This window comes from Flavobacterium sp. UW10123, from assembly GCF_040538975.1.
In the GTDB taxonomy this organism is placed as follows: Bacteria; Bacteroidota; Bacteroidia; order Flavobacteriales; family Flavobacteriaceae; genus Flavobacterium.
Map to the genome: position 1 here is coordinate 403,700 of NZ_JBEWQE010000001.1, position 57,671 is coordinate 461,370.

54 protein-coding genes (2 of these 54 running past the window's edge) are annotated in these 57,671 nt (G+C 33.9%); 47 read left to right on the top strand and 7 right to left on the bottom strand.

What is annotated here, in order from left to right; translation table 11 throughout:
- Window positions 1–501, bottom strand: partial view of a GntR family transcriptional regulator gene (locus ABXT06_RS01755; protein ID WP_354589195.1) — the 5' portion only. 498 nt of this gene lie to the left of the window's left edge; 501 of the gene's 999 nt are visible here — the first part of the coding sequence; its start codon is at window positions 499–501; its stop codon lies beyond the left edge, outside the window.
- A gap of 101 nt (window positions 502–602) precedes the next feature.
- Between ABXT06_RS01755 and ABXT06_RS01760 the strand changes: the two genes are divergently transcribed.
- The 5 genes from ABXT06_RS01760 to ABXT06_RS01780 all read left to right on the top strand — a co-directional run bounded on the left by ABXT06_RS01760 (window position 603) and on the right by ABXT06_RS01780 (window position 7,009).
- Window positions 603–1,652, top strand: a complete 1,050-nt coding sequence (locus ABXT06_RS01760) for an aldose epimerase family protein (RefSeq protein WP_354589196.1) — start codon at window positions 603–605, stop codon at window positions 1,650–1,652.
- 33 nt (window positions 1,653–1,685) lie between these two features.
- On the top strand, window positions 1,686–2,846 hold the full coding sequence (gene galK, locus ABXT06_RS01765) for a galactokinase (protein ID WP_354589197.1): 1,161 nt from the start codon (window positions 1,686–1,688) through the stop codon (window positions 2,844–2,846).
- A gap of 18 nt (window positions 2,847–2,864) precedes the next feature.
- Window positions 2,865–3,923, top strand: coding sequence for a UDP-glucose--hexose-1-phosphate uridylyltransferase (locus ABXT06_RS01770; RefSeq protein WP_354589198.1), 1,059 nt, complete (start codon window positions 2,865–2,867; stop codon window positions 3,921–3,923).
- Between the two features lie 251 nt (window positions 3,924–4,174).
- Complete coding sequence (locus ABXT06_RS01775; protein ID WP_354589199.1) at window positions 4,175–5,863, top strand: sodium/sugar symporter; 1,689 nt, start codon at window positions 4,175–4,177, stop codon at window positions 5,861–5,863.
- Window positions 5,864–6,229: 366 nt separating this feature from the next.
- Window positions 6,230–7,009: an L-fucose dehydrogenase gene (locus ABXT06_RS01780; protein ID WP_354589200.1), complete on the top strand. Its 780-nt coding sequence runs from the start codon at window positions 6,230–6,232 to the stop codon at window positions 7,007–7,009.
- Window positions 7,010–7,154: 145 nt separating this feature from the next.
- Here ABXT06_RS01780 and ABXT06_RS01785 read toward each other — a convergent pair whose 3' ends face one another.
- Window positions 7,155–8,036: an AraC family transcriptional regulator gene (locus ABXT06_RS01785; protein WP_354589201.1), complete on the bottom strand. Its 882-nt coding sequence runs from the start codon at window positions 8,034–8,036 to the stop codon at window positions 7,155–7,157.
- Between the two features lie 173 nt (window positions 8,037–8,209).
- Here ABXT06_RS01785 and ABXT06_RS01790 point away from each other — a divergent pair, with 173 nt between their 5' ends.
- The 5 genes from ABXT06_RS01790 (at window position 8,210) to ABXT06_RS01810 (ending at window position 12,827) form a co-directional block, all read left to right on the top strand.
- The gene (locus ABXT06_RS01790) at window positions 8,210–9,865 is read left to right on the top strand and encodes a UxaA family hydrolase (RefSeq protein ID WP_354589202.1); all 1,656 of its coding nucleotides are present in this window, start codon (window positions 8,210–8,212) and stop codon (window positions 9,863–9,865) included.
- A 38-nt stretch (window positions 9,866–9,903) separates the two neighbouring features.
- Entirely contained in the window at window positions 9,904–10,668 is a 765-nt protein-coding gene (locus ABXT06_RS01795) for an SDR family NAD(P)-dependent oxidoreductase (RefSeq protein ID WP_354589203.1), read from the top strand.
- A gap of 200 nt (window positions 10,669–10,868) precedes the next feature.
- Window positions 10,869–11,723, top strand: coding sequence for a fumarylacetoacetate hydrolase family protein (locus tag ABXT06_RS01800; RefSeq protein ID WP_354589204.1), 855 nt, complete (start codon window positions 10,869–10,871; stop codon window positions 11,721–11,723).
- Between the two features lie 10 nt (window positions 11,724–11,733).
- A complete protein-coding gene (locus ABXT06_RS01805) occupies window positions 11,734–12,069 on the top strand; it encodes an L-rhamnose mutarotase (RefSeq protein ID WP_354589205.1) in 336 nt (111 codons plus the stop codon).
- Between the two features lie 152 nt (window positions 12,070–12,221).
- The gene (locus ABXT06_RS01810) at window positions 12,222–12,827 is read left to right on the top strand and encodes a hypothetical protein (RefSeq protein WP_354589206.1); all 606 of its coding nucleotides are present in this window, start codon (window positions 12,222–12,224) and stop codon (window positions 12,825–12,827) included.
- Window positions 12,828–13,066: 239 nt separating this feature from the next.
- Here ABXT06_RS01810 and ABXT06_RS01815 read toward each other — a convergent pair whose 3' ends face one another.
- Window positions 13,067–14,317, bottom strand: a complete 1,251-nt coding sequence (locus tag ABXT06_RS01815; protein WP_354589207.1) for an NAD(P)/FAD-dependent oxidoreductase — start codon at window positions 14,315–14,317, stop codon at window positions 13,067–13,069.
- A 101-nt stretch (window positions 14,318–14,418) separates the two neighbouring features.
- On the opposite strand from ABXT06_RS01815, the gene flxA reads away from it, so the two are divergent.
- From flxA to dusB, 34 genes are all read left to right on the top strand, one after another.
- Complete coding sequence (flxA, locus tag ABXT06_RS01820) at window positions 14,419–15,939, top strand: flexirubin biosynthesis tyrosine ammonia-lyase FlxA (protein WP_354589208.1); 1,521 nt, start codon at window positions 14,419–14,421, stop codon at window positions 15,937–15,939.
- A gap of 72 nt (window positions 15,940–16,011) precedes the next feature.
- A complete protein-coding gene (locus ABXT06_RS01825) occupies window positions 16,012–17,235 on the top strand; it encodes a WG repeat-containing protein (RefSeq protein ID WP_354589209.1) in 1,224 nt (407 codons plus the stop codon).
- Between the two features lie 96 nt (window positions 17,236–17,331).
- Window positions 17,332–18,063 (top strand): flexirubin biosynthesis SDR family reductase FlxB, encoded by a 732-nt coding sequence (gene flxB, locus ABXT06_RS01830; RefSeq protein ID WP_354589210.1) that lies wholly within the window; start codon window positions 17,332–17,334, stop codon window positions 18,061–18,063.
- A 209-nt stretch (window positions 18,064–18,272) separates the two neighbouring features.
- The gene (locus tag ABXT06_RS01835) at window positions 18,273–19,508 is read left to right on the top strand and encodes a beta-ketoacyl-[acyl-carrier-protein] synthase family protein (protein ID WP_354589211.1); all 1,236 of its coding nucleotides are present in this window, start codon (window positions 18,273–18,275) and stop codon (window positions 19,506–19,508) included.
- Entirely contained in the window at window positions 19,501–19,755 is a 255-nt protein-coding gene (locus tag ABXT06_RS01840; protein ID WP_354589212.1) for an acyl carrier protein, read from the top strand. The genes ABXT06_RS01835 and ABXT06_RS01840 overlap by 8 nt, the downstream gene beginning before the upstream one ends.
- Window positions 19,756–20,655 carry a lysophospholipid acyltransferase family protein gene (locus tag ABXT06_RS01845; protein WP_354589213.1) on the top strand — a complete coding sequence of 300 codons (900 nt, stop codon included), beginning with the start codon at window positions 19,756–19,758 and terminating at the stop codon, window positions 20,653–20,655. It begins immediately after the preceding gene.
- Between the two features lie 138 nt (window positions 20,656–20,793).
- Complete coding sequence (locus ABXT06_RS01850; RefSeq protein WP_354589214.1) at window positions 20,794–21,696, top strand: NADPH-dependent FMN reductase family protein; 903 nt, start codon at window positions 20,794–20,796, stop codon at window positions 21,694–21,696.
- A gap of 17 nt (window positions 21,697–21,713) precedes the next feature.
- Window positions 21,714–22,847, top strand: coding sequence for a dialkylresorcinol biosynthesis protein DarB (gene darB, locus ABXT06_RS01855; RefSeq protein WP_354589215.1), 1,134 nt, complete (start codon window positions 21,714–21,716; stop codon window positions 22,845–22,847).
- Window positions 22,847–23,278: a hotdog family protein gene (locus ABXT06_RS01860; RefSeq protein WP_201999154.1), complete on the top strand. Its 432-nt coding sequence runs from the start codon at window positions 22,847–22,849 to the stop codon at window positions 23,276–23,278. Before darB ends, ABXT06_RS01860 begins: the two co-directional genes overlap by 1 nt.
- Window positions 23,279–23,285: 7 nt before the next feature.
- Window positions 23,286–23,750 carry a hotdog family protein gene (locus ABXT06_RS01865; protein WP_201999155.1) on the top strand — a complete coding sequence of 155 codons (465 nt, stop codon included), beginning with the start codon at window positions 23,286–23,288 and terminating at the stop codon, window positions 23,748–23,750.
- 322 nt (window positions 23,751–24,072) lie between these two features.
- On the top strand, window positions 24,073–24,477 hold the full coding sequence (gene DarG, locus ABXT06_RS01870; protein WP_201999156.1) for a flexirubin biosynthesis protein DarG: 405 nt from the start codon (window positions 24,073–24,075) through the stop codon (window positions 24,475–24,477).
- On the top strand, window positions 24,478–25,476 hold the full coding sequence (gene darH / locus ABXT06_RS01875) for a BtrH-related acyltransferase DarH (RefSeq protein ID WP_354589216.1): 999 nt from the start codon (window positions 24,478–24,480) through the stop codon (window positions 25,474–25,476).
- A 63-nt stretch (window positions 25,477–25,539) separates the two neighbouring features.
- The gene (locus ABXT06_RS01880; RefSeq protein WP_354589217.1) at window positions 25,540–26,238 is read left to right on the top strand and encodes an ABC transporter ATP-binding protein; all 699 of its coding nucleotides are present in this window, start codon (window positions 25,540–25,542) and stop codon (window positions 26,236–26,238) included.
- Window positions 26,228–27,511, top strand: coding sequence for an ABC transporter permease (locus ABXT06_RS01885; RefSeq protein ID WP_354589218.1), 1,284 nt, complete (start codon window positions 26,228–26,230; stop codon window positions 27,509–27,511). Before ABXT06_RS01880 ends, ABXT06_RS01885 begins: the two co-directional genes overlap by 11 nt.
- A complete protein-coding gene (locus ABXT06_RS01890) occupies window positions 27,486–27,935 on the top strand; it encodes an acyl-CoA thioesterase (RefSeq protein ID WP_111378800.1) in 450 nt (149 codons plus the stop codon). The genes ABXT06_RS01885 and ABXT06_RS01890 overlap by 26 nt, the downstream gene beginning before the upstream one ends.
- Before the next feature lie 163 nt (window positions 27,936–28,098).
- Window positions 28,099–29,238, top strand: coding sequence for a beta-ketoacyl synthase N-terminal-like domain-containing protein (locus ABXT06_RS01895; RefSeq protein ID WP_354589219.1), 1,140 nt, complete (start codon window positions 28,099–28,101; stop codon window positions 29,236–29,238).
- Window positions 29,235–29,771, top strand: a complete 537-nt coding sequence (locus ABXT06_RS01900; RefSeq protein ID WP_354589220.1) for a hypothetical protein — start codon at window positions 29,235–29,237, stop codon at window positions 29,769–29,771. Before ABXT06_RS01895 ends, ABXT06_RS01900 begins: the two co-directional genes overlap by 4 nt.
- Before the next feature lie 7 nt (window positions 29,772–29,778).
- Window positions 29,779–30,396 carry a 3-oxoacyl-ACP synthase gene (locus ABXT06_RS01905; RefSeq protein ID WP_354589221.1) on the top strand — a complete coding sequence of 206 codons (618 nt, stop codon included), beginning with the start codon at window positions 29,779–29,781 and terminating at the stop codon, window positions 30,394–30,396.
- A gap of 2 nt (window positions 30,397–30,398) precedes the next feature.
- On the top strand, window positions 30,399–30,656 hold the full coding sequence (locus tag ABXT06_RS01910) for a phosphopantetheine-binding protein (RefSeq protein ID WP_111378796.1): 258 nt from the start codon (window positions 30,399–30,401) through the stop codon (window positions 30,654–30,656).
- Window positions 30,657–30,810: 154 nt separating this feature from the next.
- Window positions 30,811–32,010, top strand: coding sequence for a beta-ketoacyl-[acyl-carrier-protein] synthase family protein (locus tag ABXT06_RS01915; protein ID WP_354589222.1), 1,200 nt, complete (start codon window positions 30,811–30,813; stop codon window positions 32,008–32,010).
- Complete coding sequence (locus ABXT06_RS01920; protein WP_354589223.1) at window positions 32,010–33,071, top strand: beta-ketoacyl synthase N-terminal-like domain-containing protein; 1,062 nt, start codon at window positions 32,010–32,012, stop codon at window positions 33,069–33,071. The genes ABXT06_RS01915 and ABXT06_RS01920 overlap by 1 nt, the downstream gene beginning before the upstream one ends.
- Window positions 33,068–33,853 carry a polysaccharide deacetylase family protein gene (locus ABXT06_RS01925; RefSeq protein ID WP_354589224.1) on the top strand — a complete coding sequence of 262 codons (786 nt, stop codon included), beginning with the start codon at window positions 33,068–33,070 and terminating at the stop codon, window positions 33,851–33,853. Before ABXT06_RS01920 ends, ABXT06_RS01925 begins: the two co-directional genes overlap by 4 nt.
- 110 nt (window positions 33,854–33,963) lie before the next feature.
- Window positions 33,964–34,590 carry a flexirubin biosynthesis/transport protein LolA2 gene (lolA2, locus tag ABXT06_RS01930; protein WP_250834586.1) on the top strand — a complete coding sequence of 209 codons (627 nt, stop codon included), beginning with the start codon at window positions 33,964–33,966 and terminating at the stop codon, window positions 34,588–34,590.
- Entirely contained in the window at window positions 34,556–35,191 is a 636-nt protein-coding gene (gene lolB2 / locus ABXT06_RS01935; protein WP_354589225.1) for a flexirubin biosynthesis protein LolB2, read from the top strand. Before lolA2 ends, lolB2 begins: the two co-directional genes overlap by 35 nt.
- 37 nt (window positions 35,192–35,228) lie before the next feature.
- Window positions 35,229–35,816: a porin family protein gene (locus tag ABXT06_RS01940; RefSeq protein WP_354589226.1), complete on the top strand. Its 588-nt coding sequence runs from the start codon at window positions 35,229–35,231 to the stop codon at window positions 35,814–35,816.
- Between the two features lie 6 nt (window positions 35,817–35,822).
- Window positions 35,823–36,434: an outer membrane beta-barrel protein gene (locus ABXT06_RS01945; protein WP_354589227.1), complete on the top strand. Its 612-nt coding sequence runs from the start codon at window positions 35,823–35,825 to the stop codon at window positions 36,432–36,434.
- Window positions 36,435–36,439: 5 nt separating this feature from the next.
- Window positions 36,440–36,811, top strand: coding sequence for an ApeI family dehydratase (locus ABXT06_RS01950; RefSeq protein ID WP_354589228.1), 372 nt, complete (start codon window positions 36,440–36,442; stop codon window positions 36,809–36,811).
- 2 nt (window positions 36,812–36,813) lie between these two features.
- Complete coding sequence (locus ABXT06_RS01955) at window positions 36,814–37,299, top strand: hypothetical protein (RefSeq protein ID WP_354589229.1); 486 nt, start codon at window positions 36,814–36,816, stop codon at window positions 37,297–37,299.
- A 16-nt stretch (window positions 37,300–37,315) separates the two neighbouring features.
- On the top strand, window positions 37,316–38,497 hold the full coding sequence (locus ABXT06_RS01960) for a DUF2062 domain-containing protein (protein ID WP_354589230.1): 1,182 nt from the start codon (window positions 37,316–37,318) through the stop codon (window positions 38,495–38,497).
- Window positions 38,498–38,769: 272 nt separating this feature from the next.
- A complete protein-coding gene (locus tag ABXT06_RS01965) occupies window positions 38,770–42,444 on the top strand; it encodes an MMPL family transporter (RefSeq protein ID WP_354589231.1) in 3,675 nt (1,224 codons plus the stop codon).
- The gene (locus ABXT06_RS01970; protein ID WP_354589232.1) at window positions 42,444–43,961 is read left to right on the top strand and encodes a phytoene desaturase family protein; all 1,518 of its coding nucleotides are present in this window, start codon (window positions 42,444–42,446) and stop codon (window positions 43,959–43,961) included. The genes ABXT06_RS01965 and ABXT06_RS01970 overlap by 1 nt, the downstream gene beginning before the upstream one ends.
- Window positions 43,962–43,968: 7 nt before the next feature.
- The gene (locus tag ABXT06_RS01975) at window positions 43,969–45,633 is read left to right on the top strand and encodes a C45 family autoproteolytic acyltransferase/hydrolase (protein ID WP_354589233.1); all 1,665 of its coding nucleotides are present in this window, start codon (window positions 43,969–43,971) and stop codon (window positions 45,631–45,633) included.
- Window positions 45,630–46,916, top strand: coding sequence for a flexirubin biosynthesis putative acyl-CoA ligase FlxY (flxY, locus tag ABXT06_RS01980; protein WP_354589234.1), 1,287 nt, complete (start codon window positions 45,630–45,632; stop codon window positions 46,914–46,916). Before ABXT06_RS01975 ends, flxY begins: the two co-directional genes overlap by 4 nt.
- A 142-nt stretch (window positions 46,917–47,058) precedes the next feature.
- Window positions 47,059–48,051 carry a tRNA dihydrouridine synthase DusB gene (gene dusB, locus ABXT06_RS01985; RefSeq protein WP_274254896.1) on the top strand — a complete coding sequence of 331 codons (993 nt, stop codon included), beginning with the start codon at window positions 47,059–47,061 and terminating at the stop codon, window positions 48,049–48,051.
- Window positions 48,052–48,200: 149 nt separating this feature from the next.
- On the opposite strand, the gene ABXT06_RS01990 is transcribed toward dusB, so the two are convergent.
- The 3 genes from ABXT06_RS01990 to rbfA form a co-directional block, all read right to left on the bottom strand.
- The gene (locus ABXT06_RS01990) at window positions 48,201–49,628 is read right to left on the bottom strand and encodes an MATE family efflux transporter (protein WP_354589235.1); all 1,428 of its coding nucleotides are present in this window, start codon (window positions 49,626–49,628) and stop codon (window positions 48,201–48,203) included.
- 171 nt (window positions 49,629–49,799) lie between these two features.
- On the bottom strand, window positions 49,800–50,999 hold the full coding sequence (locus tag ABXT06_RS01995; protein ID WP_354589236.1) for an ABC transporter permease: 1,200 nt from the start codon (window positions 50,997–50,999) through the stop codon (window positions 49,800–49,802).
- A 1-nt stretch (window position 51,000) separates the two neighbouring features.
- Window positions 51,001–51,393 (bottom strand): 30S ribosome-binding factor RbfA, encoded by a 393-nt coding sequence (gene rbfA / locus ABXT06_RS02000; protein WP_095930618.1) that lies wholly within the window; start codon window positions 51,391–51,393, stop codon window positions 51,001–51,003.
- Between the two features lie 229 nt (window positions 51,394–51,622).
- Here rbfA and ABXT06_RS02005 point away from each other — a divergent pair, with 229 nt between their 5' ends.
- The 3 genes from ABXT06_RS02005 (at window position 51,623) to ABXT06_RS02015 (ending at window position 57,004) form a co-directional block, all read left to right on the top strand.
- Window positions 51,623–52,042 (top strand): CBS domain-containing protein, encoded by a 420-nt coding sequence (locus ABXT06_RS02005; protein WP_198855020.1) that lies wholly within the window; start codon window positions 51,623–51,625, stop codon window positions 52,040–52,042.
- Window positions 52,043–52,414: 372 nt separating this feature from the next.
- The gene (locus ABXT06_RS02010; protein WP_354589237.1) at window positions 52,415–55,405 is read left to right on the top strand and encodes a SusC/RagA family TonB-linked outer membrane protein; all 2,991 of its coding nucleotides are present in this window, start codon (window positions 52,415–52,417) and stop codon (window positions 55,403–55,405) included.
- A gap of 18 nt (window positions 55,406–55,423) precedes the next feature.
- Window positions 55,424–57,004 (top strand): RagB/SusD family nutrient uptake outer membrane protein, encoded by a 1,581-nt coding sequence (locus tag ABXT06_RS02015; RefSeq protein WP_354589238.1) that lies wholly within the window; start codon window positions 55,424–55,426, stop codon window positions 57,002–57,004.
- A gap of 64 nt (window positions 57,005–57,068) precedes the next feature.
- On the opposite strand, the gene ABXT06_RS02020 is transcribed toward ABXT06_RS02015, so the two are convergent.
- A protein-coding gene (locus tag ABXT06_RS02020) for a murein hydrolase activator EnvC family protein (protein ID WP_354589239.1) crosses the window boundary here: on the bottom strand, window positions 57,069–57,671 show its 3' portion. It continues 654 nt past the right edge of the window; 603 of the gene's 1,257 nt are visible here — the last part of the coding sequence; the start codon falls outside the window, past its right edge; its stop codon occupies window positions 57,069–57,071.

Genomic DNA, 57,671 nt, shown 5'->3' on the forward strand with positions numbered 1-57,671 from the left:
CAATATAATTACATCGCTTACTGGTAGGGTTTTTATCGAGTCCGTAACATCGCTTAAGTTTGTTGGCATAATAATATACCTAGTATAATTTCCATTACTATCATTTATGAGTTTTTTGAAAACCTGAACATTAAAATGATGAAAGAAAATATCGACCTGAACATTTTTTCCGATGTTTTTTAAAAACGAATTATAAATATCTTCTTTGAAAATATTCAATTCGTCAAAAAGCAGAAAAATCTTCTGAGTGATAGTGATTTCAACACTTTTCACATAATAGCCTTTGCCAGGAATAGCATAAATAATTCCTCTTTTCTTCAATTCATCATAGGCCAATAAGACTGTATCTCGAGATAAAGAAAAAGCCAAACAGACTTTATTTACAGATGGAAGCCTGTCTCCTTTAATTAAATTCCCTTCTTCAATCGCCTTTTCGATTGAAAGAATAATCTGCTTATATTTTGGCAGACCAATATTATTTTGAATTGAAATCATGTTCATGATAAAGTCATTTTGACTATAATGATTAAAAACTGGTAGGTACTGGTATGCAAATATAGAAAATATTTTTACTTTTGGATTTCATTTTTGGCAAAAATTACATGGAAATAAAACACATATCGCATTTAAAAGATATTCACAATTGCAAATTGTTTGGTTTAATGCCCAATAAGGAAGAAATTTATTCTTTTGATCTGGTTAACAAAAACGGAATGAAAGTTCAAATTATCAATTATGGAGCAACTGTAACTTCTATACAAATTCCGGTGGACGGAAAATTAACAGATGTTGTATTAGGGTTTGATAATTTAGAATCGTATTTAGAATCATATAATTTACCAAGTGCTCCCTATTTTGGAACTACCGTTGGACGTTATGCTGGACGCATTCACAATGCCTCTTTCAGTCTTAATGGCACAAAATTTCAGCTTGGCGGAAACAATAACGGCAATACACTTCATGGCGGAGAAATGGGATTTGGAAGAAAAACTTGGAGTATAACTGATGCAAAAACTGGAGAAAATCCGTCAATTACTTTTGGGCTTATGAGCGCACATTTAGACGAAAATTTTCCTGGCGAAATGACTGTTTATTTAACCTATACTTTGACTGAAGAAAATGAATTAAAATTAGAATATAAGGCAACTTCAACTGAAGATACAGTTATCAACCTGACGCATCACAGTTATTTTAACCTTGACGGACATGATGGAAATGTTTTAGAACAGCAGATGTTTATCAAATCGGCTAAAATGCTGGAAACAAATCCAGATAATATTCCAACAGGAAATTACACCGATTTGACGAATCATGATTTTGATTTTAGAACTCCTAAAAACTGTCCGTTTCCAATTGACAATTCTTTTGTGGTAAATTCTAAAACTGAAATCGTAGCGCAATTAATCAGTTTAAAAAACAAACTGAGAATGAATGTTTATACCGATCAGCCAAGTGTACATATATATGTGGGCGGAAGTTGCGGAAAATTAAAAGGGAAAGGAAATGTTGATTACAACGCTCAAAGCGGAATTTGTTTTGAAACACAGAATTTTCCAGATGCGCCAAATCACGAACATTTTCCAAATGCTGTTCTAAAAAAAGGAGAAGAATATTCTCAAAAAACGCTTTACAAATTTGAAACTTTAAACTAACTATTTATACAATACTACAATTACACCACTATAATGAATGATATTTTAATACAAAATACCGTTGCTTTTTTTGAGAAATCTTTTGGTTCTTCTCCTCAAAAAACGGTACTTTCTCCAGGTAGAATTAACATTATCGGAGAACATATTGACTACAATGACGGTTATGTTTTACCTGCGGCAATTGACAAAGTGATTTGCTTTGCTTTTGCAAAAAACAACACTAAAACTTCTAAAGTAATTGCTATTGATTTAAACGAAGAATTTGAAATCGATTTGACTCACGAAGTAAAACTGAGTGATGTCGTTTGGACGAATTATATTCGAGGTGTAATCAAACAATTGCAAGACAACGGATTTTCGTTTGATGGTTTTAACTGTGTTTTCAGCAGTAATATTCCGGTTGGTTCTGGATTGTCTTCTTCTGCGGCTTTAGAATGCGGAATGCTTTTCGGAATCAAATCTCTTTTCGATTTAAAAATTGAGAAAAAAGACATTTCATTATTAGGACAAAAAGCAGAACATTGGGTTGGTATTAACTGCGGCATTATGGATCAGTTTTCTAGTGTTCACGGTCTAGAAAATAAAGTAATTCAATTAGACTGCAATACTTTAGAATTTGAATATCACAATGCCGATTTCAAAGATTATTCTCTGATTTTATTTGATTCTAATGTAAAACATTCGCTTTTTACATCAGAATACAATACAAGAAGAATTGAATGCGAAGAAGGATTATCCATCATAAAAAGCCATTTTCCAGAAGTAAAAACTTTTAGAAACGCTACAGAAGAACAGGTTTTGAGCCTTAAAGATAAAATGACTGAAAAAGTTTTTGCCAGAGTTCATTTTGTTGTCAAAGAAATCAATCGTGTTATAAAAGCTTGCGAAGCTTTAGATCAAGGAAATATTGAACTTTTAGGAGAATTACTTTTTGAAACTCATTACGGATTATCGCAAGAATATGAAGTAAGCTGCGAAGAATTAGACATGCTTGTTGATACCGCAAAAGAAGATGATGCCATTATTGGTTCTCGACTTATGGGAGGTGGTTTTGGCGGCTGTACCATCAATTTAGTTAAAAAAGGGCATGAAAATGAGGTTAAGCGTAAGTTTTCGAAGCTTTATTTAGATACATTTGGAATTGAATTAAAATTCTATGATGTAAAAATCTCAAACGGAACAACGCTACTTTAAAAACCACAACACAGTACAATGAAAAATTTTGACATTAACGAAGATCCGCACAGACGCTTCAATCCATTAATTAACGAATGGGTTTTAGTTTCACCTCATCGTGCAAAACGCCCTTGGCAGGGACAGAATGAAACCATTTCTACAGAAGAACTTCCAAAATACGACCCAACTTGTTATTTGTGTCCAGGAAATGTTCGTGCCAACGGAGTGAATAATCCTCAATATGAAAGCAGTTTTGTTTTCGAAAATGATTTTGCGGCAATGAAACAGGATGAAATCATTTTTGAAGATGATATTAAACATACTTTTTTTAAGGCAAAACCAGAACAAGGAATTTCGAGAGTAGTTTGCTTTTCGCCAAGGCACGATCTTACTCTTCCAGAAATGGAAATTGCAGATATTGAAAACATCATCAAAACTTGGCAGAAAGAATATACCGACTTAGGAAACATCAAATACATCAATCACGTTCAGATTTTTGAAAACAAAGGAAGCGTAATGGGCTGTAGTAATCCGCACCCGCACGGGCAAATTTGGGCGCAGTCTTCATTGCCGACTCAGGTTGAAAAAACGCAAAATAGCTTAAAATCATATTACGATAAAAACGACAGAACATTATTGGAAGATTATGTAAAAGCTGAATTGAAAGCTGGCGAACGTATTGTAATTGAAAATGATCATTTTGTTGCGCTGGTTCCGTTCTGGGCAATCTGGCCGTACGAAACAATGATTGTAAGCAAAAGAGCCGTAAACAAAATCACTAATTTTACTGCTGAAGAAAGCACTGCTTTCGCGAAAATCTTAAAACAATTAACTACGAAGTACGACAATTTATTCAATACTTCATTTCCATACTCTTCAGGAATTCACCAATCGCCAACAGATGGTTTACTGCATCCAGAATGGCATTTCCACATGCATTTTTATCCGCCGTTGCTAAGATCGGCAACTGTAAAAAAGTTTATGGTTGGATACGAAATGCTGGGCGAATCACAAAGAGACATTACACCTGAAAAAAGTGCCGAAATTTTAAGACAGCTTTCAGATGTACATTATAAAAGTCTGGTAAAAGCTTAATGGGCTAATGTTACTCTAAAACAAAAACTAAAAATTTAACACAATTCTTAGTAAATAAATGTAAAAAACACATTTACTAATAGTTGATTTCTAATTTTTTGTTTTACATTTGGCTCCTGCTTTTATTTTCGCAAAAAAATAACAGAAATAAAACACATCTTGCATTTTTAACAAGATTTAACAACATAAAAACTGATTTAAAACCAAATAAACAAACAACCCTATAATAATTATTTAAAATACTACTAACAATGAACCAAAACCTCGCTTTCGCAGACTATGCGGTTTTTATTATTTATTTTATCGTAGTTTCTGTCTACGGTTACACCGTTTACCGCAAACGTAAACAGGACGAACATGATGCTAAAGCTTATTTTTTGGCTGAAGGAAATTTAACTTGGTGGGCAATTGGAGCTTCTCTTATTGCTTCTAATATCTCTGCAGAGCAATTCATCGGAATGAGTGGTGAAGGTTTCTTCTTAGGAATCGCTGTTGCTGCTTACGAATGGCTTGCTGCTGTTGCCCTTATTATCGTGGCTGTATGGTTTATTCCTGTTTATCTTAAAAACAAGATTTACACGATGCCACAATTCTTAAAAACACGTTACAACGAATCTACTGCGCTTATCATGGCAGTATTCTGGCTGTTTTTATATGTTTTTGTAAATCTTACTTCTATTTTATACTTAGGAGCGGTTGCCATTAACAAACTTGCTGGCGGAGAATATCTTCACGTAATCATGCTTGGATTGGCTATTTTTGCTTTGTTTATTTCTCTTGGAGGAATGAAGGTTGTAGCTTATACAGACGTTATTCAGGTAGCTGTATTAATTATCGGAGGTTTGGTAACTTCTTATATTGCCTTAACAACAGTTGCAGAAGCTTTTGGTGTTGGCCAAAACGCAATTGCCGGTTTCAAAGTTTTAATGCAGCAGGCTCCAGAACATTTCAAAATGATTATTCCGAAACCAACTGCGACGTCTTCCCAGCTTGAAATTGATAAATATTTAACTTTCCCAGGATTATTATCTTATGCTGCTGGTATCTGGATTATCAACTTAAACTACTGGGGATGTAACCAATACATTACACAAAGAGCACTTGGAGCAGATTTACAAACGGCTCGTACAGGTATTTTATTTGCTGGTATGTTGAAATTATTAATGCCACTTATCGTGATGTTACCTGGTATTGCTGCTTACGTTTTATACACAAGCGGACATTTACCTCAATTAGAGGGAGGAGTAAAAGATGAGGCATATTCTGCTATATTAACGTTCCTTCCAACTGGATTAAAAGGTCTTTCTGTTGCGGCTCTTACTGCTGCAATCGTAGCATCTTTAGCAGGAAAAGTAAACAGTATTTCTACAATCTATACATTAGACGTTCATAAAAAATACATTCAAAAAGATGCTGGTGAAAAGCAACAGGTAAACATTGGTAGACTTGCCGTTTTTGTTGCCATGCTTTTAGCAGTTTTATTTACATGGAATGACGTTTTAGGAATCGGAGGAGTTGGCGGATTTACATACATCCAAAAATACACAGGATTCATTAGCCCTGGAGTTTTTGCGATGTTCTTCTTAGGTATGTTCTGGAAAAGAACTACAGGAACAGCAGCAATCGTGGGTGTAATCTTAGGATTTTTATTATCTGTTTTATTCAACGAATACGCTCCTGCTTTATTTGGAAACGACACACTTTTATACACGGCTTATAATAATGGAAAAGGAGCTTTCGAAATTCCGTTCCACATTTGTATGGGATTATCATTCTTATTCACAATGATTGCAATGATTCTTATAAGTTTTGCTGGTCCAAAAGTAAACCCTAAAGCATTTGAAATTGATTCTGAAATGTTTAAAGTAAAACCGCAGACAACAGTCTTAATCGTTATTACATTATTGATTATTGCTGCGCTTTATGTTAAGTTCTGGTAATAAATTATCAGTTCTATTCTCTCTATTTTTACAGCTGTTGTTTGTCATGAACAACAGCTGTAAATTTTTAAAGTATATTCATTGAATAAAAAATATAGCCACAGATTAAAATGATTAAAAAGATTAAAATTTTTGTGAGAGTAAAATATTGCCACAAATTGCACTAATTTTCACTAATTTATTTTTCATAGCTATTTTAAAATTGGTGCAATTCGTGTAATTGCTTCGCCTATTCGCTATCGCTTGAGTCGTGGCAAAAAAAAAACACAATGAAGAGAAAAAAGAATCATTTTAATCTCTTTATCCCGATAGCTATCGGGAGTGGCAAAAAACAAACTGAATTTCAAATTATAATACATAAATACCATGCAGTTATCATTAACCAAAAAAATCATTATCGTTACGGGAGGCGCAAAAGGAATCGGTTTAGGAATCGTTAAGGTTTTAGCCGAAGAAAATGCGATTCCGTTTATTGTTGGACGTAACGAAAATGATAATATCAAAGCCGTAGAAGAATTAAAAGCCATTGGAAAAGAAGCGCACCAAGTTGTCGCCGATTTGACAAAACCTGAAGACTGCAAAAAAGCTGTTGAAGCCGTAATCGCAAAATTTGGAAGAATTGACGGATTGGTAAACAATGCCGGCGTTAATGACGGTGTTGGATTAGAAAACGGAAATTATGAAGATTTCGCCGCTTCACTTCACAAAAATTTAGTCCATTATTATTTAATGGCACAACACGCGCTTCCATATTTAAAAGAATCTAAAGGAGCAATTGTAAACATCGGTTCTAAAACTGCCGAAACCGGGCAAGGCGGAACTTCTGCTTATGCGGCTTCAAACGGTGGAAGAAACGCTTTAACGAGAGAATGGGCTGTTGAATTATTAAAATACAGCATTCGTGTAAATGCCGTAATTGTGGCCGAATGTTACACACCACTTTACGAAACGTGGATTAATACTTTTGAAAATAAAGAAGAAAAATTAGCTGCAATTACCAAAAATATTCCGCTAGAAAACAGAATGACAACCGCTGAAGAAATCGCAAATATGGTGGTTTTCTTATTGTCTGAAAAATCAAGCCATACCACAGGACAGATTATTTATGTGGATGGAGGTTACACGCATTTAGATCGTTCTATTTAAAATATTTTTTGCCACAGATTATAAAGATTAAAATGATTCGCTTTAGTTTGTCACCCTGAGCGAAGTCGAAGGGCGTTCCAATTGGACGCGGGCTTCGACTTCGCTCAGCCAGACAAAACTGGACGTAAAAATCTCTTTAATCCTTTTAATCTGTGGCAAAACTAACTTTCGCATTATTTTTAAAATCAGAAGGCGTAATTCCTTTAACTTTTTTGAAGAGTTTATTAAAGTTTGAAGCTGTTTTATAACCGCATTCATAAGCAATCTCAGACATACTTTTATCGGTTTCTAATAACAATTTACAGGAATTTGAAATTCGGATTTCGTGCAGATAATCCACAAAATTCTTTTTCGTTTTTGCCCTGAACATTCTACAGAAAGAAGTCCGCGTCATATTCGCTACAGCGGCAATTTCTTCTAAGGAAATATTCTTTTTATAATTTTTGTTGACATATTGAAAAACTTCGGAAAGACGATCTACTTTTGCATCCTTCTGCATCAAAGAATAAATTTCATCATTAATGTAAATCGTATCCTGACTTTCAGAAAGAATAGACAAAATCTCAAAAAGCCCGACGATAACTTCAAAGTCTTTTTTAGAAACTAATTTTTCGAGTTTTTTCGCAATCTGTTTATTGGTTTTTCCGATAATCGAAATTCCTTTTCCAGCCTGAAAAAAGAGTTCGTTGATTTTTTGAGTTTCTTTTAATTCGTAAAAAGTCGGTCCGAAAATATCTTTATGAAAATATACCACAATCGAATTGGCTTTCAAATCCTCAATTCCCTGATAATATTTTTCATCATTCAGCCAAACGTGCGGAATGTCAGAACCTAAAAAAACCATATCACCAGGCGCAAAAGGCATGACCGAATTTCCGATAATACGTTTTCCGTAACTCTCTTTCACATAAACCAATTCCAATTCCGGATGCGAATGAAACGGCGCCTGAAAAAAAGGTTCCATACGATTCAGCACCGAAACTTTCGTGTTGAGATAAGACGCTATTTTGGTTTGTTCCAATTTCATACTGCAAAGATAATTAAAGATTAGATACGGATAATATTAGACTATTAACCGATGCGTAAAAAAACTAATTTTATTTTTCGTTAACTGCCCGAATTCTATACAAAATCAGAAGATTAAAATGTTATAGAGTGAAAGCAACGACATCAAAAAAAAGAAAAAAAACAAAAAACACAATGTCTGACAATAACACAAAAAAACTGGTTGTAAAACTGCATCCAGATGATAATGTATTGGTTGCCTTAACCGATCTTCAAAAAGGCGATGCAATTCATTTTGAAAACGAAACTTACGTTTTACAAGACCTCATCAAAGCCAAACATAAATTCTACATGCAGGACATGAAGCAGGGAGAAGAAGTAAATATGTACGGTGTTTTGGTTGGAAAAGTGCAAAACGATGTGGCAAAAGGAAGTTTAATGACGACCGAAAATCTAAAACATGCTGCAGATCCTTATGCCTATAGAAATGCTTCTTACGAATGGAACGCACCCGATGTTTCAAAATTCGAAAATAGAACTTTTAAAGGTTACAAAAGAAAAGACGGACGCGTTGGAACAGCAAATTACTGGCTTTTTATCCCGACTGTTTTTTGTGAAAATAGAAATCTTGACGTCATCAAAGAAGCCTTACACAAGCAATTGGGTTATGCTGTAACAGACAAATACAACCAATTTACGCACGAATTACTGGAAAGTTATTTGAACGGAAATGACATTAACGATATCAACATTGAATTAAATCCGACGCCAAAAAACAAACGTGTTTTTGAAAATGTGGACGGAATTAAATTCTTAAATCACCAAGGCGGTTGCGGTGGAACACGTCAGGATGCTTCTACTTTGAGCGCTTTATTGGCTTCTTATGCGAATCACCCGAACGTTGGCGGAATCACGCTTTTGAGTTTAGGATGCCAGCATTTGCAAGTTCAGGATTTTGTAAATGATGTGAAAAGACAAAACCCTGATTTTGATAAACCGTTGTTTATTTTTGAACAGCAACAGACAGAAAGCGAAGAAGTTTTAATTACAAATGCCATCAAAAAAACTTTTGAAGGTTTAATTGAAATCAACCAATACGAAAGAACTGATGCGCCTTTAAGCGATTTATGCATTGGTGTAAAATGTGGAGGAAGCGACGGTTTTAGCGGTGTTTCTGCAAATCCTGCTGTGGGTTATACTTCAGATTTGGTTGTGGCTTTAGGCGGAAAAATTCTTTTGGCTGAATTCCCAGAATTATGCGGTGCAGAACAAAATTTAATTGACAGATGTACTACCGAAGATAAAGCTAGAAAATTCATAGATTTAATGGAATCTTATGATGAATTGGCTCATAAAGTAGGTTCTGGTTTCCACATGAATCCTTCTCCAGGAAACATCAAAGACGGATTAATTACAGATGCTATCAAAAGTGCGGGAGCAGCAAAAAAAGGTGGAACTTCTCCTGTTGTTGATGTTTTGGATTATACAGAACTAGTTACAAAACCAGGTTTAAGTTTGGTTTGTACGCCAGGAAATGACGTTGAAGCTACAACTGGAAAAGCAGCTTCTGGAGCAACTTTAATTTTATTTACAACTGGACTGGGAACTCCAACAGGAAACCCAGTTTGTCCTGTAATTAAAGTAGCTACAAATTCGGTTTTGGCTACCAGAATGAAAGATATTATTGATATTGACTGCGGGCCAATTATCAGCGGAGAAAAGTCTATTGAAGAAATGGGCGAGGAAATTTTAGAATATTGCATCAAAGCGGCAAGCGGCGAAATTATTCCGAAAGCAGTTCAATTAAACCAAGACGATTTTATTCCGTGGAAACGCGGCGTATCTTTGTAAAAGACTATTAAAAACAACTCATAAAAAATTTATATCAAATGTTTTCATTACAAAATAAAAAAGCAATTATCACGGGCGGCGGAAGCGGAATTGGAAGAGCGATTTCAGTTTTATTTGCAAAACAAGGAGCTGAAGTTCACGTTTTAGAATTAACGGAAGAAAGTGCAAAAGAAACAGTAGAAGAAATTAAATCAGCTGGCGGAAGTGTTTTTGCTCATGCGTGCGACGTTTCGAACCACGAACAAGTAAAAGCAACTTTCGAGAAAATCGGAAACATCAATATTCTAGTAAACAACGCTGGAATTGCTCACGTTGGAAAAGTAGACACAACTTCAGAATCTGATTTTGACAGAATTATGAATGTAAACGTAAAAGGGGTTTACAACTGTCTTCATGCTTCTATTCCTGCATTAAGAAATTCTGGCGGAGGTGTAATTTTGAACTTAGCTTCGATTGCTTGCTGGGTTGGAATTCCAGATCGTTTTGCTTATTCTACTGCAAAAGGAGCTGTTATGGCAATGACATTATCTGTTGCTAAAGATTATTTGAATGATAAAATCAGATGTAATTCTATTTCTCCTGCAAGAGTGCACACACCTTTCGTAGACGGATTTATTGCTAAAAATTATCCTGGAAAAGAAGAAGAAATTTTCGAAAAACTTTCACAATCACAGCCAATCGGCCGTATGGGAAAACCTGAAGAAATTGCAACTTTAGCTTTATTCTTATGCAGTGACGAATCGTCTTTCATCACAGGTTCAGATTATCCAATTGATGGTGGATTCATTAAATTAAATAACTAAATTTTATTTAGCCACAGATTTAAAGGATTAAAAGGATTTAAAAAAATAAGCCACAAATTTCGCAAATTTCCACAAATTAAAATTCGAGAAAATTCGTGTAATTAGTGGCTAAAAAAATTTAAAAACACAGTTTTAAAAAATCATTTTAATCCTTTAAATCTGTGGCAAAAAAACAATACACATTACTAAAAAATTAAAATATGAAACTTATTAGATTCGGAGAAGAAGGAAAGGAAAAACCAGGAGTTTTACTAAATGAAAAAAGATACGATGTTTCGTCTATCGTTACAGATTACAACGAAGCTTTTTTTGAAAATGACGGTTTAGCGAAATTAGAAGAAGCTTTAAAAAATAATCCTTCATTGCCAGAAGTAAGCGATTCAGTACGTTTAGGTTCGCCAGTGGCACGTCCTTCAAAAATTATCTGCATCGGATTAAATTATGTTGATCACTGTGAAGAAACTGGTGCTGCAATTCCAGAAGAGCCAATTATTTTCTTCAAATCAACCACTTCTTTATGCGGACCAAATGACAATTTGATTATTCCAAAAAACAGTGAAAAAACAGACTGGGAAGTGGAATTAGCTTTTGTTGTAGGCAAAAAAGCAAGCTATGTTTCTGAAGAAGATGCGCCAAACTACATCGCTGGATATTGCCTTTTGAATGATTATAGCGAAAGAGCTTTCCAAATCGAAAGAGGCGGACAATGGGCAAAAGGAAAAGGTTCTGATACCTTCGCTCCTCTTGGACCAATTATGGCAACTCCAAACGAAGTTGGCGATGTAAACAATCTAAAAATGTGGCTTACTGTAAACGGAAAAACATTCCAGAACAGTAACACTTCAAACTTGATTTTTAAAATTCCATTTTTAGTGCATTATTTAAGCCAGTTTATGACATTGCTTCCTGGTGATGTAATCAGTACAGGAACACCTCCGGGAGTTGGACTAGGAATTAAACCAGATCCGATTTACATTAAAGCGGGCGACGTAATCGAATTAGGAATCGAAGGTTTAGGCACAAGCAAACAAACTGCTGTAGCTTACCAAGGATAAATTTTAGAGTATGGCAACTCAAAAATTCTATCTGGCATTAGACTTAAAAGATGACGCCGATTTAATTGCAGAATATAAAGAACTGCATGAAAATGTATGGCCAGAAATCAAAAAAAGCATTCGAGATTCTGGAATTGAAGTTCTGAATATCTACTGCACAGGAAATCGATTGTTCATGATCATCGAAGCAGATGCTGATTTTACTTTCGAAAAGAAAGATCAAGCCGACGCAACAAACGAAAAAGTTCAGGAATGGGAAACTTTAATGTGGAAATTCCAGCAAGCTTTACCTTGGGCAAAACCGGGACAAAAATGGATTTTAATGGATAAGATATTTGGATTGTAACATTAACATTCAATAAATTTTTAAAAGACTGTCAATTGTGGCAGTCTTTTTTTTAAAACGACATCCAAGAAAAAGATTACTTTTTAATGCTTGCAAGTTAAATCCTTTTAATTATTTTAGCCTGCAAAAAAACCAATCAATTAACCAAAAAAATGAAAAAACTAATTATTTCATGCTTCTTTATTTCAGGAGCAATGTTTGCTCAGGACATTAATATTGTTCAAGGCAATTTTGACTTTTTAAAAGACCAAAAAGAAATCAATACCGTATTTGATTATAGTAATTTTACTATGATGAAAGAGAAAAAATCTGAAGCACAATATGTAAAAGAGCACAAAGCAGATTTAGACGAAAAGGCAAAAGGAAATGGAAATCTTTGGGAAAAAAGATGGATTGTGGCAAAAGATCAAATTTGGACTCCAAAATTCTTAGAAATTGCAAACGTTGTTTTGACTAAGGAAAAGAAAGAATTAAACTTTCAGGAAGGATTAAATACTCCTTATACTTTAATTGTACAGGCAGTTTGGATTTATCCAGGTTGGGATGCTGGAATCATGAAACAGCCAGCAAAAGTAACTACCAATTTAAAGTTTGTTGAAACAGCCAACAAATCAAATGTATTATTAGAAATTACAAGTGAAGAAGCTCCCGGAGACCAATGGGGAAGCAATTTTAATAATGAAACCCGAATTGGAGAAGGATTTGCAAAAACTGCAAAAACAATGTCTAAACTTATTGCAAAAAAAGCATATAAATAAAAAGGAAATAATATTCCGTTAGGAATATCTCATCGGTAGAAAAAAATATTGTCGTTTTGTATTATGTCCTGTAGGAACATCTGATTTACGGAAATAATATACACATCCATTAATCAAACGTTCCTACGGAACGTATTATCGCAATTCAAATTTAATTTCTACCAACGAGACATTCCTACGGAATGAATCTAGGAAATGAATCTAGGAAATGAATTATTTTTTCAATAAAAAAGCCCTGATTATTCAGGGCTTTGTTCTTTTTGCATATTTAATAAATACGCCATATTCGCAATTACGTGATCGTGTTTTTTGACAAACGAATTTTCTTCGTTCCAAACATAACCTGCTAAAACCGCGCATATTTTTTCTTTTACTTCTGGATTTTCAGGCTGGTGGAAAAACAAAGTCTGTAAATTTCCTGTATACCATTCTTGAACGTAAGTGGTGAAAACAGCAATTCCGCGTTTCATGTATTGAGTAAATTCCACTTCCCAATCAACAGAAATTCCTTTCGATTCTTTTAAGTATAATTTTGCGGCCAGCATTCCGGATTCTGTTGCAAAAGCTACACCAGATGAAAAAACTGGATCTAAGAATTCAGAACTATTTCCTGTTAAAGCAAAACCATCGCCGTACATTCTTTTTACTGCTCTTGAGTAGTTTTCTAATTTAACTGGCTCGAATAGGAATTCTGTTCCAGCAAATCTTTTAATATAATAATCCGATTTCTGAATGGCATTTCGCAGAGCCTCAGCATTGTCTTTATTTTCAGAAAGAGAATTGATAAAGTCTGTCGGGCCAACAACACCTAAACTTGTGTTTCTGTTAGAAAACGGAATTACCCAAAGCCAAACTTGAGTTTCTAAAATGTCAAACGAAATTTGAGTTCCCTCAACACCTTCTTCTCTATTAATATCTTTAACATGCGTAAAAATCGAAGAATGCGGATCTAATTTTGATGGCGTATCCAAATCTAAAAGTCTTGGCAGAACACGTCCGTAACCGCTTGAATCTATGATAAATTTAGCATGAATTTCTTTTAGGTTTCCGTCTTTGTCTTTTACGATAGTTTTTGAATTTTTTGCTTCAAAAGAAACTTCCAAAACTTCAGTTTCAAATTCTAAGTCAATCCCTTTTCTTATAATTTCTTGTGCCATTGTATTGTCAAAATCAGCTCTTGGAACTTGCCACGTCCAATCCCATCCTTCTCCAAATTTTACGCTAAAATCAAAATTGCAGATTTCTTCTCCTCTAATAAAACGAGCGCCTAACTTTTTCTCAAAGTTCATGGCATCAAGAGCGTCAAACAATTCTGCCTCAGCAAAATGATCCATTACACGCGGAATAAGGCTTTCACCTACTACAAGTCTCGGAAACTTCGTTTTTTCTACTACCTTAACCTTTACGTTGTTTTTATAAAGATACGATGCCGAAACACATCCAGATGGTCCTGCACCAATCACTAAAACATCAACAAACTCCTTTGTCATATTAGAATTATTATCATTAATTAACCTACATTTGCCATCATCAAAATAACTACATTTATTTTGATAAATAAAATTAAATTAGCGCAACCAAAATCGATTTGATGAATACAATAAATGAATATCTAAGTTTAGCAGAATTTGAAGCCATAATCTTTGGAAAAAACAAAGTTTCCATAAGCGATGTGGTTCAAAATCGAGTAAACGAAAGTTTTAATTTCTTAAAAGAATTCTCAGGAAACAAAGTAATCTACGGCGTAAATACAGGATTTGGTCCAATGGCTCAATATAGAATTAAGGAGTCAGATCAAATTCAGTTACAATATAACTTAATCAGAAGCCATTCTTCTGGAACTGGAAAACCTTTAAATGCTGAGTGCGCAAAAGCAGCAATTTTGGCAAGATTAAATACACTTTCTTTAGGAAATTCAGGAGTTCACTCTTCTGTTATTCATTTAATGGCAGAATTAATCAATAGAGATATTACGCCTTTAATTTTTGAGCACGGCGGTGTTGGCGCCAGCGGAGATTTAGTACAATTATCACACTTAGCTTTGGTCTTAATTGGCGAAGGAGAAGTTTTTTATAAAGGTGAAAGACGCGCAACTGCAGAAGTTTTCGAAATTGAAGGTTTAAAACCAATTCAAGTAGAAATTAGAGAAGGTCTGGCATTAATTAACGGGACTTCTGTAATGACAGGAATTGGAGTGGTAAATGTTCATTATGCAAAAAAATTATTAGATTGGTCGTTAAAAGCTTCTTGTGCGATTAACGAATTGGTTCAAGCTTACGACGACCATTTTTCTCAGGAATTAAACCAAACAAAACGTCATAAAGGACAACAGGAAGTTGCGGAAAGAATGAGACAAAATCTTTCGGACAGTACGTTGATCCGTAAAAGAGAAGACCATTTATATTCTGGCGAAAACACCGAAGAGATCTTCAAAGAAAAAGTTCAAGAATATTATTCATTACGTTGTGTTCCTCAAATTTTGGGACCGGTTCTAGAGACTATCAATAATGTAGCTTCTATTCTGGAAGACGAATTTAACTCAGCAAACGATAACCCAATTATCGACGTAAAAAACAAACACGTTTACCATGGCGGAAATTTCCATGGAGATTATATTTCGCTAGAAATGGATAAATTGAAAATCGTTATTACCAAATTAACGATGCTGGCAGAACGTCAATTGAATTATTTGTTGAATTCAAAAATCAACGAAATTCTTCCTCCATTCGTAAACTTAGGAACGTTAGGGTTTAATTTCGGAATGCAGGGCGTTCAATTCGTAGCAACTTCAACAACTGCCGAAAACCAAATGTTATCAAATCCAATGTACGTACACAGTATTCCAAACAACAATGACAATCAAGACATTGTAAGTATGGGAACCAATGCTGCGGTTATTACATCAAAAGTAATTGAAAACTCATTCGAGGTTTTAGCTATCGAATTAATCACAATTGTTCAGGCAATTGATTATTTGAAACAAAAAGATCAAATTTCGTCTACGACTAAAAAATGGTACGACGATATCAGAAATATAATTCCAACTTTTAAAGAAGATCAGGTAATGTATCCTTTTGTTCAAAAAGTAAAAGATTATTTGATCAACAGTTAGAAATTGAAATACCACAAATGCCCCCCAAAGAGTTTTAGTTTTTTAATCATTAAACATTGAATTTTTAAAATCATGAAAAAGACACTTATTTTTTTGCTGCTGGCAAGTATTCAATTTGTTAATAGTCAAGAACTGGCATTAGTTAAAAAGAGCTCCAAAATTGGATATCTGTCTAAAGACGGATCCTTTAAAATCGAACCGCAATATAAATCGGCAAGAAGTTTTTCTGAAGGTTTGGCTGCTGTAGAAAATGGCGGAAAATGGGGATTTATAGATGCTAAAGGAACTTGGGCAATCCCTGCTGATTTTAAAGATGCTAAAGATTTTAACAGCGGAATTGCAGTTGTACAAAAAGACAAAGACTGGGTTTACATTAATACAAAAGGAGAAATTCAAAAAGGGCCAACTACTGACAAAGTATTTGATTTTAATGATGGAGTTGCTTTCTTTAGACAAAACAATAAAGTGGGATTAATCAACAACAAAATGACTGTTGTTTTAGAACCAAAATACGATCAGATCAAACCTTTTGAAAATGGTTACGCCAGAGTGGAATTAAACAAAAACTGGGGAATTATTGATACTAACGGAAAAGAATTAGTTGAACCTGTTTATGCCGAAGTTGGAAATTATTTTAAGGGAACAACTTGGGCAAGAAAAGACAAAACTTTCGGTCTTGTAAGCGGCGGAAAATTTGTTCCAGTTGACGGAGCTGAAAAAATCTGGGATTTTGAAACGCAGGATTTGACTTTTGCTAAGAAAAATGGAAAAATCGGTTACATCGATTTAAAAGGAAATTGGGCCATTCTTCCTATTTATGATAAAGGAAAAGCATTCTCAAAAAACCTTGCTCCTGTTTTGGTTGGAAAAAAATGGGGATTCATAAATCCAGAAGGAAAATTTGTGATTGAGCCAACTTACAACGATGCAGAAGTTTTCAGCACAAACGGTTTAGCTCCAGTAAAAGAAAGCAATTGGGGATTCATTAATGAATCTGGAAAACTAGTAATCCCAACTCAATACGGTATCACAACAAATGCTATTATTGCAATGTTTACACAACAAGATAAAGGATTTATTGGTGGTGTTGCCCGAGTAAAAAACGAAGGAAAATGGGGATTTCTTAAACCTGACGGAACAGTCTTGGCCAACCAATGGTTTGAAAATGCAGAACTCTTTTCTAAAAGTGCAGAAAAACCGCAGCCAGCCACAGCTCCTGCCGAAAAACCAAAAGAGGAAACTAAGCCCGTAGCAAAAAAAACAGCTACAAAACCAGCACCAAAAAAAAAGAAATAGTATTTATCTCCAAATAAATTAGAACTTTGCATAAATGAAATCGCGTTTTATAAGGCGATTTCATTTATTATGAATAAAAAACAAAACCTACGTTAAATGAAATGTGTATTAGTAACTGGCGGTTCGAGAGGGATTGGAAGTGCGATTTGTAAAAAACTAGCCATAGAATCCGATTATCATATTCTAATTAATTATCATTCGAATAAAACAGCTGCCGAAGAAACATTGCAAGAAGTCCAAAAATTAGGTGCAACAGGAGAAATCTTAGGTTTTGATGTTTCTAATTTTGAAGAAGTGCAAAATGTTTTAACTGCTTGGCAGGAAGCTAATCCTGAAAAATTGGTTGAAGCAATTGTAAACAATGCGGGAATCACAAAAGATGGTCTTTTTATGTGGATGACACCAGAAGACTGGAACGGTGTTATGAATACTAGTGTAAACGGTTTCTTTAATGTTACGCAGTTTTTTATTCAAAAAATGTTACGCAACAAATACGGCCGAATCGTAAATATGGTTTCTGTTTCTGGAGTAAAAGGAACTGCAGGACAAGCCAATTATTCGGCTGCAAAAGGTGCCATTGTAGCAGCGACTAAAGCTCTAGCACAGGAAGTTGCCAAAAGAAACATTACTGTAAATGCTGTCGCTCCAGGTTTTATCAGAACTGATATGACAAGTCAGCTGGATGAAAAAGAATTATTAAAGCTCATTCCGGTAAACCGTTTTGGTGAAGCAGAAGAAGTAGCAGATTTGGTAAGCTTTTTGATTTCTAAAAAAGCAAGCTATATTACAGGAGAAATTATAAATATTAACGGCGGAATATATTCTTAAAGAATACTATGTTTGCGAAGTTTATTTTTAAGTTTTTTACTTAACAAAAAAATTGCTCGCAAAGTCGCAGAGTCGCAAAGTTTTATTTAAAAAAAACCTAAAAAAAGAACCTTTGCGACTCTGCGACTTTGCGAGATTAAAAAATAAAAACTTTGTGCCTTTGTTTTAAAAATTACACTTTAAGGATAAAAAATTACTTTTGAAAGACCATGAATAGACGAGTTGTAATTACTGGAATGGGAATTTATTCTTGTATCGGAACTTCTTTAGACGAAGTAAAAGATTCGTTATACGAAGGAAAATCTGGTATTCAGTTTGATTCTGAAAGAAAAGAATTTGGTTTTCAATCGGCCCTGACAGGAATGGTTCCGAAAGCCGATCTTAAAAATTTATTGACGCGCAGACAACGTATGAGCATCGGTGAAGAAACCGAATATGCTTATATGGCAACTATAGAAGCACTTAAAAACGCTAACATTGATGATGCTTTTTTTGAAGAGCATGAAGTAGGTATCATGTACGGAAACGATAGTGTTTCTAAAGCCATTATTGACGCAACAGATATTGTACGCGAGAAAAAAGACACCGCTCTTATAGGTTCTGGTGCTATTTTTAAATCGATGAATTCTACCGTTACGATGAATCTTTCTACGATTTTTAAACTTCGCGGAATCAATCTTACGGTTAGTGCAGCTTGCGCAAGTGGGTCACATTCTATTGGTTTGGCTTATTTTTTAATTAAAAGCGGTTTTCAAGATATTGTTATTACTGGCGGTGCTCAGGAAATAAATAAATATGCGATGAGCAGTTTTGATGGGTTAGGCGTTTTTTCTAACAGAGAAGGCGATCCAACAAAAGCTTCTAGACCTTTTGATATTGGCCGTGACGGATTAATTCCGAGTGGTGGAGGTGCAACTTTAATTTTAGAAAGTTACGAATCTGCCATTGCTCGCGGTGCCAATATTATTGCAGAAATTGGCGGTTACGGTTTTTCTTCAAACGGCGGACATATCTCAACACCAAACGTTGAAGGGCCTGCAACAGCCATGAAACGAGCTCTTGACGATGCCAAATTACAAGCTTCAGATATTGAATATATAAATGCTCATGCAACCTCAACACCTGTTGGAGATGCAAATGAAGCAAAAGCCATTTTTGAAGTTTTTGGAGAAAAAAATCCTCCTGTAAGTTCTACAAAATCTATGACAGGCCACGAATGCTGGATGGCGGGAGCCAGCGAAATCATTTATTCTATCTTAATGATGCAGCACGATTTTATCGCGCCAAACATCAATTTGGAAAACCCAGATGAAGATGCGTCAAAATTAAATTTAGTTAAAACTACGTTAAACAAAAAATTTGACATATTTTTGTCCAATTCTTTCGGTTTCGGAGGAACCAACTCTGCGTTGGTGGTTAAAAAGTTTAAATTGAACAATGAATAAAGAAGAGATTATAGCAAAAATTAATGGTTTTTTAGTTGATGAATTTGAAGTTGATAATGACGACATTGAACCAAATGCTAATTTAAAAGATACACTTGGGTTAGACAGTCTGGATTATGTTGACTTAGTCGTTTCAATAGAGGCAAACTTTGGTGTAAAACTAGTTGAAGCAGATTTTGTTGGAATTTCTGATTTTCAAAGTTTTTATGACTTAATCGAAACTAAAATCAAAGCCAAATTAGCTTAAATGAGTCAATGGGATGGTAAATCCAAAGGAACTGTATTAGGTTATAAAATATTCGTTTTTTTAATTCAAAAAGCGGGTGTCAAAGCTGCTTATGCCTTACTTTATTTTGTTGCTTCGTATTATTTTTTATTTCTAAGAAAAAGCAACAGAGCCATTTTCTATTACTTTAAAGAAAGACTTCAATACTCCTATTTCAAATCCAAAAAAATGGTTTTCAAAAGCTATTATACTTTTGGACAGACCATTATTGACAAAGTTTCCATTTCTGCCGGAATGCGAAACAAATTTACTTATGAATTTGACGGAATAGAAACACTCAAAAAATTACTTGCCGAGAAAAAAGGCGGCGTTTTAATCAGTGCACATGTTGGCAATTTTGAAATTGCAGAACATTTTCTAGGAGACATTGACCTTAATTTCCAAATTAATCTTGTTACAACAGATTTAGAACATTCTGCTATTAAGAATTATCTGGAAAGCGTTTCTCAAAAACCAACCGTAAAATTTATCATCATTAAAGAAGATCTCTCTCATATTTTTGAGATCAATGCTGCTTTGGCCAATAATGAACTAATCTGCTTTACAGGCGACCGTTATTTTGAAGGAACAAAATCGCTTTCTGAAAACCTTTTAGGTAAAGAAGCCAATTTCCCTGCCGGACCATTTTTAATTGCTTCACGATTAAAGGTTCCTGTAGTTTTTGTTTATGTAATGAAAGAGCCAAACCTTCATTATCATTTGTACGCAAGAGAAGCCGAGGTAAAACATAGAGACGAAAAAGCGCTTTTGAAAGAATATGTAAAAAGCGTAGAAAGCATTCTTTATCGATACCCTTTGCAATGGTTCAATTATTTTGATTTTTGGAACCAGTTAGAAAACAAAAATTCATTGCCAAAATAACACCGAACCAACTCTTTTAACTTCATTTTTTTTGAATAAATCAAAAATTTAGGAATTCTAGGCCATTCGCAGGAATAAGAAAATTCGTTTAAATAAATTTACTTATTTTTGCTGACCACCAAAGCCAAAAAAACCTAAATGAAAAATGTTCTCGTAATTTATTACACGCAATCTGGACAACTAGAATCTATTGCAAAAAATATTGCAAAACCATTCCTAAATTCAGAAGAAATAAACCTTACATTTCACGAAATACAATTAGAAAAACCGTTTCCATTTCCTTGGAATAAAGAATCATTTTTTGATGCATTTCCCGAATCGTTTTTACAGATTCCGACCGCATTAAAACCTATTCCTGAAGAAGTTTTAAACACAAAGTTTGACTTAATACTATTTCATTATCAGGTTTGGTATTTATCGCCTTCCATTCCGATCAATTCATTTTTGAAAAGTGACGATGCCAAGAAAATCTTGAACAATACGCCTGTTATTACTATCAGCGGTTCAAGAAACATGTGGATTATGGCTCAGGAAAAAATCAAAGTTTTACTGAGAAAAGCCAATGCCAATTTAGTCGGAAACGTAGCTTTGGTAGACCGTGTTGGAAATTTAATCAGCGTTATTACCATCGTAGAATGGATGTTCTCTGGAGTTAAGAAAAAATATTTAGGTATATTTCCGCTTCCGGGAGTTTCAGAAAAAGATATACAAGAATCGAGTCAGTTTGGAGAAATCATGCTTGATTCTTTACAACAAAATAATTTAGCGCAATTACAGCCAAAATTGGTTGATGCTGGCGCTGTAAAAATAAGTTCGTATTTGGTAACTGTTGACAAAACAGCCAATAAAATTTTTAATAAATGGTCAAATATTATTTATAAAAATCAAAAAAACCGAAAACAGCTGCTTAAAGTATTTAATGTTTATTTATTCCTTGCGATATGGTTAATCTCACCAATAGTGTATATATTGCACCTTATTACCTATCCGCTTAAGTTAAAATCTATAAAAAAGGAAACTCAATATTATCAGGGAGTTTAGAAGACGAAATTTAAATTATGTTTGAAGTATATATTACAAAAGCTGCAAAATATTTGCCAAACGAAGCCGTTTCAAATGATGAAATGGAAGCCTATCTAGGCCTTATCAATGATACTGCTTCTAAAGCAAGACGCATTATTTTGCGCAATAATAAAATTACAAGCCGATATTACGCTGTTGACAAAGAAGGAAAAAGCACACACAGCAATGCTGAGTTAACAAGAAATGCAATTTTACCATTATTCGACGAAAATTTTACGCCTCAAGATCTAGAAGTACTTTCATGCGGAACTTCAACTCCTGACATATTTCTGCCTTCGCATGCTGCGATGGTTCATGGTCTGCTAAAAAACAAATCGGTAGAATTGAACTCTTCAACAGGAGTTTGCTGTGCCGGAATGAACTCTCTTAAATTTGGTTTTCTTTCTATTAGATCTGGAAATTCAAAAAATGCAATCTGCACAGGATCAGAAAAAGTTTCTACTTGGCTGAATGCTCAAAAATACAATCACGAGGCCGATAATTTAAAAAGCCTTGAAGAACAACCTATTATTGCTTTCAAAAAAGATTTCTTACGTTGGATGTTATCTGACGGTGCTGGAGCTTTTTTATTAGAAAACAAACCAAGAGGACCAATTTCACTTAAAATAGAATGGATGGAAGCTTTTTCGTATGCGTACGAATTGGAAACTTGCATGTATGCTGGAGGTGATAAATTGGAGAATGGAGAAATTAAAGGCTGGAGCGATTATTCTCCAGAACAATGGCTAAACGAATCTGTTTTCTCAATCAAACAAGACGTTAAATTATTAGACGAATTTATCCTGTCAAAAGGTGCAGAAAGCATGAAAGACGCCATGGATAAAAACAATATTAAATCGGAAGATATCAATTACTTTATTCCTCACGTTTCTTCTAACTTTTTTGTTGAAGGATTGAAAAAAGGATTAACTGAAAAAGGTATCGGAATGAGCGATGACAAATGGTTCATGAATCTTTCTCGAGTAGGAAATGTTGGCTCTGCTTCTATTTACCTAGCTCTTGAAGAATTATTGAATTCAGGGAATTTGAAAAAAGGAGATAAAATTTTATTATCTGTTCCAGAAAGCGGAAGATTTTCTTTTGCTTATGCATATTTAACTGTTTGCTAATGGAAACAATGGCACTTCTAGAAAAAGAAATGGTCGAAAATTTACTGCCACAAAAGTTTCCTTTTGTGATGGTAGATGCTATGCATTCTTATTCTGAAACTTCTTTGGTTGCTGGTTTAGAAATTCAAAGTAATAATATTTTTGTTGCTGAAAATACTTTTCTGGAAGCAGGACTAATCGAACACATGGCACAATCTGTGGCATTGCATACAGGATATCAATATTTTTTAAGAAACGAAATTGCACCAACTGGTTATATCGGATCTATTAAAGAAATTGAGATTAAAAAGCTTCCAAACGTAAACGACAACATTCAATCGGAAGTAACAATTCTACAGGAATTTGCAGGAATTACTTTAGTAGATATTGTGACCACTTTAAACAATGAAGAAATTGCCAGAGGACAAATGAAAACTGTTTTGGCAAAATAAAACAATAATGAAAGCTACTGCTGTTGACATACAAAATTATTTACCGCACCGAGCGCCAATGCTTATGGTGGATTTAATTTTGAATATTGATTCGAGTTCAGTAGAAACTGTTTTTCTTGTTGAAGCAAACAATATTTTTGTTCAAAACAATACTTTTATTGAAGCAGGCTTAATTGAAAATACCGCTCAGACTTGTTCGGCAATTGTTGGAAAAAAATACTTTTTTGATGACAACGGAATTGAAAATGAAAATGTAAACGTAATTGGATTTATCAGTGCTTTGAAAAATGTAAAAATTCATGCGCTCCCAAAAGTCGGTGACACTATTATAACCAAAGCAGATTTAGTTTCGAAATTTACTGGCGACGATTACACTTTATGTACAATGAGCTGTAAAAGTTCAGTCGAAGACCAGATACTCTTAGAATGTGAAATTAACTTGTTCATTCAGAAAACAATTTCAGTTGGATAATTTTAAAAAAGTCATTTCACATTTAGGAATTCGAATCGGGATTTTATTGTCATTGTTTGGATTATTAGTCTTGTATTGGAGCTTCATTTATGACCCGCATTCACTTTGCGATCAAGACCAACATAGACATACAGATGCAGGTTTAGGAATGTTTTTTTTAGCATTATTCATCACTGTTTTTTTCTATTTTGGATTATTAATAGAAATGATTTATTTATTCGTGAAGAAAAAGCGAATTTTAGCTTTCGCAAATCTTGGATTTTTAATAATTAGTTTATGTATACTTTCAATCTGTATGTTTCTAATAAATTAAATTAGCAAAATGGAAAAAGATCAAGTACCTCAGGATCAAAGCAACTTAACGAAAAACAACGTTAAAGAACTTTTGTACGCAACAGATGAAAATGGTAATTATACCACAACATTAAGTACAGGCTGGGAACCTAAAACAATAGCACTTTCAAATTCTATTGACGAAATAAACGAAAGAATTGCCGATGCGAAACAGCAGGTTTTAAACGGCGAAGTAAGTCCGATTGTGTATTTTATGGAAGCCAATAAAATGGATCTTAACATATTATCCAGTTACGTCGGGTTTTGGAAATGGCGCGTAAAAAGACATTTTAAACCTAGTGTTTTCGCAACTTTAAGCGATAAGGTTTTACAGAAATATGCCGATACATTTGGAATTTCAATCGAAGAATTAAAAAACAGCATTACCAAATAAATGGAATTAACTTTCACACATCATCAGTCTGCTCATTGCGAGAATGGAGTAGCGTCAAATCTGCTAAAAAATAGCGGACTAAACATTAGCGAACCGATGGTTTTTGGTATTGGCTCTGGATTATTTTTTGTATATCTGCCTTTTATAAAAGTGAATCATGCACCGGCAATCAGTTATAGAACTTTGCCTGGACAGATTTTCAATAAAGTTGCTACCCGTTTAAATTTAAAAATAAAAAGACAAAAATTTTCTTCTATAGCAAATGCGAATAAAGCTTTAGACGAAAATTTAAAAAATAATATTCCAACCGGATTACAGGTTGGAGTTTACAATTTGAGTTATTTTCCAGACGAATATCGTTTTCACTTCAACGCACACAATTTAGTCGTTTACGGAAAAACCGAAACCGAGTATTTAGTGAGCGATCCTGTTATGGAAACCGTTACGACTTTAACTTACGAGGACATGAATAAAGTACGTTTTGCCAAAGGAGCCTTTGCGCCTCGTGGACAAATGTACTATCCAATTCAGATTCCAAAAGAAGTCGATTTAAAAAGCGCCATCATTAAAGGAATCAAAAATACGTGTCGAGATATGTTGGCGCCAATGCCAATTGTTGGTGTTCGCGGAATCAAAATGGTTTCTCGCCAGATTCGTAAATGGCCTAAAAAGCATGGAGTCAGAAAAGCCAATCATTACTTGGCGCAAATGGTTCGTATGCAAGAAGAAATTGGAACTGGCGGAGGCGGTTTCCGTTTTATTTATGCAGCATTTTTACAAGAAGCTTCGGTTGTTTTAGGTAACGAAGAATTAAAAGAACTTTCTAAAGAAATGACTCAAATTGGAGATTCATGGCGTGATTTTGCTGTTGAAGCTTCGCGTATTTACAAAAACAGAAGCGCCAAAGAAGACGCCTACAACACTATTGCCGATGAACTTTTGGACATTGCCAATAGAGAAGAAATCTTTTTCAAAAAACTAAAAAAAGCGATCAGCTAAAACACTATTTTGCACTCTATCATTCAAATAGAATCCCTTTCGAAAAAGTACAAAAATGCAGAAATGTATTCTTTGAACAACGTTTCGCTAAATATAAATGAAGGTCAGATTTTTGGCTTACTTGGCCCCAATGGCGCTGGAAAAACTACTTTAATTTCCATGCTCTGCGGATTAGTAAAACCAACTTCGGGACATTTTACAATTGATGGTTTAAACTATCAGCATCATGCTTCAAAAATTAAAAAAATCATAGGCGTTGTTCCTCAAGAATATGCTTTGTACCCAACGTTGACAGCCAGAGAAAATCTGCTTTATTTTGGAAGCATGTACGGCTTAAAAGGTTCTGATTTAAAAGATAAAGTAATTGAAACTCTAGATCTTTTGGGTTTATTGAAATTTGCCGATAAACAAGTTCACACTTTTTCGGGCGGAATGAAACGCCGTGTAAACCTGATTGCAGGAATTCTTCATAATCCGAAAGTTTTGTTTTTGGATGAACCAACAGTTGGTGTCGACGTGCATTCTAAAACTGCCATTATCGATTATCTGAAAGTGTTGAACCAAAACGGAACGACTATTATTTATACTTCGCATCATTTGGCTGAAGCCGAAGATTTCTGTTCTCAAATTGCGATTTTAGATCAAGGACAGATTTACGCACAAGCAACTCCGTCGGCATTAATTGAGTCTACAAAAGATGCTCGAAATCTCGAAGATGTTTTTATTTCATTAACCGGTAAAGCGCTGAGAGATGATATATAAAATTTGGATGTCGGTTGTAAAAGAATTCCTTTTACTAAAAAGAGATTTAGGCGGACTGATTATTTTATTTGTCATGCCTTTGGTTTTGGTAATTGCCGTAACCTTAATTCAAGACAGCACTTTTAAAGCCGTGACCGATTCTAAACTTCAGATTCTTTTGGTCGATAAAGACCACGGATCTGTTTCTAAAACGGTTTTTGAAAATTTGGAAAAAAGTAAATATTTTACTGTTGTAACCCAACTTGACAATAAACCGATTACCGAAGAAATTGCCAAAGAAAATGTATACAAAGGAAAATTTCAATTGGCGATAGTAATTCCAGAAAATTTAAGTTACGATTTGCAGGAAAAAGTAAATCAGAATGTAGAGAAAATTGTCAGCAATCTAGGTTTGACCGATAGTACAACAGCTGCCGAACCTCAGCGCGTTATTAAAGAAAAAGAAGTAAAACTGTATTTTGATCCAGCGGTTCAGATGAGTTTCAAAAATGCCGTTATGAGTTCGATCGATAAAATGATTTCGCAGATTGAAACCAAATCGATTTACAGCACTTTTCAAAAACAATTAGGAGAAGAAACAATCGATTTTGAGCAAAAGAATTTTATCACTTTCAAAGAAATAATTCCGAGAATCAACAACAAAGAAGTTCGCCCCAATTCGGTTCAGCATAATGTTCCTGCTTGGACACTTTTTGCAATCTTTTTTATTGTAATTCCGTTATCTATCAATATTGTAAAAGAAAAATCGCAAGGAACTTTTGTTCGATTAAGAACCAATCCTGTTTCTAATTTAGTAGTGATTATTGGAAAAACCATCACCTACTCTATCATTTGTATGATTCAGTTTTACATGATGGTTGCCGTTGCCGTATTCTTATTCCCATCCATCGGATTGCCTTCACTAAATATTGAAGGTCACTTCTTGCTAACAAGTGTTGTCGCATTATTTTCTGGTTTTGCTGCAATCGGCTTCGGAATTTTATTAGGAACTGTAGCCAGCACACAAGAACAATCTGCTCCGTTTGGTGCGACAAGTGTTATCATTTTAGCAGCAATTGGTGGTGTTTGGGTTCCTGTTTTTGCTATGCCGAAAATCATGCAATATATCGCAAAATCATCTCCAATGAACTGGGGATTAGAAGCTTTTTACGATGTATTGCTTAGAAACGTTTCTTTCGTCGAAATCATACCAAGAATAAGTTTATTATTTTTGTTTTTCATTATTACCACTTCCATCGCATTATTTTATGATAAAAAGAAAAGAGCAGTTTAAAGAAGCTACAGATCTAACCGTTACACATGAAATTAGGATTCGTTTTAACGAAACAGATCCGCTTGGAATTGTTTGGCATGGCAATTATATCACATATTTCGAAGATGGACGTGAAGCGTTTGGACGCCAGCATGGACTTACTTATCTGGATATTGCCAAAACAGGTTATACAACGCCAATTGTAAAATCGACTTGCGAACATAAATTGTCTTTGCGTTACGGCGATGTGGTAACAATAGAAACCACAGTTGTAGATACTCCAGCTGCCAAAATGATTTACCGTTTTAAAATTATTGATGACAAAGGAGAAGTGGCGTGCACTGGCGAAACAACTCAGGTTTTTTTAGATGCAGCAGGAAATTTAATGCTGACAAATCCGCCTTTTTATGAAGAATGGAAACGAAAAGTGGGATTATTGAAGTAGCCACGAATTACACAAATTTTCACGAATTAAAAATAATAGAATCTATACAAATCTGCTTAAATCTGTAAAATCTGCGTGAAACCCTTTTTTTAGAAAACGCTTAAAATAAAAAACATACCTACAAGATTTTAGAGACCTTGCAGGAGAAAATCAGAATCATAAAATGTTAAGAGAAATATACATCACAGAAACAAATTGTATCACGCCTTTAGGCTTTGATGTTGAATCTAATATCAAAGAGATTCTTCGTAGCGATTCTGGAATTCAACTTCATAACGATGTTTCTTTAATGCCGAATCCGTTTTATGCTTCGATTATTTCTGATGAAAAAATAAACAGTGCATTTTCAAAAATCAGCACTGAAACAAAATATTCCCGTTTAGAGAAAATGATGATTTTGGCTTTAGAACCAGTCATCAAAAATTCTGGAGTAGCGTTAAATTCAAAAACTGCTTTTATACTTTCTACTACAAAAGGAAATGTAACCGCTCTAGCAAATGATTCTGAGGAAAGTTTCAACAACGCACATCTAGATGTTCTAGCTAAAAACGTTGCCGATTTCTTCGGATTCCAAACACACCCCATTGTGGTTTCAAATGCCTGCGTTTCTGGAATTTTAGCCGTTTCTGTTGCCAAAAGAATGATTCAATCTGAACTTTATGACAACATTTTTGTGGTGGCTGGAGATGAAGTTTCAGAATTTGTTTTGTCTGGTTTTAATGCATTCCAAGCGATGAGCGAGCAACCTTGTAAACCTTATTCTAAAAACAGAACTGGAGTAAGTTTAGGCGAAGCAACAGCTGCTGTTTTGGTTTCGTCGGAAGCCAAAAACGCTAAAATAAAAGTAATTGGCGATAGTTCGATAAACGATGCCAATCATATTTCGGGGCCGTCAAGAACAGGTGAAGGTTTGTTCAGAAGTATTCAAAATGCTTTGAAAGAAGCTCAAATTGAAGCAAACAAATTAGATTATATTTCAGCTCACGGAACTGCAACACCTTATAATGACGAAATGGAAGCGATTGCCTTAACTCGTTTAGATTTACAGAATGTTCCTGTAAATAGTTTGAAAGGATTTTATGGTCATACTTTAGGCGCTTCGGGATTATTGGAAACTGTAATTGCAATTGAATCTGCCAATCAAAATACACTTTTTGAATCGAAAGGTTTTGATGAAATTGGGGTTAGCGAAGCTATCAATGTGATTGAGAAAAATGGAGAAAAGAAGATTGAGTATTTCCTGAAAACAGCTTCTGGGTTTGGAGGTTGTAATACGGCTGTGGTTTTTGAAAAGATAAAATGAGACGTTTAAAAAACTTAAATATTAGAAAAAGTATTGAACAAAGAAAATTGGTCTTCTCAGAAAATTGGTTTGATAAATTCGATACTATTACTATTTATATGTTTTTTAGCTGGGGATTTATCATGCCTTTTTTGGTTTATTTTAATCCTTATCGTGATTATTCGAAAACTGGAATTGAGTTTTATCTTCTGTTTATTTTTAGCTTTTTCTGTGCATTTACAATTTATAGAAAAGCAATTGAGAAGAAACTCACAAAAATCGTAAGTAAATATGATACTGGAAAAAACAAAGGTATTATTATTGAGTACTGTGAGAGCAAAGGTTTTGAAAAACATAAAAATTCTGGAAATCTAATAATCTATAATAGTCTTAATTATCTAGCTATTAATCCAAGATTTCAAACAAGCAGAATATTTATTTTAGATAAAAACGATATTTATTTTACAATGATAAAAGAAAATCAAAAAATGAATGTTCCAGTTCTTTTTTCTCAAATAAGTTTAAAAAGAGATATTAAAAATTTGTGCTCTTAAAAATAAAATGACTCAAAACAAAACCTACATACAATCCTATATCACCATTCAAAACAACGAAATTGTTTTGAACGGAACTTCTGTATTCAAAATTGAACCTACAGATTTTGCAGATTTTGCCAAACAAGCGTATCGTAATTTTGAAATGCAGTATCCAAAGTTTTTCAAAATGGACGCTTTGAGCAAACTGGCTTTTTTAGGATCAGAACTTCTTTTGAGTCCGATAACTTCAGACGAAAAGGAAAATAATATCGCTTTGGTTTTGGCTAATAAGTCTTCGAGTTTAGATACCGATGTAAAATATCAGGAATCAATTTCAGACAAGGAAAACTATTTTCCGAGTCCGGCGGTCTTTGTTTATACGCTGCCAAATATTTGTTTGGGCGAAATAAGTATCCGCCATCAGCTGAAAAGTGAAAATTCTTTCTTTATATTTGACACTTTTAACACCGAATTTATGTCGAATTATTCGAATATTCTTCTGAATACGAATAAAGCAGATGTAGTTTTATGCGGTTGGGTAGAATATTTTAACGACAATTATAAAGCTTTTTTATGTACAATTAGTACAGAAGAAAATGCAAAATATACAAACGAGACTATCAATACATTATACAATAAATAATCATGGAAGCATTAAAAGAAGAATTAAAAAATAAAATCATAACAACTTTAAACCTTGAAGATATTGCAGTAGAAGATATTGCTGATAACGATCCTTTGTTTGGAGATGGTTTAGGTTTAGACTCGATTGATGCACTTGAATTGATCGTGATTTTAGATAAAGATTACGGAATTAAATTAGTTGACCCAAAAGAAGGAAAATCTATTTTCCAGTCAATCGAAACTATGGCAGCGTATATCAGCGCGAATCGAACTAAATAATCGGCAGAAATTTTGTCAAAGATTGCTAAAAAAACTTAGCGACTCTGCGACTTTGCGAGATTAAATTTATAAGCTTTGTTTATTAGCTGAGAAATATGCTCGCAAAGACGCGAAGACGCAAAGTTAATCTACAATCATAAATCTAAAATCTAAAATGGCAAGAGGTGTTGCAATAACGGGAATGGGAATTATCTCTGCGATTGGTAATTCGGTTGAGGAAAATTATATTTCGCTGACCGAAAACAAAATCGGTATTTCTCGTATTCAAAATATTTCGACTGTTCACGCAGATGTTATCAAAGTTGGCGAAATCAAAAAAACCAATGAAGATCTTATCGGTGAACTGAAATTAAATGAGAATAATAATTTCTCCAGAACCGCTATGATTGGCACTTTGGCAGCAAAACAAGCTGTTGAAAATGCCGGCATTACCGATATAAATGAATTTAGAACGGGACTTATTTCGGCTACAAGTGTTGGCGGAATGGACATGACGGAAAGACATTATTACGATTATTTCGAAAAACCAGAATTGACTAAATACATCACTTGCCACGATGGCGGAGATGTTGCAGAAAAAATTGCTGAAGAATTAGGTTTAAAAGGAATGGTTACTACTATTTCTACGGCTTGTTCATCTGCAGCCAATTCGATTATGTTGGGCGCAAGATTAATCAAAACGGGAAAATTAGATCGCGTAATTGTGGGCGGAGCCGATGCTTTGGCAAAATTCACCATCAACGGATTTAAGACTTTGATGATTTTATCTGACGATTACAATAAACCTTTTGACAATACCAGAAAAGGATTAAATCTTGGAGAAGCTGCCGCTTTTTTAGTTTTAGAATCGGATGAAATTGTTGAAAAGCATAACAAAAAAGTATTGGCAAGAGTTTCGGGTTACGGAAATGCAAACGACGCTTATCACCAAACTGCTTCTTCAGAAAATGGAGACGGCGCGTATTTGGCCATGAAAAAAGCGTTTGACGTTTCGGGTTTAAAACCTTCTGAAATTGATTACATCAACGTGCACGGAACTGCAACTCCAAATAATGATTTGTCTGAGGGACGAGCTTTAAAAAGAATTTACGAAGATGAAAAAGTTCCAGATTTCAGTTCTACAAAACCATTTACGGGACATACTTTAGCGGCTGCAGCTGCGATTGAAGCCGTTTATAGTGTTTTGGCGATTCAGAATAATGTGGTTTATCCGAACTTAAATTTTGAAGTTCCGATGGAAGAATTTGATTTGAAACCACAGACAACTTTAAAGAATAAAACTATCGAGCACGTTTTATCCAACTCTTTTGGTTTTGGTGGAAACTGTTCAACCCTTATATTTTCAAAAAGCTAATGACGAAGACATATATAAATGGAGTAGGCTGTATTTCGACTCAAAAAACATTTGATACTGTTTTTTTGGAAGAAGCTGTTGTAAATCATGAAGAAAATGTACTGGCAATTGTTCCGCCAGTATACAAAGAATATATTTCTCCTGCTGCCAGCCGACGCATGGCAAAAGGTGTAAAAAACGGAATCGTAGCTTCAGCTTTGGCTATGAAAGATGCCAATGTTGAAAGTGTCGACGCGATTATTACTGGAACTGGTTTAGGCTGTATCGAAGATTCTGAAAAATTCCTGAAAAGTATTTTAGATAATAACGAAGAATTTTTAACTCCGACTTCTTTTATTCAATCTACTCACAATACAGTTGGAGCACAAATTGCTCTTTTACAGCAATGCAAAGGTTATAATTTTACTTATGTAAATGGTGCAGTTTCTTTTGAATCGGCTCTTATTGATGCTAAAATGCAAATTGAAGAAGATGAAGCCAATTCAATTTTAGTGGGCGGTGTTGACGAAAATGGCAATTATACGACTTCGCTTTTTAAACTAAACGGTCGCATTAAAGCAGATAATACGGCTCCGTACGATGTTTTAAATTCTACAACAAGCGGCGCGGTTTATGGTGAAGGCGCTAGTTTTTTTGTTTTAGAAAATGAAAGAAAAGAAAACACTTATGCAGAACTTCTAGATGTTTCTATTGTAAATACTTTAGAAGAAAACGAAGTTGAAGCAGCAATTATTTCGTTCTTAAAATCAAATAATTTAGAAATTTCGGCTATTGATGCCGTAGTTTTAGGTTTTGACGGAAATGCTGATTTTGAGAATTACTATAAAAATCTTGCCGAAAATTCGTTTGCTCAAACTCCTGTTTTGTACTACAAACATTTGAGTGGAGAATATGATACGGCTTCAGCTTTTGCTTTTTGGATGGCCGCTAAAATTTTGAAAACTCAAGAAATTCCTGAAGTTACGAAAGTAAATGCTGTCGAAAAATCAGACTACAAAACGATTTTATTATACAATCAATTAAACGGAAAAAACCATAGTTTTACGTTGCTTTCAAAATGATAACGCACAAAAACATATCGCTGTTTTTTATCTTTTTATTGCTTTTATTGTTTCTTCTGAATCTGTATAACGCAATTCATTTTCTGTGGTTTGTTCTCATAATTCTACTTTGGATTGGAATAAATGCTTTTGGTTCTGCACGAATTTCTTCCAATTATCATGTAAAAGCATTTTGCAATAATCCGTTAGAAACCGAAAAAAAAATTGCGCTTACTTTTGATGACGGTCCAAGTATTTACACTTTAGAAGTTTTAGAACTTTTAAAAAAATATAATGCCAAAGCGACCTTTTTCTGTATTGGAAAAAACATTGAAACGCATCCCGAAATTCTTCAAAAAGTGATTGATGAAGGTCATTTAGTCGGAAATCATTCTTACTCACATTCTAAGTTTTTTGATTTTTATAATGCGAAAAAAATAATTGAAGAAATTCAGAAAACAGACGCACTACTGGAAAAATTCACTTCTAGAAAAATAAACTTTTTTCGTCCACCTTATGGAGTCACAACTCCTTCAATAAGAAGAGCTTTAAAAGTAACAGGGCATAAAACAATTGGCTGGAATATTCGTTCTCTTGATGGAGGAACAAAAGATCAGGAATTAATTTTGAATCGACTCATTAAGCATATTTCTCCCGGCGGAATTGTACTTTTGCATGATACGGGCAAACATTCTGTTTTGGTACTGGAACAGTTTTTGCAATTTTTACAGCAAAATAATTATGAAGTGATTTCTGTTGAAGAATTACTGAAACTTAATGCTTATGAAATTGAACGCGGATAAAACAGATTCGCTTTCGCGAAGACGCGGATAAAAACGGATTCTTATTAAATCAAAAATTCGTGGCAATTCGTGTAATTCGTGGCAAAACATTAAGCACAATATTATAAAATATGAAAACTAAAATAGCACTACTCATTCTATTTATTTCAGGCAATTTGTTCGCGCAGGAACAAAAAATGACCGATGCCGAAATTGCGTCTTTCAAACAAGACGTAAATGTTGTAGCCAAAAAAATCAAGACCTTGACTACTGATTTTGTTCAGTACAAACATTTAGATTTTTTATCGAAAGATATTGAAACTTCTGGGAAAATGGTTTTCAAAGAACCTGCTTTACTTCAATGGCAATATAAAAAACCATACAATTACAGCATTACTTTTAAAAACGGAAAAATCCTGATTAACGACGAAGGAAAGAAAAGCGCTGTTGATATCGGAAACAGTAAAATCTTTGCCCGAATTAATAAGTTGATTGTGGGAAGCGTAAGCGGAAATATGTTTGACGATAAAGAATTTACGATTTCATATTTTAAATTGAAAGGTCAGAATCTGGCGAAATTTATTCCGAAAGATGCAACGCTGAAAAAATACATCAAACAAATCGAACTGACTTTTGACAAAGAAGAAGCAACAGTTGTTCAGGTAAAATTGTTAGAATCATCTGAAGATTATACCCGAATTGTACTTAAAAATAAAGTAATCAATGCAAAAATCGACGATTCAGTTTTTACTAATTAATTGCTTTCTGGCAATTATTTTAATTTCATGTGGCTCGGTCACAAAAAATTATACGCCCAAAAAATTAGACAAAACGTCTTATATCGTTCCGTATTTTTCAGATTCAAAGACTGATTATGTTTACAAAACCAACATCAGTGTTTACGGAAATGAATTGTCTGGAATTTTCATTGCCAAGAAAATAAACGACACTACGCACCGAATTGTTTTTACAACCGAATTTGGAAACAAATTAATGGATTTCGAGATCTCAGAAACCGATTTTAAAGTCAATTCTATCGTGTCAGAATTAGATCGAAAAATATTGATTAATACTTTAAAAGAAGATTTTAGACTGCTTTTAAAAAAAGAATATTTGATTCAGGAGCAATTTGAAAACTCTTCAAATGACATTTATAAATCGGCAGATGACAAACGTGACAACTATATTTTTATCTCCAAAAAAGATCAAAAATTAGAAAAGATCGTTAATTCATCAAAAACAAAAGAAAAATTTACACTGCTTTTCAGTTCAGAAAACAATATTTTTGCCGAGAAGATTCAAATAATTCACCAAAATATAAAACTGAAAATTGAGTTAAATTATTTTAAATCAGAATAAAAATTTAATCTAACCCTAAACTTTAAATCAATTAGAAATGAGAAAATTTGTTGTACTTGCATTTATTTTATTAATAGGAATCCAAGCAGAAGCGCAGGTAAAAGTTAGCCCTGGACTTAGAGGAGGTTTGAATATATCAACATTGACTAATATTGATGATAACAGCTCTAAAACAGATTTTTATGTTGGTGGATTGGTAAATATTAAGTTCAATAGATTTTTTTCTGTTCAGCCAGAAATAAATTATTCAAGACAAGGTGATGAAGGAAGATACTTTGAAAACGGCCGTTATTATTCTGAAAAGTATGAGTTGAATTATATAACACTGGGAGCCGTTGCAAAATTTAACTTTGGTGGTGGAGGTTTTCATTTATTGGCCGGCCCGTCTTTAGATTTAAAAGTTAGTGATAATTATGTAAATACAAATCCCGAAGATTTTGATCTTTCATTTGTGGGAGGTCTGGGTTATACTTTGCCAAATGGTTTAACTTTTGAAGCTAGACTTAAACAAGGATTAATTGATATTTATGGTTATGATGGAATTGACGATGGTTATTATTATGATCAAGTAATTTTAAATCAGGTTTTTCAGCTTGGTATTAGCTATACATTCAAAACAAAATAAAAAAGCATGAGCAAAAAAGTAGTATTATTAATTGCTGTCTTTTTTACAGTATTCAACATACAAGCCCAAATTTCAGTTAAACCAGGTTTAAGAGCTGGATTTAGTTTTTCGACTATTTCTGAAATGCACGCTGATTATAAAACTGATTTTTATGCTGGAGGCTATACAGAAATTAAAATAACCAAAATTTATGCCCTTCAACCAGAGATTAATTACAACAGACAAGGTTCTAATAATGTTGCAAGAAATTATTTTGATGAAAATACACAGACAAATAAAGTAGAACATTTGGATCTTGATATAAACTATTTGTCTCTTTCTGTTATGAATAAATTTACTTTACCAGTAGGAATTCAGTTTCAAGCAGGGCCAACATTAGATATTTTATTGAATGATAATCTTGCAGTTAGAAAAGCGCAAAATGATCTTGGTTTGGTTTTAGGAGTTGCCTATGCTTTGCCTTCGGGATTGACATTTGAAGCACGATTCAAAAAAGGACTGCTTGATGTTTTGAGCAGTGATTATTATCAAAATGACTCCAATAATTATTATTTATTTGGAGATTACAACACAAATATTAATTTTCAGTTAGGGGTTTCCTACTCATTTGGAAAATAAAAAATATGATTTTACAAGATTTTTACAAAATACTATCAGAAGAAAAAGTATCTGATTCGAAATATATTATTACCATTTTAGTAAACGAAAAACATGAGGTTTTTAAAGGGCATTTCCCTGGAAACCCTATTATGCCAGGTGTCTGCATGATTCAGATTATCAAAGAACTTACAGAATCTATTACGAAAAGCTCGCTGATGATCCAGTCTTTGGCAAATGTAAAATTCATGGCGCTAATTAATCCAGAGGTTACTCCGGAATTGCAATTGGAATTGGATGTTACCACAACTGAAGACGATTTGGTAAAAGTGAAAAACACGACTTACTTTAACGACACAACTGCTCTTAAACTGAGTAATGTGTACAAAAAAATATAATTATGAAACTATTATTGACATTACTTTTATGGGTAAGTTTTGCAGGAACACCAGATTTGGCTTCTATCCGAAAAATGTATTCTGATGTAGCAAAATCAGAAAGCAATGCCAAAGAATTTGTAGCCAAACTTGCAGGTGTTTCAAGTAATGACGATAAAATTTTAGTGGCTTATAAAGCGGCTTCGATTTTATTGGAATCTAAATTTGAAAAGAAATTAGGTCAGAAAATGGAGCGTTTTAAAGAAGGTGCAAAATTACTTGAAGCAACAATAAAAAGTGATCCAAGTAATATAGAAATGCGAATGATTAGACTGAGTGTTCAAGAAGATGTTCCTGGCATTACTGGCTATAAGAAAAATATCAAAGAAGATAAAAAATTCATAACGACATATTATGCGTCGCAAGGTGCGGCTTTGAAAGATTATCTTAAAGACTTTGTTTTACAATCTAAAAGTTTCTCTGAAAAAGAGAAGCAATTTGTGAAGTAAGCTCAAAAAATACCACATGAAATCACAGCAGGAATTACTTAGTTCGACTAACTTTTGCGTTATTGTACCTACGTACAATAATCAAAAAACGCTGAAAAAAGTACTGGATTCTATTTTAGATTTCACCACAAATGTCATTATTATCAATGACGGTTCAACCGATTCAACTGCCGAAATTTTAAAATCATATTCGCAACTGACTCAAATTCATCATCCTAAAAATTTAGGAAAAGGTCGAGCGTTGAGAAACGGATTTAGAAAAGCGCTAGAACTGGATTTCGAATACGCCATTACAATCGATTCTGACGGACAGCATTTTGCTGCAGATATTCCTGTTTTCTTGGAAGCAATTCAAGATGAGCCAAATGCTCTTTTGATTGGAAGCCGAAATATGACACAGGAAAATGTTCCGAAAAAAAGTAGTTTTGGAAACAAATTTTCTAATTTTTGGTTCAAGTTTGAAACCGGAATCAAACTAGACGACACACAATCTGGTTTTAGATTGTATCCGCTTCGTTTGCTTCCAAAACGTTTTTATACCAATAAGTTCGAATTTGAAATAGAAGTTATTGTACGTGCTGCCTGGAAAGGAATTGTGGTAAAAAATATTCCGATTCAGGTTTTGTATGATCCTGCAGAAAGAGTTTCGCATTTTCGTCCGTTTCAGGATTTTACGCGAATCAGTATTTTAAATACGGTTTTGGTGACTAATGCTTTGCTGTATATAAAACCTCGGGATTTCTTTCGCCGAGCAAAAAAAAAAGGTTTTAAAAAATTCTTTTTAGAAGACATTTTAGAAAGCAACGATTCTAATTTTAAAAAATCGGCCGCAATTGCTCTTGGTATTTTTATCGGACTTTCTCCTTTTTGGGGATTCCAAACCATTTTGCTTTTTACGTTTGCGGCTTTGTTTAGGCTCAACAAAGTCATTGCTTACCTTACTTCAAATGTAAGTTTTCCGCCTTTTATTCCGTTTATTATTTATGTTTCGCTTCAAGTTGGGAGTATATTTGTGACCAGCGATACGCCATTGGTTTTAGACAGTTCAATTACCCTCGACGATATTCAAAAAAATGCGACGCAATATATCGTAGGAAGTCTTATTTTAGCAACCGTTTCAGCGCTATCAGTTGGCTTTATAAGTTATCTGCTTTTAACGGCTTTTAGTTCTAAAAAACAAACCGAAAATTTAAGTTAAGTTTGCCACAGATTAAAAGGATTAAAATGATTTTTACATCCAGTTTGTCAGGCTGAGCGAAGTCGAAGCCTACGTCCAATTGGAATGCCCTTCGACTTCGCTCAGGGTGACAGACTAAAACTAACCCTTTTAATCTGTAGCAAAAAAACAAAACAAATTTATGCCCTTTTTCAAATAAGAATTCGTGAAAATTCGTGAAATTCGTGGCAAACCAACACAGATTAGAATCTTTTTAATCCTTTTAATCTGTGGCAAAAAAATAATAAATAACCATGCATCAATACTTCTACGCCATTCATTTATTTGTAAACCGAAGAAAATCTCTTTCGGTGCTATTGGCCGTTCTGATGCTTTTGGTTTTTGGATTTTTCGCTTCAAGATTAAAATTTGAAGAAGATATAACCAAACTTATTCCAACAAACGATAAAACCGATGTTACTGCCAAAGTCTTAAAACAATTAAATTTTGCCGATAAAACTACCGTAATTTTCAGCTTAGATAAAAATGGTTCTGCCGATGATTTGAAAGAAATGGCAACTGTATTTTCAGACAGCGTTTCTAAATCCTGCAAGCCATATATAACAGGAATTCAAGGAAAAATTGACGAAGAAAACATTCAAGAAACTATTGATTTTGTTTACAATAATCTGCCCCTTTTTCTAGATGATAAAGATTATGCAGCTATTGAGAAGAAACTTCAAAAAGACAGCATTGCGGCAACCGTTCAAGGAAATTACAAATCGATCATTTCTCCTTCAGGATTTATAACCAAAGATTTTATTCTGCAAGATCCGTTTGGGATTTCATTTATTGCTTTAAAAAAATTACAGCAATTAAACATTGGTGACGATTTTACTCTAGAAAATGGTTTTGTAATGACGAAGGATAAAAAGAAATTACTCCTTTTTATCACATCCAATATTCCGTCAAGCGAAACAGAAAAGAATAGCATTTTTGCTGAAAAACTTAAATCCATTCAGGAAAATTTAAATCAGAAATTTAAAGGTAAAACTTCAATCAGTTATTTTGGTTCAGCCTTAATTGCCGTTGCCAATGCCAATCAGATTAAAGGAGATATTATTTTGACGACATCCATTGCGATGTTCACTTTAATGCTGATTTTAATTTTATTCTACCGTAAAGTTTTAATCCCACTTATTATTTTTCTACCAACAGTTTTTGGAGGATTATTTGCCGTAGCATTTTTATATTTTGTGAGAGAACAGATTTCGGCAATCTCTCTTGGAATTGGTTCTATTTTATTGGGAATCACAATCGATTATTCCATTCATATTCTCACGCATTACAAACACAACAGCGATGTAAAAACCTTGTACAAAGACATTACAATGCCTGTAATTATGAGCAGTTCTACAACTGCCGTTGCTTTTTTATGTCTGCTTTTTGTAAAATCGGATGCGCTGAATGATCTTGGAATTTTCGCTGCGGTTATCGTTATGGCAACTGGAGTTTTCTCGCTTTTGATTGTTCCGCATTTATACAAACCAACAGAAAATCCAGCTGAACACAAGAAAAATGTCATCGATAAAATGGCTCATTTTTCTTTTCACAACAATAAAATCTTAATTGGGCTTTGCGTTATCATTACCATTATCTGCTGTTTTACTTATAATGATGTTGGTTTCAATAATGATTTATCACAGCTGAATTTTGTGCCAAAAGAAATTAAAGCTGCCGAAAAACAGTTGGAAGAAAGTACCAGTTTAACTTCAAAAACTATTTATGTGGCTTCTTACGGAAAAACTATGGAAGAAGCTTTGCAATATAATAGTCGTCTTTTCGAAAATTTAAATAAAGAAAAACAGCAGGATAAAATTCTAAATTTCAGTTCGGTTGGAGGAATTGTACTTTCGCAAAAAGAACAGCTTCAAAAAATTGAAAAATGGAATTCATTTTGGAATTCGCAGAAAAAACAATTCGTTAAATCGGAATTAATTGCTGAAGGTGCCAAACTTGGTTTTAAACCTTCAACTTACAATTTATTTTTTGGCCAATTAGATTATGATTTCAAACCAGTTTCTGCAGATGATTTTTTAAAAATCAAAGCTTTACAATTACAAGAATTCATTACAGAAAAAAATGGTTTTTACACCATTTCAACTTTAGTAAAAGTAGCGCCAGAACAGCGAGATGCTTTTGTAAAATCGGCTTCAGCAAAAGAAAACGTAATTGCAATTGACCGTCAGCAGATGAATGAAACGTTTTTCAGCACTTTAAAAACCGATTTTAATTCGCTTGTAAATTATTCTTTTGTAGCCGTAATTTTAATTCTGTTTTTCTTTTTCCGAAGAATCGAATTGGTTATCATAAGCTGTATTCCAATTGCTTTGACAGGAATTGTAACGGCAGGAATTATGGGTATTTTTGGCATTCAGATGAACATTTTCAGTATGATTGTCTGCACCTTGATTTTTGGTCACGGAGTTGATTTTAGCATTTTCATGACAAGTGCACTTCAAAAAGAATATACAAACGGCGTTAACGAAATTGCCATTTACAGAACCTCAATTATTCTAGCGGTTATAACGACTATCTTAGGAATCGGTGCGATGATTTTTGCCAAACATCCTGCGCTTACTTCAATTTCGCTGGTTTCATTAATTGGAGTCTTTGCTGCATTGATTATTACTTTTATTTTTTATCCGATTTTATTTAAGCTGTTTTTATCAAATCGTCCGAAAAAAGGAAATCCGCCTTTTCAATTACGCACTTTTATTCATGGCGTAATTTCATTTGCTTATTATGGTTTGGGCGGAATCGTAATGTCGATTTTCAGTTTTACGATAATGCCGATTTTGCCTTTTAGTAAAAAATCAAAAATGAAAGCTTTTCGATATCTGATTTCAAAATTCATGAAATCGGTATTGTATTCAAATCCGTTTATTCGAAAAAAAGTCGTTAATAATTTCAATGAAACTTTCGAAAAACCAACCGTAATTATTGCCAACCATTCTTCTTTTCTAGACATTTTAGCAATCGGAATGCTAAGTCCAAAAATCATTTTCTTGGTAAGCGATTGGGTTTACAACTCTCCTATTTTTGGCGGCGTGGTTAGAAAAGCAGGTTTTTATCCTGTTTCTGAGGGTCTTGAAGGTGGCGTTGAACATTTGCGAAAAAAAATAGAACAAGGTTATTCGTTAATGGTTTTCCCGGAAGGAACACGATCAGAAAATAATGTCATTAAACGATTCCACAAAGGTGCTTTTTTTCTTGCTGAAGAATTTAAAATCGACATTATTCCGGTTGTTATTCACGGTGCTTCAGAACTAATTCCGAAAGGGGATTTTGTTATTCATCACGGAAAATTGACCGTTACCATTTTAGAAAGAATTACACCTGATAATCTTTCTTTTGGAGCTAATTATACCGAAAGAACCAAACAAATTAGTTCGTTCTTTAAAGCTGAATATCGCAAAATAAGACAACAACTTGAAGGTTCTGATTATTTCAAAACAATGCTGATTAACAGTTACGATTATAAAGAAATCGAAGTTGGAAATAGCGTAAAAAAAGATTTAAAAGAAAATCTCGAAACCTATTACAATTTAAACCAACACATTCAGCCAAAAGCAAAAATCCTTCATTTAGGAAATGATTACGGACAATTGGATGTTTTATTGGCGTTGCAGGAACCACAGCGAAAAATAGCTTCTTTTATAAATGATGAAGAAAAATTACTGGTTGCCAAAACCAATTACATTGTTTCAAAAAGAAAAATAGTTTATCTCGAGAATCTAGAATCAGCAGTTGAAAATCATTACGATATACTTTTAATTTCTGACGAAAATTATCCGGATGAAATTGAAAAAGTAATTTCGAACGTTGACTGTATAATTTTAGTGAATTGTTCCCGTTTAAGAAATCAGTTTACGGATTTTGAAATTGTTTCTGAAGAAAATGCTTTAGTTGTTTTAAAGAAAAAATAATGAAAAAAGAGTACGATGTAGTCATAATTGGCAGCGGTTTAGGCGGATTGGTTTCTGCTGTTATTCTGTCAAAAGAAGGCTACAGCGTTTGTGTACTCGAAAAAAACAATCAATACGGAGGAAATCTTCAGACTTTCGTAAGAGACAAAACCATTTTTGATACTGGAATTCATTATATCGGAGGTTTAGACAAAGGCCAAAATCTTCATCAATATTTCAAATATATTGGAATATTGGATCATTTGAATCTAAAAAAAATGGACGAAAATGGTTTTGATCTAATTTCTTTTGATGACGATAAAACCGAATATCCGCATGCACAAGGTTTCGAAAATTTCATTCAAAAATTAACCAATTTCTTTCCCGAAGAAAAAGAAAATCTTTTCAAATACTGTCAAAAAATAAAAGAGGTCTGCAAAACATTTCCGCTTTACAATCTAGAATCGGAAGGAAAATATGATGATCAAATTTTAACGCTTAACGCGAAAGAAACGATCGATTCATTTACTCAAAATGAAAAACTGAAAGCCGTTTTGGCAGGATCAAATTTTCTGTATGCCGGAATTGCTGAGAAATCTCCTTTTTATATTCATGCCCTTGTGGTGAACTCTTATATCGAAAGTTCATGGCGTTGCATAAATGGCGGAAGTCAGATTACGAAACAGCTTTTGAAACAATTGAAAAAATACGGAGGCGAGTTTTTTAAACATAAAGAAGTCACCAAAATCGAGGTCGAAAATCAAAAAGTAAATGGGGTGCAAATGAAAGACGGAACAGAAGTTTCTGGAACGTATTTTATTTCGAACATCGAACCTAAAACGACTTTGAAAATGGCGGGCCAGGAAAATTTTAGAAAACCGTTTTTCAATAGAATTCAAAATTTAGAAAGTGTCCTTTCTGCGTTCAGTTTGTATATCGTTTTTAAACCTAAAACATTCAAATACATCAATCATAATTATTATCATTTTAAAAGTCCTGAAGATGTTTGGACCGCTTATGAATATGATGAAAATTCATGGCCAAAAACTTTTATGGCTTCTATGAGTCCGTCAAAAAAAGACGAAGAATGGGCAGACGGAATGACGTTTTTGACTTATATGAAATACGATAATGTTAAAGCTTGGGGAAACACTTTCAATACCACTTTTGAAGAAAATGATCGAGGGGAAAGTTATGAGAAATTCAAAACCAAAAAAGCAGCTAAATTTTTAGAAGAAATCGAGAAAAAATTTCCTGGAATAAAAGATTGCATTAAATCGGTTCATACTTCTACTCCACTTTCGTACCGTGATTACATTGGCGGAGATGGAGGAAATATGTACGGATATGTTAAAGATTCTAATAATCCGATGAAAACTTTAATTCCGACTAAAACTAAGGTAGAAAATCTTTATCTTACAGGCCAAAGCATCAACATGCATGGTGTCTTGGGAGTTACAGTCGGAGCGGTTATAACCTGCTCTGAAATTGTAGGAAAAGAATATCTGCTAGAAAAAATTAAAAAAGCATCTGAATAGTCTCATTATGAAAAACCGAATTCTTTATATTTTCCTCATCGGTTTTTTAAGTTTGATGGTTTCCTGTGGTACTTCAAAATCAAAAAAGCACACACCAGATCTTACAGGTTTAAATGATGCAAAACCTGCTGTCACCAAATTATCTGACAGTATTTTTATATCTGGAAAAAATTCGCTTTTAAAAAATAAACAAGGTCTTTGGGAATTATATGTAGAAGGCGATCCTCTCGAAATTGGACTTTCTACTGGTGCTTTAACCGATTCTCTTTTGCACAAACAGCAACGTATTTTTTTCTCAAAAATTACCGATTTCATTCCGTCAAAATTTCAGCAAAAACTGCTTCGTCAGTTTCTCAAATGGTACAATCGAAAATTATATCTGAATGTTCCCGACGAATATCAAACCGAAATTTATGGCGTTTCTCAATATAGTTCGAGTGACTTTGATAATATCGCCCCTCAATATCAGCGCAGTTTGTATCTTCATGCTGCTCACGATATTGGGCACGCTTTACAAGATTTAGCTTTGGTTGGCTGTTCTTCTTTTGCTGCTTGGAACGAAAAGTCGGAAGATGGAAATTTAATTCTGGCTCGAAATTTTGATTTTTATGTGAATGACGCTTTCGCGGAAAACAAAATCGCTGCTTTTATAAAACCAGAAGAAGGTTATCCGTTTATGATGGTTACTTGGCCAGGAATGATTGGTGCCGTTTCTGGAATGAATTATGAAGGATTAACCGTAACGATAAATGCATCTAAATCTAAGATTCCGTTTAGCGCTAAAACTCCAATTTCAATCTTGACTCGAGAAATTTTACAGCACGCCAAAAATTTAGATGAAGCAATTGCGATTGCAAAAAAAAGAAAAGTATTTGTTTCTGAATCGATTATGGTTGGAAGTGCCAATGATAACAAAGCTATTCTGATTGAAGTTTCGCCAAATAAAATGGACATTTATGATGTTCCAAACAGCGATCAATTAATTTGTTCAAATCATTTTCAAGGCGAAGCATTTAAGGACGATAAAAGAAATTTAGAACAGATTGCAAACAGCCATTCTGAATACCGTTACGAAAGAATGCAAGAATTACTATCTGAAAACCCAAAAGTAAATCCTGAAATTGCTTCGGAAATTCTTCGAGATAAAGAAGGTTTAAAAGATATTTCTTTAGGATATGGAAACGAAAAAGCCTTGAACCAACTGCTGGCACATCACGGAATTATCTTTAAACCAAAAGAAAAATTAGTTTGGGTTTCGGCAAATCCTTATCAATTGGGTGAGTTTGTTTGTTATGATTTAAATGAGCTTTTTGGTGAAAATAGAAATGCAGCAGAATCTTTTCAAAACGAAAATCTGAACATTGCCAAAGATCCTTTCTTAGAAACAGTTGCTTTTCAGAATTTTAAAAAATTTAAAATTGAAGATCATAAAATAGATTCTATTTTAAAAAAGAAAGAAACAGTTTCTCCAGAATTTCTTCAGCAGTATCAAGCATTAAACCCTGATTATTGGGTTGTGTATTATAAGACAGGATTGTACTTTTACCAAAAAAAGGAATTTCTTCAGGCGAAGCTTAATTTTGAAAAAGCTTTAAGTCACGAAATCACTACAGTTCCGCAAAAAGAAGAGATTGAAAAATATTTAAAAAAAGTCAAAAGAAAATTACAATGATTCCAGCAATAGAAAAAGATTCTTTAGAAGAAATTAAAATTTTTCAAGAAAAAAAACTATCCGAGCTTTTAGCTTATATCAGCGAGAATTCTCCTTTTTATAAAAGACTTTTTGCAGGACAGAATATTGATATTTCGAAAGTTAAAACACTGGAAGATTTACAGCATTTGCCTGTTACAACAAAAGAAGATTTACAGCAATATAATGATGATTTCTTGTGCGTTCCGCAACATAAAATTATCGATTACGCTTCAACATCTGGAACTTTAGGCGATCCCGTTACTTTCGGTTTAACCGATTCTGACTTAGATCGACTGGCTTATAATGAATCGATTTCATTTGCCTGTGCAGGAATTGCAGAAGGCGATGTAGTGCAATTAATGACTACGATTGACCGAAAATTTATGGCTGGTCTGGCTTATTTTCTAGGACTTCGAAAACTGAAAGTGGGCGTAATTCGCGTTGGCGCTGGAATTCCGGAAATGCAGTGGGATTCTATTTTAAAATACAATCCGAGTTATCTGATTACGGTTCCTTCTTTCCTTTTGAAATTAATTGAATATGCCGAAATTCATGGAATCGATTATAATAATTCGAGCATAAAAGGTGCTATTTGTATTGGGGAATCTTTGAGAGAACAGGATTTCTCCATGAATATTCTATCCAAAAAAATCACCGATAAATGGAATATTAAGTTGTTTTCAACTTATGCTTCTACAGAAATGAGTACCGCTTTTACAGAATGCGAACACGGAAAAGGTGGACATCATCATCCAGAATTGATCATTGTAGAAGTTTTAGACGAAAATAATCAGCCTGTAAAAAATGGAGAAACAGGCGAATTGACTTTTACTACTTTAGGAATTGAAGCCATGCCGTTATTGCGTTTTAAAACTGGAGACATGGTTCAGTTTCATGATGAACCTTGCGCTTGTGGAAGAAACACTTTACGCGTTGGTCCAGTTGTTGGGCGCAAAAAACAAATGATTAAATATAAAGGCACAACGCTTTATCCGCCAGCGATGAACGATGTTTTGAGTAGTTTTGATAATATCGAAAATCACTTGATCGAAATTTCAACCAACGATTTAGGTACAGATGAAATCCTGATCAAAATTGCAGTTAAAAATCAATCTCCTGAATTTCTTCAGGAAATAAAAGATCACTTTAGAGCCAAATTAAGAGTAACTCCAAAAATAGAATTTGCTTCAAAAGAGGTTTTAAATCCGTTGGTTTTTAATCCGATGAGCCGAAAACCAATTCGATTTTTCGATTATCGTTAAAGGCACAAAGTTGCAAAGGTTCAGAGAAACAAAGGTTTAGATTCTGAATATAAAACCTTTGGAACTTTGTCACTTTGAACCTTTGAACCTCAATTTGGTACAAATTGAACTAAAAGTTGTAATTTTGCAAAAAATTACGAAGATGGTCAAGATTGGCAACATAGAATTACCCGAATTTCCTTTATTACTAGCACCGATGGAAGATGTTAGCGATCCGCCGTTTCGCAGGTTATGCAAAACGCATGGAGCTGACTTAATGTATTCTGAATTTATTTCGTCGGAAGGATTAATTCGTGACGCTATAAAAAGCCGCATGAAGTTGGATATTTTTGATTACGAACGTCCTGTTGGAATTCAGATTTTTGGAGGCGATGAAGAAGCAATGGAAATGTCTTCTAAAATCGTTTCGACTGTAAAACCTGATTTAGTGGATATCAATTTTGGATGTCCAGTAAAAAAAGTAGTTTGTCGTGGTGCAGGTGCAGGAGTTTTAAAAGATGTTGATTTGATGGTTCGTTTAACGAAAGCGGTTATCAAAGGAACTGATTTGCCTGTTACGGTAAAAACACGTTTAGGCTGGGATGATAGCTCAATTAATATTGATGAAGTTGCAGAAAGACTTCAGGATATTGGCGTACAAGCTTTAACAATTCACGCTAGAACCCGTGCTCAAATGTACAAAGGCCATTCTGACTGGTCGCATATTGCACGTGTAAAAAACAACCCAAGAATTACAATGCCTATTTTCGGAAATGGCGATATCGACAGCCCAGAAAAAGCATTAAAATATAAAAATGAATATGGAATTGACGGAATTATGATTGGTCGCGCTGCAATTGGTTATCCGTGGATTTTTAACGAAATCAAACACTATTTCAAAACAGGTGAACACTTACCTGCTCCAACGGTTATTGATCGTGTTGAAGCGGCTAGAAATCATTTACAATGGTCAATGGATTGGAAAGGCGAGCGTTTAGGAATTGTAGAAATGCGTCGTCATTATACGAACTATTTCAAAGGAATTCATTCATTTAAAGAATTCAAACAAAAATTGGTTACAACTGATGCTCCTGAAGATTTATTTGCTATTATGAAAGAAATCGAAGAAGTTTATGCGGGTTATGAGTTTGTTTAAAATCTCATAACAAAAATCTAAATCTTTGTCGAGCTTCTTGTGGAGATTTCTCCTTCGTCGAAATGACAAAAAATACGCAGATTAACTTTGACAAAAAATATTGATCCAAAAAAAAGACCTTCAAAATTTGAAGGTCTTTTTTTTATAAATTAAACTTGAACTCGTTTCCACTTTCCTCTTTTATAGAAAAATATCCCCGTCAAAGTAATGGCAGTTTCAGCAACAGGAATGGCAATAAAAACTCCTGTTGGTCCCATATTAAAATGTTTTGCCAGAACAAAAGCTAATGGAATTTGAAACAGCCAAAATCCGAAAAAGTTAATTCCGGTTGGTGTCCAGGTGTCTCCTGCACCATTGAAAGTATTGATTAAAACCATTCCGATTCCGTAGAAAATAAATCCGATGCTCATGATCTGCAAAGCTTCAATTGCAATGGTTTTAACCTGCAGATCATTCGTGAAAAAGGAAATAATATATTGTCCAAAAACCAAAGTAATAATCATAATCGAAGCCATGAAAATTACATTATATCTTGCAGTTGTATAAACGGATTTTTCGGCACGCTCAATTTGTTTGGCTCCTAAGTTTTGTCCAACCAAAGTCGCAGCGGCATTACTCAATCCCCAAGCTGGAAGAATAAAAAACATCATTATTCTCAATGCCGTTTGATAACCTGCAGAACCATGATCTCCTCCTGTTGTCGCGACTAATTGTGCTAAGAAAATCCAACTGCAAGAAGCAATTACAAATTGCAAAATTCCAGGCGCGGCGATTTTTACCAAAGCTTTGATTTGCTTAAAATCAGGAGCAAAATAGGGAACCTTAATTTTTAAAACTCCATTTCCAAAAAACAAATGATATACTTGATATAAAACTCCAATACTTCTTCCAATAGTAGTTGCCAAGGCTGCACCAACTAATCCGAAAGCAGGAATTGGCCCAAAGCCATTAATTAAAATCGGACATAAAAAGATGTTGCAAATATTAGCGATCCATAAACTTTTCATAGCAATTGCTGCATTTCCTGCTCCGCGGAATATTCCGTTTATTAAAAACAAAAGCATAATGCACAAACTAGAACCAATCATAATTTGAGTAAATCGGAAACCATGTTCGGCTGATTCTACAGAAGAACCCATCAGAATCAAAATGTCTTTTGCATAAATAATTCCGAAAATGCTCATTATGCTATTAATTGCAAATGCAATGATAATAGCTTGCATTCCTGCTTTCGCAGCTGCTACAGGATCTTTTTCTCCAATACGTCGTGCTACAACCGCGGTTGCCGCCATACTCATTCCGATTGCAAGGGAGTAAATTACGGTCAATACTGATTCTGTCAAACCAACAGTCTGAATGGCAAAACTGCTATGTTCCAAATGACCAACGAAATATAAATCAACAAGAGCAAAAACCGATTCCATCATCATTTCTAAGACCATCGGAATGGCCAATAGAATTACGGCTTTTTTTATACTGCCAGAAGTATAGTCAAAAGATTCGTCGCCTTTTAAGGCTTGTTTTAAAGTGGTAAAAAATTTAGAAAAGAAGCTTTTCTTTATAGTTGTTTCTGTCATGATATTTTAGGATAAATGATAAAATTGGTTCAGATGTATTTAAATCTGAACTAAAAAAGTAAACGTAAGTATCCTAATTATTCTAAAAAATAAAATTAGGATTAGGCAGAAACAATCATATGCTGTAGTTTTTTAAGGCGGTAAATATAAGTAATATTTTTAAAGAAGAAATTAATCTAGTAATTTTTTACTTACTCGACTGCTTGCTATTAGCGAAGCAACAAATCCTAAAGAGATAATTGTTGTCATTACAATCAAAACATTCTCCACTGTAAAAACAACTGGATAAGCCAAAGTTGGCGTAATCATGATGAGCTCAAATTTCTGCTGCAAAATAACAAGAATTATCCCTAAAGCAAGTCCGATTAAACCACCAAAAACACTTAATAAAGTTCCTTGTAACAGAAATATTTTTCGAAGATCACCAATATCTGATCCTAAATTGAAAAGGGTTTTTAGATTTCCTTTCTTTTCTAAAATCATCATAATTAAGGCGCCAATCAAATTAAAAAGTGCCACAATGATAACTAGAGTAAAAATCAAATAAACAGCAATGTTTTCCGTATTAAGCATTTTGTACAAAGACTCATTCAGCTGTGCTCTATTTTTTAAAGTAATTTTATTTTTAAAAATAGAATTAAGCTGAGTCTTTATTGCTCCTTCATCTGCGTTTTCTTTTAATTTAAATTCTATTCCTGAGATTTGATTGCGCTTGTACATTAACAATTCCTGTACCAAACCTAAATCTGCAAATACATATTTTGAGTCTAAATCTTCGCTTATTGAATAAATTCCAACAGGTAGAACATCGGTTTTATTGAAAGCTTCTTCGGGATTTTCGATTCCGCCTTTTCCTGGTTTTGGTGCAAAAATCTGAAGCGGATTTTCAAAATCTAAAATTCCCATTGAGAAATTTTGAGCTAACCCATAACCAATTACAACCTGATAACTATCTGGTTTCAACCATTGGCCGTTAAAAAGTTTTTTCTTGATATCATTGACAACAGGGTAAATGCTATCGACCCCTTTTAAATAAGTAACTTGCTGTTTGTCTTTGAATAAAAATAAAACACGCTCTTCTATAATTTTGGTGTAAGAAGCAACACCATCTATTTTTTTGATTTGATTCTCCTGATCGGGTGTAATTAAAAATGATTTTCCATAAGTACTTGTCAATTTTAAATCAGGATCAATTTCGTTTGTGAACGAAAGACTGAAAACCTTTAACCCACTAAAGACAGATAAAACCACAAACAAAGCCATTGTTCCAACAATGATTCCCATGCTGGCAATACGGTTAATAATATTGATAGCATTGTTTTTGCTACTGCTAAAAATATAACGTTTGGCTATGTATAAAGGAAAATTCAAATTATGACTTTCTTCTTTTTTCTAAAAGATCACGGTTTTCTATTGGGTTTTCTTTTCCTGCAAGTGCATTATCAATTTTCTCAATATAATCAAGAGAGTCATCTATAAAGAATACCAAATTCGGAACACGGCGCAATTGCAAACGAACACGTTGCGATAAATCATGTTTGATTAAAGTGGTATTTGTTTTTATTGCTTCTAATGTTTCTTTGGCTTTTTCTTGTGGAAAAATACTTAAATATACTGTTGCTACAGACAAATCTGTAGTGACACTTACTTTGGACACTGAAATTACCAAGTTTGTAATTCCGTTTTTTCTCACTTCACCTTGCAAGATATCAACCAGATCTTTCTGAATAACACCGCCTATTTTTTTCTGTCTATTTGTTTCCATACTGCAAAAATAATACTTTTAAATTCAATGGTAACAATTTCAAAACAACTTCAATCTTAAATTAGTATTTATTACTTGAAATTAAGATCAAAACGAGCGTTTTTCTATCCTCATTTCAAAAAAATGCTATCTAAAATACAACTTCTTTCTATTTTTTCTGCTGACAAAAGTCATCTTTCTTTTGCTAAATATTGATCAATTTTGATAGAAATCTAACACTAATCAAATTATGAAAAAGAGAGAACCACTAAGTCATATAATGACTAAAAGCGTTATTACAGTAAATCAAAATGACGATTTAAAAAAGGTTGTTGAAAAGCTAAAGGCCAACTCAATTCGTCATATTCCAGTTGTAAATGGAAAAGAAGTTGTCGGAATCATTAGTCGCACAGATATTAACCGCTTAACTTTTGGAGCTTTATTTGACGGACAAGATGGTGCTGATGAAGCTATTTTAGAAATGCTTACTATTTCGCAGGTTATGACTTCTAAGCCAAAAACCGTTTCATCTGATACCATAATAAGAGATTTAGCCGAAATTTTTGTGAAGGAAGAATTTCATGCTCTTCCTGTTGTAGACAATGGAGAATTGAAAGGAATTGTAACTACCACCGATGTTTTGAAATATTTCTTAGAACAATACGATTAACGAAAAATTCATCATACTTAACTTTATTCTTAAAGTGGCAGGACATTCTTCTGCCACTTTTCATTTTTTAAACAAAAACGAATTTAAAAATCAACAAATTAGGTAATTCTTTAAAGATTACATTGAAAAATAATACTAATATTAATTATTAAATAATTTTATTATTGATAAAATTTTACATTTTTTCTGATAAAAATAAAATTAATACTACTTAACTTAAAAACCAGTGAATCAGCGTTTCAAAGTAAAAAAGATTCAATTATTCTTTTAAAAATAACTTATCCTATTCAAAACTAACAGGATAGAACAGGATACAAAGGGTTTCTGTTATAAATAAGTTTAAACAACTTTAACTAACCGAAATCTATTCTTATGAAAAACAAAATTAGCCATTTGTTAATTTTGATCTTTTCCATTTTTGTGCATCTAACCACACTAGCACAAAACAAAATGGTAACTGGATCAATCACGGATTCCAACGGAATCCCAATTCCTGGAGCGAATATTATTGTGAAAGGCTCAAAAACCAACACCATTTCCGACTTTGATGGAAAATATTCTATAAGCGCAAATACAGGAAGCATCTTGGTTTTTAGTTCTACTGGTTCTAAAACAATTGAAAAAACGGTTGAACAATCTTCTGTTATCAATATTACATTAACTGATGAAGTTGCCGAACTTAAAGAAGTAGTTGTTGTAGGCTATGGAACCATGAAAAAAAGCGATTTAACGGGTTCGATAGCTCAAATTAAAGGAGATGTTCTTAATACGGTTACAAGCTCAAATCCGTTAGAAGCTGTTCAAGGACGAGCTGCTGGTGTTGCTGTTTTAAACAACGATTCTTCTCCTGGTTCCTCGCCTAAAATAAGAATTCGTGGAAACGGATCTGTCAGCGCAGGTAATGATCCTTTAATTGTTGTTGATGGTTTCCCATTGGTCAACAGTAACTTAAATGATATTAGTTCTAACGACATTGAATCTATGGAAATTCTTAAAGATGCATCTTCGGCTGCTATTTATGGATCAAGAGGAGCAAATGGTGTTATCTTGATTACAACAAAAAGAGGGAAAAAAGGACAAAATAATCTAGAGATTGTAGGCACTCAAGGAATCTCAACTCCGACCCGACTTCCTAAAACTTTAAGCAGAGATAGTTTTGTCAATTTTATAAATGACGCTTATACCTATTCTACAGGAAAGCCTGTTTATTCTGCCACTAATCCTGCTCCAAATATTAATACAGACTGGCAGGACGAAATCATTCAGAATATGGCACTTATGCAAAACTATTCTTTGTCTTTTAGCGGAGGAAAAGAAAACACAACGTATCTGCTTTCTGGAAATATTTTTTCGCAAGATGGAATTGTAGAAGCATCTGGTTTTAAAAAACTAACTCTTAGAACCAATTTAAATCACGAATACAAACCTTGGCTTACTGTTGGAACACATTTACAAGTGGGCCGTTCTCAAAGAGATATTCGAAACAATCCGACTGGAGACATTTTTAGATACGGATGGCCAACAATACCTGTAAAAAATTCAGATGGAAGCTGGTATTATGCCACAGAAGATCCTGCAGTAAGTTCTTACTTTGAGGGCACTTGGAATCCTGTTTCGGAGGCATCAGAAATGACAAACGAAATTTCTACAGATCGCATTCTTGGCGATGTGTATGCTCATTTTAAACTTGCCAAAAATCTAACTTTTAAAACCAATTATGGCGTAGATATCTCAAATGAAAAACAATATGAATATTACACTTCAAAATCTACAGCTGGAATTGGATCTGGAAACACAGGAACTGGAGGACAATATTACAGAAGACAAAGCTCTCAGCTAACCGACAATATTTTAAGTTATGCTAATACTTGGAAAGACAAACATAGTCTAACTGCAACAGCAGTCTATTCATGGCAAGAATATGTTTATGAAGATTTAGGTGTAAAAGGTTCTGGTTTTCAAAATGATGCTACAGGAGCAAATGATATTACGTATGCAGATCGAGCAAGTATTACCAATTCTTCTAACAAATATTCAAGTAAATTAATTTCATGGACAGCTAGAACTTCTTATGCTTACAACGAAAAATATCTCATAACCTTAACTGGCCGTTATGATGGATCGTCACGTTTTGGAAGCAACAACAAATGGGGATTTTTCCCTTCTTTGGGACTTGGTTGGAATGTTGATAAAGAAAACTTTCTTAAAAATAGTTCTGTAATTTCGGCTTTAAAATTAAGAGCAAGTTATGGAGTTACGGGTAATCAAGAAATTGGTAATTATCAATCTTTGTCTAAACTTGTTAAAGCAAATTATGTATACGAAAACAATCCGATTTTTGGATTTGTGGAGACAATTGGAAATCCAGATCTAAAATGGGAACGCAACATTCAGTACAACGCAGGTATCGATTTAAGCTTATGGAAAAGACTTGACTTGAATTTAGATTTTTATCAAAGACAAACCTCAGATCTTTTATACAACGTTCCGATTCCTACAACTTCTGGTTACTCGAGCATGCTTCAAAATATTGGCGAAGTCAAAAACATTGGTTTTGAAGTTACTGCACGCGTCAAAGTAATAGATTCAAATCTTAAATGGGATATAGGCGGTAATTTCTCTAAAAACAAAAACGAAATTGTGAGTCTTTATGGAGATGTAAGTCGCATAAATGTTGGAAGTTCTTCTGCTGGAATTGCTAAATATCTAATTGTGGGCCAGCCTGTAAATAGTGTTTGGGCTAGAGAATCTGCTGGTATCATTAAAACTCAGGAACAGCTGACGGCTTATCAGCAAATACGTCCTACCGCACAGCTTGGAGAAGAAATGTATGTTGACAAAAACAATGACAAAATCATTAACAATGATGATTACGTAAATATTGGCACAACTTCTCCTGATTTCTTTTACGGAATATCAACCAATCTAAGCTATAAGAATTTGACATTAGATATTTACGGACAAGGAGCAACAGGATTGGCTTCTGATGAAGATAATAATTACATGATTTTTGGCGAAAATCAGATTCAGAACAGAAATTATATCCCGACGCAATATGCTTATGACAGAATGTGGAGTCCAACAAATTCATCTGGAAATTTTCCTAGAGCGGGCGCTAAAGATGTATATCTGTCGGATCGTACAAACGGAGACTGGAACTATTTTGTAGTAAAGAATATTAAGTTGGCTTACAATTTATCTAACGTAATCAAAAGTGTCGATTGGGTAAAACAATTAAACGTGTATTTGAATGCCCAGAACTTTATCAATATAGCAAACCACAGGGGCTATAATCCTGAAAGTGGAAATGTAACTTCTCCGTATGTAAAAACAATGCTTGTTGGTTTTACTGCAAAATTTTAATTCTAAAAATCTATACTAATGAAAATTCTAAAATATATCTTTTCAGGTTGTGCACTAATGCTTTTTTCACAGTGCACCGATTTAGCAGAAGAACCGTATACTTTCCTTTCGCCTAGTAATTACTATAAAAATGCAGACGAATTGAATACTGCATTGGTCAGTGTTTATGATGGCTATCAAAACGGTTTTAATGGCAATTACAAATATATCATGTACTTGGAGGTGTTAACCGAATTTGGTTCGCCTGCTTATGCAAAAGACGATGCCCAACTTTGGAATGTTTGGTCAGATATGAATAATGCAGATAAAATGGTAATTACAAACTGGGATGACGCTTACAACATTATCAACAGAGCAAATTTGGTTATTGGCCGCGGTGCTGATGTTGAAATGGACGAAACTCTCAAAAAGAGATATTTTGCCGAAGCTCGTTTTTTAAGAGCCGCAACTTACTACAATTTAGTACGCATGTACGGAGGAGTTCCAATTCCTGAAACATTTACAGAAGGTTTAAAAAATTTAGCGATACCTAGAAAAACAACAGAGGAAACTTATGCATACATTGTTGCTGATCTTGAATATGCAGAAGAAAATTTGCCTCAAAAATCTGGTTATCAAAGTGACAACATTTGGAGAGCTTCAAAAGGAGCTGCGCAAGCTTTACTTGGAGATTTATACCTTACCCGAGGAAGCATGACAGGAGATAAAGCCTTTTTTCAAAAATCTAAAGATTACACCACAAAAGTTATTCAATCTGGTCAATATGATTTACAATCCAATTTTAAGGATCTATGGTTTTGGTGGAATATCAATAACAAAAATGGCATCGAATCTGTTTTTGAAATGCAATATGGTGGTGTCGAAAATGAATATAATAATAACCATGTTATGTTTGGCGTAAATATAACCGAGACGACACTGGGCTGTTATATGTATCACAGATTTGGCCCCTCAATACAGCATTATCTATCTTATAGCAATGATGATACGAGAAAAGAAGGCAGTTTTTTAACAAAAGTAAATGTTACTGAAAAAGGAAATTCAAGTCATATTTTACAAACCATAGAATTTGTTTCAACAGATAAAGGTTTCTTTCCCGGATCTAAAGGATGGAAAACAGCTTCGCCCGGAAATCTGAAATTTTATGATAGAACCGAAAGTTCTGCTTCACTAAAAAAACCTCAGGCAAATTCTTATGTCATTCGTTATGCCGATGTATTACTAGATTATGCCGAAGCAGAAAATGAAATTAATGGTCCTGCAGCGGCGTATGCTTATGTAAACAGAATAAGAAACAGAGCAAAACTGCCAGATCTAGCTCCAGGATTAAATAAAGAACAATTTGCTGATGCTATTTATAAAGAAAGAGGATGGGAGTTTGTTGGAGAAGGATTATTGTTCTTTGATGAATTAAGAACTAATAGAATTGGAAAAAATGTTTCAGAACACGTGAAATATGGAAATGATAACGGAATTAATATGTACGTAAACAATCCTTTACAGTTTGTACCTTCTAAAAATTTCTTATTTAAAATTCCGCGATATGATTTAGATTCTAATCCTGCACTAATTCAAAATCCTGATAATACAAGTAACTAAAACAGAAAATCCTTTTCATCGAATTGATGAAAAGGATTTTTTTAGAGTAATCTTTAGGATAGATTTATCTGCTTTGCAGCCATCCTTCCGGATTATTATTTGATGTATTTTGAAGAATCAAGAATTTAATAATTGTTTTTCCTGTATCTCCACTTGTTCTTACTTTTCCAATATTTTGTTTAATCGTCACTTTATCTCCCTGACTAACAGAAACTGAACTTAAGTTTTGATATACGGTAAAAAAGTCTCCGTGCTGAATTACAACTGCTTTATTTACTGGAGACAAAACGATAACCTTAGAAACTTCTCCCGCAAATACTGCTCTAGCACTTGCACCATCTTCTGTAGTAATTTCAACTCCAGAATTATGAACAGTAATTGATGGATGTAATGGGTGTGGCTGATCTCCATATCCAAGCGAAATAAATCCTTTTTCTACTGGCCACGGTAATCTTCCTCTATTTGCTTTAAAATCAGCTGCCAAAACTTTATCTTCTGGAGTCATTGCAATTTTAGAAGACGAAACTGTTGCCGTTTTTGCTTCACTAGAACCTGGATTTGCTTTTGCTCTTTCTGCAGCTGCTTTTCTATTGGCTTCTGCAATAGCTTCACGAATTAAACGGTCAATTTGTTTGTCAATTCTTTTAGCTTCATTTTGTTTTGATCG

What these genes read in the sequence shown, in the direction of transcription:
- ABXT06_RS01905 (WP_354589221.1), top strand. Translation starts at nt 29,779, where the DNA reads ATGACTCAAAACAAAACCTACATACAATCCTATATCACCATTCAAAAC.
- ABXT06_RS01815 (WP_354589207.1), bottom strand. Translation starts at nt 14,317, where the DNA reads ATGACAAAGGAGTTTGTTGATGTTTTAGTGATTGGTGCAGGACCATCT.
- ABXT06_RS02005 (WP_198855020.1), top strand. Translation starts at nt 51,623, where the DNA reads ATGAAAAAGAGAGAACCACTAAGTCATATAATGACTAAAAGCGTTATT.
- ABXT06_RS01770 (WP_354589198.1), top strand. Translation starts at nt 2,865, where the DNA reads ATGAAAAATTTTGACATTAACGAAGATCCGCACAGACGCTTCAATCCA.
- ABXT06_RS01825 (WP_354589209.1), top strand. Translation starts at nt 16,012, where the DNA reads ATGAAAAAGACACTTATTTTTTTGCTGCTGGCAAGTATTCAATTTGTT.
- DarG (WP_201999156.1), top strand. Translation starts at nt 24,073, where the DNA reads ATGGAAAAAGATCAAGTACCTCAGGATCAAAGCAACTTAACGAAAAAC.
- ABXT06_RS01945 (WP_354589227.1), top strand. Translation starts at nt 35,823, where the DNA reads ATGAGCAAAAAAGTAGTATTATTAATTGCTGTCTTTTTTACAGTATTC.
- ABXT06_RS01975 (WP_354589233.1), top strand. Translation starts at nt 43,969, where the DNA reads ATGAAAAACCGAATTCTTTATATTTTCCTCATCGGTTTTTTAAGTTTG.
- lolA2 (WP_250834586.1), top strand. Translation starts at nt 33,964, where the DNA reads ATGAAAACTAAAATAGCACTACTCATTCTATTTATTTCAGGCAATTTG.
- dusB (WP_274254896.1), top strand. Translation starts at nt 47,059, where the DNA reads ATGGTCAAGATTGGCAACATAGAATTACCCGAATTTCCTTTATTACTA.
- ABXT06_RS01880 (WP_354589217.1), top strand. Translation starts at nt 25,540, where the DNA reads ATGTATTCTTTGAACAACGTTTCGCTAAATATAAATGAAGGTCAGATT.
- ABXT06_RS01800 (WP_354589204.1), top strand. Translation starts at nt 10,869, where the DNA reads ATGAAACTTATTAGATTCGGAGAAGAAGGAAAGGAAAAACCAGGAGTT.
- ABXT06_RS01780 (WP_354589200.1), top strand. Translation starts at nt 6,230, where the DNA reads ATGCAGTTATCATTAACCAAAAAAATCATTATCGTTACGGGAGGCGCA.
- ABXT06_RS01860 (WP_201999154.1), top strand. Translation starts at nt 22,847, where the DNA reads ATGGAAACAATGGCACTTCTAGAAAAAGAAATGGTCGAAAATTTACTG.
- ABXT06_RS01805 (WP_354589205.1), top strand. Translation starts at nt 11,734, where the DNA reads ATGGCAACTCAAAAATTCTATCTGGCATTAGACTTAAAAGATGACGCC.
- ABXT06_RS01925 (WP_354589224.1), top strand. Translation starts at nt 33,068, where the DNA reads ATGATAACGCACAAAAACATATCGCTGTTTTTTATCTTTTTATTGCTT.
- ABXT06_RS01910 (WP_111378796.1), top strand. Translation starts at nt 30,399, where the DNA reads ATGGAAGCATTAAAAGAAGAATTAAAAAATAAAATCATAACAACTTTA.
- ABXT06_RS01785 (WP_354589201.1), bottom strand. Translation starts at nt 8,036, where the DNA reads ATGAAATTGGAACAAACCAAAATAGCGTCTTATCTCAACACGAAAGTT.
- flxA (WP_354589208.1), top strand. Translation starts at nt 14,419, where the DNA reads ATGAATACAATAAATGAATATCTAAGTTTAGCAGAATTTGAAGCCATA.
- ABXT06_RS01775 (WP_354589199.1), top strand. Translation starts at nt 4,175, where the DNA reads ATGAACCAAAACCTCGCTTTCGCAGACTATGCGGTTTTTATTATTTAT.
- ABXT06_RS01890 (WP_111378800.1), top strand. Translation starts at nt 27,486, where the DNA reads ATGATAAAAAGAAAAGAGCAGTTTAAAGAAGCTACAGATCTAACCGTT.
- ABXT06_RS01845 (WP_354589213.1), top strand. Translation starts at nt 19,756, where the DNA reads ATGAGTCAATGGGATGGTAAATCCAAAGGAACTGTATTAGGTTATAAA.
- ABXT06_RS01950 (WP_354589228.1), top strand. Translation starts at nt 36,440, where the DNA reads ATGATTTTACAAGATTTTTACAAAATACTATCAGAAGAAAAAGTATCT.
- ABXT06_RS01850 (WP_354589214.1), top strand. Translation starts at nt 20,794, where the DNA reads ATGAAAAATGTTCTCGTAATTTATTACACGCAATCTGGACAACTAGAA.
- lolB2 (WP_354589225.1), top strand. Translation starts at nt 34,556, where the DNA reads ATGCAAAAATCGACGATTCAGTTTTTACTAATTAATTGCTTTCTGGCA.
- ABXT06_RS01835 (WP_354589211.1), top strand. Translation starts at nt 18,273, where the DNA reads ATGAATAGACGAGTTGTAATTACTGGAATGGGAATTTATTCTTGTATC.
- ABXT06_RS01900 (WP_354589220.1), top strand. Translation starts at nt 29,235, where the DNA reads ATGAGACGTTTAAAAAACTTAAATATTAGAAAAAGTATTGAACAAAGA.
- ABXT06_RS01790 (WP_354589202.1), top strand. Translation starts at nt 8,210, where the DNA reads ATGTCTGACAATAACACAAAAAAACTGGTTGTAAAACTGCATCCAGAT.
- ABXT06_RS01865 (WP_201999155.1), top strand. Translation starts at nt 23,286, where the DNA reads ATGAAAGCTACTGCTGTTGACATACAAAATTATTTACCGCACCGAGCG.
- darB (WP_354589215.1), top strand. Translation starts at nt 21,714, where the DNA reads ATGTTTGAAGTATATATTACAAAAGCTGCAAAATATTTGCCAAACGAA.
- ABXT06_RS01885 (WP_354589218.1), top strand. Translation starts at nt 26,228, where the DNA reads ATGATATATAAAATTTGGATGTCGGTTGTAAAAGAATTCCTTTTACTA.
- ABXT06_RS01920 (WP_354589223.1), top strand. Translation starts at nt 32,010, where the DNA reads ATGACGAAGACATATATAAATGGAGTAGGCTGTATTTCGACTCAAAAA.
- flxY (WP_354589234.1), top strand. Translation starts at nt 45,630, where the DNA reads ATGATTCCAGCAATAGAAAAAGATTCTTTAGAAGAAATTAAAATTTTT.
- flxB (WP_354589210.1), top strand. Translation starts at nt 17,332, where the DNA reads ATGAAATGTGTATTAGTAACTGGCGGTTCGAGAGGGATTGGAAGTGCG.
- galK (WP_354589197.1), top strand. Translation starts at nt 1,686, where the DNA reads ATGAATGATATTTTAATACAAAATACCGTTGCTTTTTTTGAGAAATCT.
- ABXT06_RS01990 (WP_354589235.1), bottom strand. Translation starts at nt 49,628, where the DNA reads ATGACAGAAACAACTATAAAGAAAAGCTTCTTTTCTAAATTTTTTACC.
- ABXT06_RS01955 (WP_354589229.1), top strand. Translation starts at nt 36,814, where the DNA reads ATGAAACTATTATTGACATTACTTTTATGGGTAAGTTTTGCAGGAACA.
- ABXT06_RS01960 (WP_354589230.1), top strand. Translation starts at nt 37,316, where the DNA reads ATGAAATCACAGCAGGAATTACTTAGTTCGACTAACTTTTGCGTTATT.
- darH (WP_354589216.1), top strand. Translation starts at nt 24,478, where the DNA reads ATGGAATTAACTTTCACACATCATCAGTCTGCTCATTGCGAGAATGGA.
- ABXT06_RS01810 (WP_354589206.1), top strand. Translation starts at nt 12,222, where the DNA reads ATGAAAAAACTAATTATTTCATGCTTCTTTATTTCAGGAGCAATGTTT.
- ABXT06_RS01915 (WP_354589222.1), top strand. Translation starts at nt 30,811, where the DNA reads ATGGCAAGAGGTGTTGCAATAACGGGAATGGGAATTATCTCTGCGATT.
- ABXT06_RS02015 (WP_354589238.1), top strand. Translation starts at nt 55,424, where the DNA reads ATGAAAATTCTAAAATATATCTTTTCAGGTTGTGCACTAATGCTTTTT.
- ABXT06_RS01895 (WP_354589219.1), top strand. Translation starts at nt 28,099, where the DNA reads ATGTTAAGAGAAATATACATCACAGAAACAAATTGTATCACGCCTTTA.
- ABXT06_RS01795 (WP_354589203.1), top strand. Translation starts at nt 9,904, where the DNA reads ATGTTTTCATTACAAAATAAAAAAGCAATTATCACGGGCGGCGGAAGC.
- ABXT06_RS01970 (WP_354589232.1), top strand. Translation starts at nt 42,444, where the DNA reads ATGAAAAAAGAGTACGATGTAGTCATAATTGGCAGCGGTTTAGGCGGA.
- rbfA (WP_095930618.1), bottom strand. Translation starts at nt 51,393, where the DNA reads ATGGAAACAAATAGACAGAAAAAAATAGGCGGTGTTATTCAGAAAGAT.
- ABXT06_RS01840 (WP_354589212.1), top strand. Translation starts at nt 19,501, where the DNA reads ATGAATAAAGAAGAGATTATAGCAAAAATTAATGGTTTTTTAGTTGAT.
- ABXT06_RS01760 (WP_354589196.1), top strand. Translation starts at nt 603, where the DNA reads ATGGAAATAAAACACATATCGCATTTAAAAGATATTCACAATTGCAAA.
- ABXT06_RS02010 (WP_354589237.1), top strand. Translation starts at nt 52,415, where the DNA reads ATGAAAAACAAAATTAGCCATTTGTTAATTTTGATCTTTTCCATTTTT.
- ABXT06_RS01965 (WP_354589231.1), top strand. Translation starts at nt 38,770, where the DNA reads ATGCATCAATACTTCTACGCCATTCATTTATTTGTAAACCGAAGAAAA.
- ABXT06_RS01940 (WP_354589226.1), top strand. Translation starts at nt 35,229, where the DNA reads ATGAGAAAATTTGTTGTACTTGCATTTATTTTATTAATAGGAATCCAA.